The sequence below is a fragment of the Methylohalobius crimeensis 10Ki genome (assembly GCF_000421465.1).
Classification (GTDB): domain Bacteria; phylum Pseudomonadota; class Gammaproteobacteria; order Methylococcales; family Methylothermaceae; genus Methylohalobius; species Methylohalobius crimeensis.
In genome coordinates this window covers 336,059-392,939 of the sequence record NZ_ATXB01000002.1, presented here as the reverse complement: position 1 = coordinate 392,939, position 56,881 = coordinate 336,059, and the positions used below count along the sequence as shown (strand labels likewise).

54 protein-coding genes (1 of these 54 only partly in view) are annotated in these 56,881 nt (G+C 60.9%); 29 read left to right on the top strand and 25 right to left on the bottom strand.

Annotation, left to right across the window (positions count from 1 at the left end; genetic code table 11):
• Positions 1-407: 407 nt before the first annotated feature.
• From H035_RS0115560 to H035_RS0115515, 10 genes are all read left to right on the top strand, one after another.
• Positions 408-1,736 carry an NTP/NDP exchange transporter gene (locus tag H035_RS0115560; RefSeq protein WP_022949887.1) on the top strand — a complete coding sequence of 443 codons (1,329 nt, stop codon included), beginning with the start codon at positions 408-410 and terminating at the stop codon, positions 1,734-1,736.
• A gap of 13 nt (positions 1,737-1,749) precedes the next feature.
• On the top strand, positions 1,750-2,667 hold the full coding sequence (locus H035_RS0115555) for an aldo/keto reductase (RefSeq protein ID WP_022949886.1): 918 nt from the start codon (positions 1,750-1,752) through the stop codon (positions 2,665-2,667).
• Positions 2,668-2,945: 278 nt separating this feature from the next.
• A complete protein-coding gene (locus H035_RS21010) occupies positions 2,946-4,055 on the top strand; it encodes a DNRLRE domain-containing protein (protein ID WP_022949885.1) in 1,110 nt (369 codons plus the stop codon).
• Between the two features lie 21 nt (positions 4,056-4,076).
• Positions 4,077-5,048 (top strand): DmsE family decaheme c-type cytochrome, encoded by a 972-nt coding sequence (locus H035_RS21565; protein ID WP_084684991.1) that lies wholly within the window; start codon positions 4,077-4,079, stop codon positions 5,046-5,048.
• Positions 5,045-7,180, top strand: a complete 2,136-nt coding sequence (locus H035_RS0115540; protein ID WP_084684990.1) for an MtrB/PioB family decaheme-associated outer membrane protein — start codon at positions 5,045-5,047, stop codon at positions 7,178-7,180. Before H035_RS21565 ends, H035_RS0115540 begins: the two co-directional genes overlap by 4 nt.
• 26 nt (positions 7,181-7,206) lie before the next feature.
• The gene (locus H035_RS0115535; RefSeq protein WP_022949882.1) at positions 7,207-7,770 is read left to right on the top strand and encodes a c-type cytochrome; all 564 of its coding nucleotides are present in this window, start codon (positions 7,207-7,209) and stop codon (positions 7,768-7,770) included.
• 129 nt (positions 7,771-7,899) lie between these two features.
• On the top strand, positions 7,900-8,361 hold the full coding sequence (locus H035_RS0115530) for a (2Fe-2S)-binding protein (RefSeq protein WP_022949881.1): 462 nt from the start codon (positions 7,900-7,902) through the stop codon (positions 8,359-8,361).
• Positions 8,362-8,373: 12 nt separating this feature from the next.
• Positions 8,374-10,557, top strand: coding sequence for a xanthine dehydrogenase family protein molybdopterin-binding subunit (locus tag H035_RS0115525; RefSeq protein WP_022949880.1), 2,184 nt, complete (start codon positions 8,374-8,376; stop codon positions 10,555-10,557).
• A gap of 54 nt (positions 10,558-10,611) precedes the next feature.
• Entirely contained in the window at positions 10,612-11,709 is a 1,098-nt protein-coding gene (locus H035_RS0115520) for an XdhC family protein (RefSeq protein ID WP_022949879.1), read from the top strand.
• Positions 11,702-12,316 carry a nucleotidyltransferase family protein gene (locus tag H035_RS0115515; RefSeq protein ID WP_026596692.1) on the top strand — a complete coding sequence of 205 codons (615 nt, stop codon included), beginning with the start codon at positions 11,702-11,704 and terminating at the stop codon, positions 12,314-12,316. The genes H035_RS0115520 and H035_RS0115515 overlap by 8 nt, the downstream gene beginning before the upstream one ends.
• Before the next feature lie 31 nt (positions 12,317-12,347).
• Here H035_RS0115515 and H035_RS22285 read toward each other — a convergent pair whose 3' ends face one another.
• Entirely contained in the window at positions 12,348-12,722 is a 375-nt protein-coding gene (locus H035_RS22285; protein ID WP_022949877.1) for a hypothetical protein, read from the bottom strand.
• A gap of 47 nt (positions 12,723-12,769) precedes the next feature.
• Positions 12,770-13,927, bottom strand: a complete 1,158-nt coding sequence (cfa, locus tag H035_RS0115500; RefSeq protein ID WP_022949876.1) for a cyclopropane fatty acyl phospholipid synthase — start codon at positions 13,925-13,927, stop codon at positions 12,770-12,772.
• A gap of 320 nt (positions 13,928-14,247) precedes the next feature.
• On the opposite strand from cfa, the gene H035_RS0115495 reads away from it, so the two are divergent.
• Complete coding sequence (locus H035_RS0115495) at positions 14,248-14,901, top strand: beta-class carbonic anhydrase (RefSeq protein WP_022949875.1); 654 nt, start codon at positions 14,248-14,250, stop codon at positions 14,899-14,901.
• A gap of 119 nt (positions 14,902-15,020) precedes the next feature.
• Positions 15,021-15,248 carry an FmdB family zinc ribbon protein gene (locus H035_RS22805; RefSeq protein ID WP_084684989.1) on the top strand — a complete coding sequence of 76 codons (228 nt, stop codon included), beginning with the start codon at positions 15,021-15,023 and terminating at the stop codon, positions 15,246-15,248.
• Between the two features lie 75 nt (positions 15,249-15,323).
• Here H035_RS22805 and H035_RS0115490 read toward each other — a convergent pair whose 3' ends face one another.
• From H035_RS0115490 to H035_RS0115465, 5 genes are all read right to left on the bottom strand, one after another.
• Positions 15,324-16,529, bottom strand: coding sequence for an ABC transporter permease (locus H035_RS0115490; protein ID WP_022949874.1), 1,206 nt, complete (start codon positions 16,527-16,529; stop codon positions 15,324-15,326).
• Positions 16,511-17,239, bottom strand: coding sequence for an ABC transporter ATP-binding protein (locus H035_RS0115485; protein WP_022949873.1), 729 nt, complete (start codon positions 17,237-17,239; stop codon positions 16,511-16,513). Before H035_RS0115485 ends, H035_RS0115490 begins: the two co-directional genes overlap by 19 nt.
• Positions 17,236-18,501, bottom strand: a complete 1,266-nt coding sequence (locus H035_RS0115480) for an efflux RND transporter periplasmic adaptor subunit (RefSeq protein WP_022949872.1) — start codon at positions 18,499-18,501, stop codon at positions 17,236-17,238. Before H035_RS0115480 ends, H035_RS0115485 begins: the two co-directional genes overlap by 4 nt.
• Positions 18,502-18,774: 273 nt before the next feature.
• Entirely contained in the window at positions 18,775-19,338 is a 564-nt protein-coding gene (locus H035_RS0115470; protein ID WP_022949870.1) for an NUDIX hydrolase, read from the bottom strand.
• Entirely contained in the window at positions 19,338-19,784 is a 447-nt protein-coding gene (locus H035_RS0115465) for an Rsd/AlgQ family anti-sigma factor (RefSeq protein WP_022949869.1), read from the bottom strand. Before H035_RS0115465 ends, H035_RS0115470 begins: the two co-directional genes overlap by 1 nt.
• Before the next feature lie 114 nt (positions 19,785-19,898).
• Between H035_RS0115465 and H035_RS0115460 the strand changes: the two genes are divergently transcribed.
• Positions 19,899-20,681 (top strand): M48 family metallopeptidase, encoded by a 783-nt coding sequence (locus H035_RS0115460; protein ID WP_022949868.1) that lies wholly within the window; start codon positions 19,899-19,901, stop codon positions 20,679-20,681.
• On the opposite strand, the gene H035_RS21005 is transcribed toward H035_RS0115460, so the two are convergent.
• From H035_RS21005 to H035_RS0115440, 4 genes are read right to left on the bottom strand one after another with little or no spacing between them, the layout of a single operon-like run.
• Positions 20,675-21,265: a PqiC family protein gene (locus H035_RS21005; RefSeq protein ID WP_022949867.1), complete on the bottom strand. Its 591-nt coding sequence runs from the start codon at positions 21,263-21,265 to the stop codon at positions 20,675-20,677. The genes H035_RS0115460 and H035_RS21005 overlap by 7 nt on opposite strands.
• A complete protein-coding gene (locus tag H035_RS0115450; protein WP_022949866.1) occupies positions 21,262-22,239 on the bottom strand; it encodes an MlaD family protein in 978 nt (325 codons plus the stop codon). Before H035_RS0115450 ends, H035_RS21005 begins: the two co-directional genes overlap by 4 nt.
• Positions 22,236-22,988: an ABC transporter ATP-binding protein gene (locus H035_RS0115445; protein ID WP_022949865.1), complete on the bottom strand. Its 753-nt coding sequence runs from the start codon at positions 22,986-22,988 to the stop codon at positions 22,236-22,238. The genes H035_RS0115450 and H035_RS0115445 overlap by 4 nt, the downstream gene beginning before the upstream one ends.
• 2 nt (positions 22,989-22,990) lie before the next feature.
• Positions 22,991-24,097, bottom strand: coding sequence for an MlaE family ABC transporter permease (locus H035_RS0115440; RefSeq protein WP_022949864.1), 1,107 nt, complete (start codon positions 24,095-24,097; stop codon positions 22,991-22,993).
• A 93-nt stretch (positions 24,098-24,190) separates the two neighbouring features.
• Between H035_RS0115440 and H035_RS0115435 the strand changes: the two genes are divergently transcribed.
• Genes H035_RS0115435 through H035_RS0115425 form a run of 3 tightly spaced genes read left to right on the top strand, consistent with a single transcriptional unit; the run spans position 24,191 to position 26,905 of the window.
• Entirely contained in the window at positions 24,191-25,186 is a 996-nt protein-coding gene (locus H035_RS0115435; protein WP_022949863.1) for a zinc-dependent alcohol dehydrogenase family protein, read from the top strand.
• A 20-nt stretch (positions 25,187-25,206) separates the two neighbouring features.
• Positions 25,207-25,809 carry a DNA endonuclease SmrA gene (gene smrA, locus H035_RS0115430; protein ID WP_022949862.1) on the top strand — a complete coding sequence of 201 codons (603 nt, stop codon included), beginning with the start codon at positions 25,207-25,209 and terminating at the stop codon, positions 25,807-25,809.
• Between the two features lie 28 nt (positions 25,810-25,837).
• Entirely contained in the window at positions 25,838-26,905 is a 1,068-nt protein-coding gene (locus tag H035_RS0115425) for a phosphotransferase enzyme family protein (protein WP_022949861.1), read from the top strand.
• Here H035_RS0115425 and H035_RS0115420 read toward each other — a convergent pair.
• Both H035_RS0115420 and H035_RS0115415 read right to left on the bottom strand, forming a co-directional pair.
• The gene (locus tag H035_RS0115420) at positions 26,883-28,511 is read right to left on the bottom strand and encodes a hypothetical protein (protein ID WP_022949860.1); all 1,629 of its coding nucleotides are present in this window, start codon (positions 28,509-28,511) and stop codon (positions 26,883-26,885) included. The genes H035_RS0115425 and H035_RS0115420 overlap by 23 nt on opposite strands.
• A gap of 124 nt (positions 28,512-28,635) precedes the next feature.
• Positions 28,636-29,364 carry a CPBP family intramembrane glutamic endopeptidase gene (locus tag H035_RS0115415; protein WP_022949859.1) on the bottom strand — a complete coding sequence of 243 codons (729 nt, stop codon included), beginning with the start codon at positions 29,362-29,364 and terminating at the stop codon, positions 28,636-28,638.
• Positions 29,365-29,453: 89 nt separating this feature from the next.
• Here H035_RS0115415 and H035_RS0115410 point away from each other — a divergent pair, with 89 nt between their 5' ends.
• The 13 genes from H035_RS0115410 (at position 29,454) to H035_RS0115350 (ending at position 43,173) form a co-directional block, all read left to right on the top strand.
• The gene (locus tag H035_RS0115410; RefSeq protein WP_022949858.1) at positions 29,454-30,662 is read left to right on the top strand and encodes a BaiN/RdsA family NAD(P)/FAD-dependent oxidoreductase; all 1,209 of its coding nucleotides are present in this window, start codon (positions 29,454-29,456) and stop codon (positions 30,660-30,662) included.
• Positions 30,663-30,774: 112 nt separating this feature from the next.
• Complete coding sequence (locus tag H035_RS0115405; protein ID WP_022949857.1) at positions 30,775-31,362, top strand: hypothetical protein; 588 nt, start codon at positions 30,775-30,777, stop codon at positions 31,360-31,362.
• Positions 31,363-31,375: 13 nt separating this feature from the next.
• Positions 31,376-31,651, top strand: a complete 276-nt coding sequence (locus H035_RS0115400) for a phosphopantetheine-binding protein (RefSeq protein ID WP_022949856.1) — start codon at positions 31,376-31,378, stop codon at positions 31,649-31,651.
• Between the two features lies 1 nt (position 31,652).
• Positions 31,653-32,264, top strand: a complete 612-nt coding sequence (locus H035_RS21000) for a COG4648 family protein (protein WP_022949855.1) — start codon at positions 31,653-31,655, stop codon at positions 32,262-32,264.
• Positions 32,239-32,871 (top strand): LolA family protein, encoded by a 633-nt coding sequence (locus H035_RS0115390; protein WP_152486084.1) that lies wholly within the window; start codon positions 32,239-32,241, stop codon positions 32,869-32,871. The genes H035_RS21000 and H035_RS0115390 overlap by 26 nt, the downstream gene beginning before the upstream one ends.
• Entirely contained in the window at positions 32,868-35,180 is a 2,313-nt protein-coding gene (locus H035_RS20170) for an MMPL family transporter (protein ID WP_022949853.1), read from the top strand. Before H035_RS0115390 ends, H035_RS20170 begins: the two co-directional genes overlap by 4 nt.
• Before the next feature lie 28 nt (positions 35,181-35,208).
• Entirely contained in the window at positions 35,209-35,604 is a 396-nt protein-coding gene (locus tag H035_RS20995) for a rhodanese-like domain-containing protein (RefSeq protein WP_022949852.1), read from the top strand.
• A 1-nt stretch (position 35,605) separates the two neighbouring features.
• Complete coding sequence (locus tag H035_RS21555) at positions 35,606-37,903, top strand: beta-ketoacyl-ACP synthase (protein WP_022949851.1); 2,298 nt, start codon at positions 35,606-35,608, stop codon at positions 37,901-37,903.
• On the top strand, positions 37,900-39,090 hold the full coding sequence (locus H035_RS0115370) for an NAD(P)/FAD-dependent oxidoreductase (RefSeq protein ID WP_022949850.1): 1,191 nt from the start codon (positions 37,900-37,902) through the stop codon (positions 39,088-39,090). Before H035_RS21555 ends, H035_RS0115370 begins: the two co-directional genes overlap by 4 nt.
• On the top strand, positions 39,042-40,391 hold the full coding sequence (locus tag H035_RS0115365; protein ID WP_022949849.1) for an NAD(P)/FAD-dependent oxidoreductase: 1,350 nt from the start codon (positions 39,042-39,044) through the stop codon (positions 40,389-40,391). Before H035_RS0115370 ends, H035_RS0115365 begins: the two co-directional genes overlap by 49 nt.
• A gap of 44 nt (positions 40,392-40,435) precedes the next feature.
• Positions 40,436-41,047 carry an HdeD family acid-resistance protein gene (locus H035_RS0115360; protein ID WP_022949848.1) on the top strand — a complete coding sequence of 204 codons (612 nt, stop codon included), beginning with the start codon at positions 40,436-40,438 and terminating at the stop codon, positions 41,045-41,047.
• A 179-nt stretch (positions 41,048-41,226) separates the two neighbouring features.
• Entirely contained in the window at positions 41,227-42,225 is a 999-nt protein-coding gene (locus H035_RS0115355) for a 3-dehydroquinate synthase II (RefSeq protein ID WP_022949847.1), read from the top strand.
• A 150-nt stretch (positions 42,226-42,375) separates the two neighbouring features.
• Complete coding sequence (locus tag H035_RS0115350) at positions 42,376-43,173, top strand: ATP-grasp domain-containing protein (protein ID WP_026596681.1); 798 nt, start codon at positions 42,376-42,378, stop codon at positions 43,171-43,173.
• 103 nt (positions 43,174-43,276) lie between these two features.
• On the opposite strand, the gene H035_RS0115345 is transcribed toward H035_RS0115350, so the two are convergent.
• The 12 genes from H035_RS0115345 to H035_RS0115290 all read right to left on the bottom strand — a co-directional run.
• Entirely contained in the window at positions 43,277-43,480 is a 204-nt protein-coding gene (locus H035_RS0115345) for a hypothetical protein (RefSeq protein WP_022949845.1), read from the bottom strand.
• Positions 43,481-43,512: 32 nt separating this feature from the next.
• Positions 43,513-44,592, bottom strand: coding sequence for a hypothetical protein (locus tag H035_RS20155; RefSeq protein WP_022949844.1), 1,080 nt, complete (start codon positions 44,590-44,592; stop codon positions 43,513-43,515).
• Entirely contained in the window at positions 44,589-47,021 is a 2,433-nt protein-coding gene (locus H035_RS0115335) for a DUF3438 family protein (RefSeq protein WP_022949843.1), read from the bottom strand. Before H035_RS0115335 ends, H035_RS20155 begins: the two co-directional genes overlap by 4 nt.
• An 8-nt stretch (positions 47,022-47,029) precedes the next feature.
• Entirely contained in the window at positions 47,030-47,743 is a 714-nt protein-coding gene (locus tag H035_RS0115330) for a hypothetical protein (RefSeq protein WP_022949842.1), read from the bottom strand.
• Positions 47,740-48,951: a type II secretion system F family protein gene (locus H035_RS0115325; protein WP_022949841.1), complete on the bottom strand. Its 1,212-nt coding sequence runs from the start codon at positions 48,949-48,951 to the stop codon at positions 47,740-47,742. Before H035_RS0115325 ends, H035_RS0115330 begins: the two co-directional genes overlap by 4 nt.
• A 4-nt stretch (positions 48,952-48,955) precedes the next feature.
• The gene (locus tag H035_RS0115320; RefSeq protein ID WP_051149892.1) at positions 48,956-50,776 is read right to left on the bottom strand and encodes an ATPase, T2SS/T4P/T4SS family; all 1,821 of its coding nucleotides are present in this window, start codon (positions 50,774-50,776) and stop codon (positions 48,956-48,958) included.
• Between the two features lie 2 nt (positions 50,777-50,778).
• Positions 50,779-51,396 carry a hypothetical protein gene (locus tag H035_RS0115315; protein WP_152486083.1) on the bottom strand — a complete coding sequence of 206 codons (618 nt, stop codon included), beginning with the start codon at positions 51,394-51,396 and terminating at the stop codon, positions 50,779-50,781.
• Positions 51,380-52,804 (bottom strand): hypothetical protein, encoded by a 1,425-nt coding sequence (locus tag H035_RS0115310; RefSeq protein WP_022949838.1) that lies wholly within the window; start codon positions 52,802-52,804, stop codon positions 51,380-51,382. The genes H035_RS0115315 and H035_RS0115310 overlap by 17 nt, the downstream gene beginning before the upstream one ends.
• A 155-nt stretch (positions 52,805-52,959) precedes the next feature.
• Entirely contained in the window at positions 52,960-53,871 is a 912-nt protein-coding gene (locus H035_RS0115305; protein WP_022949837.1) for a prepilin-type N-terminal cleavage/methylation domain-containing protein, read from the bottom strand.
• A complete protein-coding gene (locus H035_RS0115300) occupies positions 53,859-54,677 on the bottom strand; it encodes a hypothetical protein (protein WP_022949836.1) in 819 nt (272 codons plus the stop codon). The genes H035_RS0115305 and H035_RS0115300 overlap by 13 nt, the downstream gene beginning before the upstream one ends.
• Before the next feature lie 70 nt (positions 54,678-54,747).
• Positions 54,748-55,608: a hypothetical protein gene (locus H035_RS0115295; RefSeq protein ID WP_022949835.1), complete on the bottom strand. Its 861-nt coding sequence runs from the start codon at positions 55,606-55,608 to the stop codon at positions 54,748-54,750.
• A gap of 893 nt (positions 55,609-56,501) precedes the next feature.
• Positions 56,502-56,881, bottom strand: the 3' portion of a protein-coding gene (locus tag H035_RS0115290; protein WP_022949834.1) for a Uma2 family endonuclease. Its footprint extends 187 nt past the window's final position; 380 of the gene's 567 nt are visible here — the last part of the coding sequence; its start codon lies off the right edge, out of view; its stop codon occupies positions 56,502-56,504.

The following is a 56,881-nucleotide window of genomic DNA, read 5'->3' as shown; positions in this document are numbered from 1 at the left end:
GAGGCAAAAACGTAATTGTGCGACCTTGACTATTTCCAAGATGTTGCACAAAGATTGACCATCGGAATCAGACTCATCACTGTCCAAGCAACCACATTACGGCCTTTTTCTTTTGCCAAAAGGCTTGCAACGATTGCCGGAACCATCATCCAAATCAATAACGGGATTAATGCCCCATAAATTGGGTTCTTGCTCCATTTGCTATCTTCTCAATTCAAAATGCGCATATAATCGAAAAAATATCATACTTTTCGCATCCCAGGCAGAGCGGTCCGTTTCCCTTCCGAAAATCATCCCCCATGAGTGAATCCGTGTTGATTGGGATAGGTTTTTAGAATTTATTTCAATCGAACAATCCTCTGCGAATCGCTTGCCTTGTTGATGAGGAATTAAGTCACAATCAAACCATGGCCGAACGCTCCGATTTCCGTCTTTTGCTGTGGCGATCCAGACTGCAGCGATTGGTCAACGTCGAGCCGGTCGAAATCCAGGCATTGGCCTGGTCCTTCCTGTATTTTTTCTCGCTGTTGTGCGCGTATTACATTCTGCGTCCCATGCGCGACGAGATGGGCATCGCCGGCGGCGTGGAGAATCTCCAGTGGCTCTTTACCGGCACCTTCGCGGCGATGCTGGCGGCGGTGCCGCTGTTCGGCTGGCTTAGCGCGCGTTTCCCGCGGCGGTGTTTTTTGCCCGCCGTGTATTACTTTTTCATCGTCAATTTGCTGGCTTTCTTCGTCCTGTTCCGGTTGGAATTCACTCATGCTTATCTGGCGCGGGCGTTTTTCATCTGGGTGAGTGTGTTCAACGTGTTCGTGGTGTCGGTCTTTTGGAGCTTCATGACGGACCTGTTCAGCGACGAGCAGGCCAGGCGTCTGTTCGGGTTCATCGCCGCGGGGGGCACCGCCGGCGCCTTGACCGGCCCGGTGCTGACCGCGGGTCTGGCGGTGCCGTTGGGGCCGGCCAATTTGTTGCCGATCTCGGCGGCGTTCCTGGGGCTGGCGGTGGTGGCCATCCATCGTTTGATTGCCTGGCATGAGGGGCCCTCGGTTGCGGGCGTACCGACCGCGCATCCCCAATCAACGGCGCGGCAAGACCAGCCTCTGGGCGGCGGCATTTTCGCCGGCATCATCCTCGTGCTGCGTTCGCCCTATCTGCTGGGGATCGGTATCTTGATGCTGCTGTTCACCACCCTGTCGACCTTTCTCTATTTTCAGCAGGCTCAGATTATCCGCGACAGCTTCAGCGATTCCGGGGTGCGTACCGCCGTGTTCGCCGCCATCGATGGGGCGGTCAACGCGCTGACCCTTCTGACGCAAACGTTTCTGACCGCGCGTTTGGTCAGGTGGCTGGGGCTGGCGTGGACCCTGGTTTTGATTCCACTGTTTCTGGCGGCGGGTTTTGTCGCCCTGGGAATGGCGCCGGTGCTGGCGGTGCTGGTGGGAGTCCAGATATTTCGCCGAGCCGGGAACTATGCCATTATGCGCCCGGCGCGAGAAATGCTTTACGTGGTGTTGGGGCGCGAGGAAAAATACAAGGCCAAGAATTTCAACGACACCGTGGTGTACCGCGGCGGCGACGCCGTCAGCGCCTGGTTTTACATCGGCTTGCGGGATCTGGGATTGAGCCTGTCCCAGATCGCCTGGTTGGCGGTGCCCTTGGCGCTCGTGTGGGCTGGCGTATCCTATGTTTTGGGACGCCGTCAGACGGCGTTGGCGGTGGAACGAGAACAACCTTAATTAGGAGACGGCGATGACACGATTCACCCGGAGACGCTTCATTCAATCGATCGCCGGAATCGGCGCGGCGCTGGCTTTGCCGCGGCCCGCCTGGCTGGCGACAGCAAAGCAACCGATCCAAAAGTCGATCCCCGCCAGCGGCGAGTCGCTGCCGGTCATCGGTATGGGGACATCGCGCACCTTCAACGTCGCCGGCGATCCCCAATCGATGGCCCAGCTCAGCGCCGTCTTGGACGCGTTTTTCGACCACGGCGGGGCGCTGATCGATTCCTCTCCCATGTACGGCAACGCCGAGCGGGTATTGGGGGAGCTGCTGTCCCAAACCGAACGAAAAAACTTGTTCGCCGCGACCAAGGTCTGGACCGACGGCAAGCGGGCGGGGGTCGAGCAAATGGAGCAATCCCGGCGCTTGTGGGGCGTGGACCGCTTCGACCTGATGCAGATCCACAATCTGCGCGATTGGCGGACCCACCTGGAGACGCTCAAAGCCTGGAAGGCGGAGGGCCGGGTGCGCTATATCGGCATCACCACTTCCCACGGCCGCGATCACGAGGAATTGGCCGCCATTCTCGAGCGGGAGCCTTTCGACTTCGTGCAATTCAGCTACAACATCGACAATCGCATCGCGGAGGAGCGCCTTTTGCCGTTGGCCGCCGACCGCGGCATGGCGACCCTGATCAATCGGCCGTTTCAACGGGGCGATCTGTTCCGTCGAATCCAAGGCAAGCCCTTGCCCGACTGGGCGTCGGATTACGACATCGCCAGCTGGGGCCAATTCTTTTTGAAATTCATCGCTTCCCATCCGGCCGTGACGTGCGTGATTCCCGCCACCTCCAAAGTGGATCACATGGTGGACAACATGGGCGCCAACTACGGTCGACTGCCTGATGCCGAAACGCGGCAGCGGATGATTCAATACTTCGAATCATGAAGTCCGTCACGGTCGACCGCGAAGCGCGTCCGTTGCTCAATATCCAACCTGGAGAGGCGCATGCATTTCAATCAGTGGTTAATCTACCTTATTCTATAGATAGCGGCTCAGTCCGGAGGGTGTAACCATCTGATACAAAAAGCGGAAAAAAATGGAGGAAATCGCCAGAGATACAACTCATTGACGCCTCATCGACCCTTCTGTACTGTACATTATTGCTTGCCCGAAAAGTGCGTTTATTTCTCCTATACCCACAATCAAGAGGAGGGGTTAGGATCATGAAGAAACAAGCAGCGGACTTAATAAGGGGCGTTCTGGGACTGTTGTTGGTCCTGGAAAGTGGCGGAGTCTGGGCCGACCAAGTCGTCCTGCCGGCGTCCAAGGACAACACCATGTACGAGGGGTCAGGGGGGGTGTTGGCTAACGGGCGCGGGGATGGGTTGTTCGTCGGGCGCACCGACGCCGGCCTCTTGCGACGGGCGCTCATCGCCTTCGACGTCGCCGGACGCATTCCCCCCGGATCGACCATCAACAGCGCCACGCTCACCCTGGAAATGACCCGGGAGCGTCCCGGCTCTCCCGCTACCGAAGTGACCCTTCACAAGCTACAGACAGACTGGGGCGAGGGGACGTCCGACGCGCCAGCCGAGGAGGGAGCAGGGACCCTCGCCACCCCCGGTGACGCCACGGTGGAGCACGCTTTCTTCGATTTCATCCCTTGGGATAATCCCCGGGGCGACTTCGAATTTACGCTCAGCGCATCAGTTTCGGTGCAGGGGCTTGGCAGTTTCACCTGGACGAGCGTCCAGATGACCACCGATGTTCAGACTTGGTTGGACGACCCTTCCCTCAATCACGGCTGGATACTCATCGGTGACGAGGGTGGGTTTGGAACGGCAAAACGCTTCGCTTCCCGGGAAAACTCGGTTGCGCCCACCCCGGCCCTGACGGTGGATTTCACGCCCCCCGCATCGGGGAACCTGGCCCTGGCAGTCACGGCGAATCAAGAGGCTTTCGCACCCGGCAACACTCTTCGCCTGTCCCTGGCCGCATCGAACCCGGTCGCTCCGGTCGACGGCGACGTGTTCCTCGCCATTCTGCTCCCGGATGGAGACACTCTGAACTTCTTTTCAGATCTCTCTCCAGAGGTTGAAGTCGGCAGCATCTCGCGGCTAGCGAACGTGAGTCCCCTAATCTCGTTCTCCTTCCCGGCTTCCTTCTTTGTGACAATCCCGGATTTCTATACGAACACCTGGGTCGGGGACGAGCTCGCCGGACAATACATTATTTATTTGGTGGTCACATCACCCGGAGCCTTCTCCGACGGAACCATCGACCCCGGTGATATTCTGGCTTTGGATTCGGTAACCTATACTTTCCACCCTTGACGATAGGATAGGCGGGAAACAGTGACCGGCTGGGGAACCGGAACGGACGCTGCTTCTGGGGGAGACAGACAAGAGCTACGGGCCACGCTTACAGTTGCCCTGGTTCTCTTTCTCTGCCCGGCGGGCGCTTTTGCCGCCGACGGATACACCGGCTATTCCAAGCACGGGGCGGACACTTGCCTCAAGTGTCATGACGAGGATTACGAATATCCGGTGATGGCTATCTTCGAGACGCCCCATGGAAGTCAGGAGGACCCGAGAGCTCCCTTCGCGGGGCTTCAGTGCGAGGCCTGCCACGGACCCGGGCGGGCTCATACCGCCAAGGTGATGCCCGGCGAAGAGCGCCCCGCCGTCATCGTCTTCGGGGAAAGCTCGTCGGCGGCACCGGAGCGCCAGAACGCCGCGTGCTTGCAATGTCATCGCACGCGAGGTCGAATCCAGTGGAATGGAAGCGTGCACGAGAGCAGCCGGCTGGTGTGCGCCAGTTGTCATCGAATCCACAGCCGCGAGGATCCGGTGCTCGATCTGGCCACTCAGCCGCAGGTCTGTTTCCGCTGTCATCAGCGCCAGCGCGCGGATGTTCATAAGATGTCGGTTCATCCCATCCGCTTCGGAAAAATGGTCTGCAGCGATTGTCACGATGTTCACGGCGGGCCCGGTCCCGTCCTTCTGCGTCGGCCGACTCTCAACGAGACATGCTACCAGTGCCACCCGGAGAAGCGGGGACCGTTTCTTTGGGAGCACGCTCCCGTTCCCGAGGACTGTACCCACTGTCACCTCCCTCACGGGTCCAATCATCCGGCTTTGCTGAAGAAGCGTCCCCCCTTACTCTGCCAACAGTGTCACTCCCAGGCGGGCCATCCGAGCATTGCTTACAGTGGGACCGGGCTTGCCGGTCCTCTCCAGGCTGCCGTGCTGGCCAAGGGGTGCCTCAACTGTCACTCTCAGGTGCACGGTTCCAACCATCCGTCGGGGGTGAAACGCCAACGATGAAAGACATAGAGATAGTCTTCCCATCAAGGTGCTCCTTGGGGGTATTGGGTCCGGTGGTGATCCTGGCCGCCGCCAATGCCTCGTCGGTGCGCGCGGCCTCTCCGGCATCGGGCGTGCGCCCACCCGGATGGGAATGTCGTTGGTGCCCGTCCCCGAGGCGTCTTTCCGGCGAGGCTGAGGCCGGAGTCGGCGCCGTCACCGACAGCGCATTCAAGTTCGGCGAATATCGGGGACTTGAGGAGCAGGGAGCCTATGGGGTCGGCGGCGTGAAGGGACGCTATCGGAATCAAGGCCAGCGGCTGGATGTGCGGGCTTCAGACCTCGGTCTGACCACGCGCCGCGTGGAGATCGACGGGGGCGTGCAGGGTCGCTATCGGCTTGGGCTAATCTACGATCAGCTGCCTCGGTTCGATCAAGATACGGCCCAGTCTCCTTTCCGCGGAACGGGGAGCGAGGCACTCACCCTACCCGGGGGCTGGGTGAATGCCGATTCGACGAGTGGTATGACCACCCTGGGAGCAAATCTGCGGAAGGTTGACTTGGAACAGGAGCGCAGGCGCTTCGGTGCCCGGTTTTCCCTGGTTCCCAGGAAGGGTTGGGAGCTCAGGGCGGCCTTTTCGCACGAGTTCAAGGACGGAACCAAGAGCATCGGAGGCGCTGTCGGCTCGTCGTTTGGGGCTACTCGGACGGCGATTCTTCCTGAGCCCGTCGATTACGAAACCGATCAGGTGGAGGTGGCGGCGGCGTATAGCTGGAGGCGCTTCCAAGCGGAACTGGGTTATCGGGGCTCTTTCTTCAACAACGAGAACGAGTCTCTGACTTGGCGCAACCCTTTCGCCGGGAAAGGCGAACCGGGGGCAGTGGGGAGATTGGCGTTGCCACCGGACAACCGCTTTCATCAGATTTTCGCCTCCCTGGGCTACGACCTTCCGGCACGAACGCGGGTCAGCGCCCGCGTCGCCTTCGGTCGAATGAACCAGGACGAAAGCTTGCTGCCGTTCGCTGTGGATCCGGATCTGGACAGGCCCCTACCTCGGGATTCCCTGGATGGAGAGGTGCAGACTCGCCTGGTGAATCTCAAGCTCTCATCGCGGCCCTGGCGAGGGCTCAGTCTCAATGCCCGGTACCGTCTAGAGGACCGGGACAACGATACGCCCCAGGATCTTTATACCTACATCGTCGCCGACTCTGCGCCTTCCGTCGCGGGGCGGACTAACCTGCCCTACAGTTTCAAACGCCATCTGGTCAGCGTGAAAGGCGGCTACGCCTTTGCCCGGCACCTCAACGCCTCGGCCGGTTTCGACTATCAGCGGATGGATCGGACCTTCCAAGAAATAGGAGAAACCCGGGAAAAAACCTTCTGGGCAAAGTTTGTTTCTCGTCCCCACCGGCTCCTGGACGTGATGGCGAGATTCGCTCACGCCGAACGTGATCCCAGTTCCTTCGATCCGGTCGCCGAGGTGACTCCTTCCCAAAACCCGTTCCTGCGGAAATTCTTCCTCGCCGAGCGCGATCGAAACGAGGCCCGTATCCGTTTGGTGGCGACTCCCTCGACGCGATGGAGCGTCGGAGTGAGCGGCGACTTCGCCCATGACGACTACGGACAATCCGTCATCGGTCTCAAGGATGAAAAGGACTTCGGCTTAACCTTGGACCTTTCCTTCTCCCCTTGGGAGCGGCTCAGCACTTACGCTTTCTATACTCGGCAGTGGATCAAGGCCAAGCAGGCCGGCAGTCAAAGTTTCTCCAAGCCCGATTGGTCCGGCCGTACTGCCGACATTTTCGACACCCTGGGTGTGGGGATAAAGGTAATCGCCATTCCCAAGCGTTTGGATGTGGGGGCTAATTATGTATACGCTGCCTCGGAAGGCTCCATTGACGTTACCGGCGCCGGGAATGGTTTTCCCGACCTCGACACTAGCCGCCACACTTTCGATGTGCATGCCAATTATCGCCTTCGGCAGAATCTGGGGCTCAGGCTCGGTTTTTTATACGAGCGGTTCCGTTCCGACCAGTGGCCTATTGACGGGGTCGGGCCAGATTCCATCCCCACTGTACTTAGCCTGGGGGAGCAGAGTCACAACTATTCGGTGAGTGTGTTTTCCTTCTCGATGGTGTATCAGTTCCAATGAAATTCCGGCGCTTAGTGGAGATAGGAATGATTGGGTGGCTTGTCTTTTTCCTTGCCGGCCTGTGGGTCGAACTCGGCTGGAGCGACGAACCGATGCCGGATTCGATTGAGTTCTGTAGCGCCTGCCATGGTTCCTCCGGGGTCGGAGACGATCCCAATGTGCCCGTCATCGGAGGTCAGTCGCGAACCTTTTTGGTTTATGCTCTCAAAGCCTATGCCGCCGGAGACTGGCCCTCGCCGGTTATGGAGGCGGTGGCCAAGGGGCTCACCGAAGACCAGATTCAAATAGCAGCCGACCACTACAGCCGGCAGCCTTTCCGCCCCCAGCTTCAGCAGGTGGACCCGAGTAAGGCCGAGGAAGGGAAGAAGATCCATCAGCGCCTATGCGCCAAGTGCCATGTGAAGGGGGGTCGAGCTTCCGACGAGTATGAGGCTATCCTGGTGGGGCAACGGATCTCTCATCTGCGCAGAGTTCTCAGGCAATACTTACGAGGAGAGAGAGCCGCGGAGAAGATGATGCTGAAGAAGCTGAGCAAGCTCGGAGCGGAAGAGGTTGAGGGCTTGATCGCCTATTACGGACGCGGAAAGTAAGTTTTGTGCCTTTCCGCTAAGCGAGGGCTTGACGCGTTTGACAACATCCTATGCCTGCAGTATTTTCAAAGTCTCTCCGCGCACGAGCGGCGCCCGTCTCCCATCGAATGGCATTGGCAGGAGGAGCGCATGGCGATTAGCTTCGAAATCAACGGTCAGGAGCGGCAAGTCGAGGCGGCTTCCGATACACCCTTGTTATGGGTTCTACGCGATTACTTGGGGTTGACCGGCACCAAATATAGCTGCGGCATGTCGCTCTGCGGCGCGTGCACGGTCCACGTGAACGGGAATCCCGTCCGCTCATGCGTCACCCCCGTCTCGAGCGTGGCCGGCAAATCCGTCACCACCATCGAAGGAGTCGACACTTCGAGGGAAGGCCGGGCGGTGCGTTCCGCTTGGAACGAGCTCGACGTGGTTCAGTGCGGCTATTGCCAGTCCGGGCAGATCATGGCGGCCGCCGCTTTGCTGGCCGGCAATCCCGATCCCGACGATGCCGATATCGATGCGGCCATGGCCGGCAATATTTGCCGCTGCGCTACCTACGTCCGGATTCGCGCCGCGCTCAAAGAAGCGGCCAAATCGCTTGCTTAGCAGGAGGCAGCCATGGCGGATGATTTGATTGTCAATGTGAGCCGGCGCCGGTTTTTGAAAGCCTCCGCCGTCATCGGAACCGGCTTGGTGTTGGGGGCTTGTCTGCCGTCGGCGTTTAAGGGTGGTGGCAAGCAGGCCGCGACATTCAGCCAAGAAGCCGGATTCGTGCCCAACGCCTTCGTCCGCATCGGGACGGACGACCGCGTCACGGTGATCATCAAGCACTTGGAAATGGGGCAGGGGACCTACACCGGCCTCACCACCCTGGTGGCCGAGGAATTGGATGCCGATTGGTCCCAGGTCACTCCCGAGGGCGCGCCGGCCGACGCCAGTCGTTACAACAATTTGCTGTGGGGCCCTTATCAGGGTACCGGCGGCAGCACGGCCATGGCCAATTCCTTCGAGCAAATGCGCAAGGCGGGTGCGGCGGCCCGGCAGATGTTGGTGACCGCCGCCGCCCAGCGTTGGCAGGTGCCGGCGGGCGACATCACCGTGCAGAAGGGCGTGATCGCCCATGCTGCTTCCGGCCATAAGGCCACCTTCGGTGAATTGGCGGCCGCGGCCGCCGAGCTGCCGGTGCCGAAGAACATCGTCTTGAAAGACCCCGAGGATTTCGTCTATATCGGCAAGTACGTGCCGCGCAAAGACGACGGCAAGACCGACGGCAGCGCAGTTTTTACCTTCGACATCAAGCTGCCGGGCATGCTCATCGCGGTGGTGGCCCATCCCCCGCGCTTCGGCGCGAAGGTCCGTTCCTTCGACGCCGGCAAGGCCCAAGCCGTCGACGGCGTCGTCAAGGTGGTCGAGATTCCCCGGGGCGTGGCGGTGCTGGCGAAGGATTTTTGGAGCGCCAAACAGGGGCGCGACGCTTTGAGCGTCGAATGGGATGAAAACGAAGCCTTCAAGCTCGGTTCGACGGAGATCATGGCCCGCTACAAGGAGCTGGCCCAGAAATCGGGCGCGATCGCCCGGCGGGAAGGGGATTCGGATCAGGCGCTGGATCAAGCGGCCCGGGTCTTGGAGGCGGAATACGAATTTCCCTACCTGGCCCATGCGGCCATGGAGCCGTTGAACTGCGTGGTTCGGATCGACGATGACGGCTGCGAGATTTGGAACGGCTGCCAGCTGCAGACCGGCGACCAAAAGGCGGTGGCTTCCCTGCTGGGATTGGAACCGGAACAGGTCAAGATTCACATGCTGTACGCGGGGGGTAGCTTCGGTCGACGGGGCAATCCCCATTCGGATTACGTGGTGGAGGCGGCCAGCATCGCCCGGGAGGTGGGCAAAGGTATTCCGGTCAAAATGCTCTGGACCCGTGAAGACGATATGCGCGCCGGCTACTTCCGTCCCATGTATTTTCACCGGCTCAGGGCGGGGCTTGACGAGCAAGGCAATCCGATCGCCTGGCAACACCGCATCGTCGGCCAGTCGATTATGCGCGGCACCGCTTTCGAGTCCGTGAACATCGATGAGAACGGCGTGGACAGCACTTCCGTGGAGGGCGCCGCCAATCTGCCCTACGCCATTTCCAGCCTGACCGTGGATCTGCATTCTCCGGAAATCGGAGTGCCCGTGCAGTGGTGGCGCTCGGTGGGGTCCACCCATACCGCCTTTGCCACCGAAACCTTCATCGATGCATTGGCCGAGAAGGCGGGCAAGGATCCGGTGGCGTTTAGGCTGGCGCTTTTGAAGGACCATCCCCGTCACCGTAAAGTGTTGACATTAGCGGCGAAAAAAGCAGGCTGGGGGACTCCGCTGGCGGAAGGCAGAGGGCGCGGCGTCGCGGTGCATAAATCGTTCAATAGTTATGTGGCCCAGGTGGTGGAAGTGACGGTGAGAGACGATGGAAGCTTCACCGTCGACCGGGTGGTCTGTGCCGTCGACTGCGGCGTGGCGGTCAACCCGGACGTTATCCGGGCGCAGATGGAAGGAGGGATCGGTTACGGTCTATCCCCGGTATTGATGAGCGAAATCACCCTGGAGGAAGGGCGGGTGAAGCAATCGAATTTCCATAACTATTCGGTGCTGCGCATCAATCAAATGCCCGCCGTGGAGGTCCATATTGTCCCTTCCGCCCAGCCGCCCACCGGCGTCGGCGAACCCGCCACCCCGGTGATCGCGCCGGCGGTGGCCAACGCGCTCCATGCCGCCACGGGCCGGCGTTTCTATCGATTGCCTTTGACTTTGTCGGCTTGATCGGGCATCGCCTTTCAGGCTTTTCGTTAAGCAGCCGATCCTGCCGAATCGTATATGAGAGAAATTCTCGATATCGTCGATACGTTCGAACGCGTCAAACGACACGGTAAGACGGGTGTTCTCGCCAGCGTCGTTCGGGTGGAGGGCTCCACTTATCGGCGTCCGGGGGCACGGGCCTTGTTTTTGCCCGGTGATGAAGTCATCGGCCTCATCGGCGGGGGGTGTCTGGAAAACGATTTGCTGCTTCAGGCGGAAAAAGTACGCAAAAACGGCCGCCCCAAACGGATCGGCTACGACAATACCTCCGACGACGAGATTGTTTGGGGATTAGGGTTGGGGTGCAACGGAAAAGTGGACGTTCTGCTCGAGCCGGTGGGCCCCGGCCAGCCGGGGCCGCTGGAATTTATCGCCCGCTGCCTGAAGGACCGGATGCGGGGGGTGATGGCTACCGTGATTCGCAGCCTCGATTCCTCCCGTCTCGCCAGCCGCTGGATGTGCGACGCCGGCGGTGCTGTCCAGTGGTCGTCCAACTGGGACGATCGGGTCGATCTTTCGGGTCAGGTGGCCGAGGTGAAGGCGGCACGCAAGCCGCAGGTTGTCGCTATTCGGGATAGGGAGATATTGGTGGAGCCGGTCGAGCTGCCCATCCGCTTGCTCGTGGTCGGCGCCGGGCCGGACGCGCTGCCTTTGGTGACCTTCGCCGATCGGCTCGGTTGGAGCGTGGAGGTGTTCGATCACCGGGAAGCCTTCGCCCGGGCCGATCGTTTTCCCGGCGCCCGGTCGGTATCCGTCGTGCCGGTCAAGGATATGGCCCGCGTCGTGCAAACGGACCGACGCACCGCGGTGGTGTTGATGACCCATCATTTTCTCCACGATTGCGAATTGCTGCGGGGTTTATTGCGATCGAATGCCGGCTACTGCGGCGTGCTTGGGCCCAAGGCGCGTTTGGAGCGGCTACTCGATACCTTGAAAAACAACGCTTCGGCATCCCTTGCCCAATCGCGGAAACGGGTAAAGGGACCGGTGGGACTGGATATCGGCGCGGAAACGCCGGAAGAGATCGCGTTGTCGATCGTGGCCGAAATTCAGGCGTGTTTCGCCGGTCGCGACGGGATGCCGCTGAGCCGCAAGGCCGGTCCGATCCATGCCTGAGTGGGAGCGAGGAATTGCGGGCTTGGTGCTTGCCGCCGGCTCCTCCTCGCGTCTTGGACGGCCCAAGCAGCTTTTGACCTTGGACGGCGTTCCCCTGGTGCGGCGGGCTGTCCTGAATGCACTGGAATCCCTGTGCGATCGGGTATTCGTCGTGGTCGGTGCCCATCGAAACCTGATTATGGAGGCGATTTCCGATCTCGATGTGGCGCCGGTCTACAATAGGGCGTGGCGGGAAGGCATGGGTGGTTCAGTGCGTGTTGGCATCGCTCGTATGGGGGAATATCGCGCAGTTCTGATAATTCTCGCCGATCAAATTCGAGTCGGGGTCGCGCATCTCGATCGGCTCATCGAGGCGTTTGAGCGGTACGGGGAGATTGCCGCCAGTAAATATGCCGATACCTTGGGCGTTCCGGCGCTATTTCCCCGCAGATATTTTGACGATTTGCAGCGACTTTCCGGGGACAGTGGCGCCAAATTTCTGCTTCGGAAATACGCTCGGCGCGTGATCCGTATCCCTTGCCCCGAGGCGGTTGTCGATGTCGACGACGCCTACGATCTGCAAAAATCGGGGTGCGATGATGGAATCATTTATGTCCCCAAAGATTAGAATTGTAGTAGGGGCGACCGGCCGGTCGCCCCTACCGCGAAGAGGTAACAGCGCCGTTGTAGATTCTTTCCACCAGCGTCTTGAACCACTTCGGCCGTGTGGTCACGACATACAAGCCGATGGAACCGGTGACCGGCACCGGAGCGATATCCAAAATCAAAAGAGTCAGCAGGGAAAGAAAGCTTTTGATTCGAGCGACCGTGGCCGAGGTGCCGTTGTTCCGAAGCGGTAAATCGACCGCTTGAGCCCGGTGGTTGTCATAAAGATTCTGCACCACCTGGAAAAACCAGATCGGTCTCCGGATCAGGATGAACATACCGATCAGGCACGTCAACGAGAGCGGGCCGAAACCGGTCAAGGCCAGCACTGTCATCGCCAAAAGGCATTTCAATTGAGTGCCATTCATTCCGGCATGGTCGGCCCGCCTGAAGGAGATGTCAATCGTTGGGGCATTCAGCGCGGCGCGTCGTAACGCATGGGGCGGCCCCGCCGGGACAGAACAATTTGCCAAAGCTGAATATAGCGCGCGCGGAATGCGCCGGCAAAGCTCAACAAATAAAACCGCCACATCCGCTGGAAACGCTCTCCGTAATGGTCGCGAAGCGGCGCCCAGCCGCGCTCGAAATTGTCATGCCATGCCAAAAGCGTGCGATCGTAATCGGGGCCGAAGTTCTGCCAGTCCTCCAGGATCAGCTTTCCCTCGATCGCCGCACCGATCTGGCGAATCGAAGGCAGCATCGAATTGGGGAAAATGTAGCGCTCCACCCAGGGGTTGCCGTGGTAGCTCGATGCGTTGCAGCCGATGGTATGGAGCAGGAAGAGGCCGTCCTGCGGAAGGCAGCGTTCGATCACTTCCATGTAGTCGGCATAGTTTCGGTAACCGACATGCTCGAACATTCCCAGGGAATAAGCGCAATCGAATCGCCCGGAGAGGGTGCGATAATCCTTCAGTTCAATGGTTACGGGAAGCCCGCGGCATATCTCGTGTGCGAATTTGGCTTGCTCCTCCGACACGGTGACGCCGTAGACCTCGACGCCGTAACGTTCGGCGGCGAATTTGGCCGCACCGCCCCACCCGCAGCCGATGTCCAAAACCCGCATGCCGGGTTCGAGGCCGAGTTTACGACAGACCAGATCGAGTTTGGCCTCTTGGGCGGCATCCAAGTCGTTGGCGGCCTTCCAATAACCGCAGCTGTAAATCATGTGCCGGTCCAGCATCGATTGATACAGTTCGTTGCCGATGTCGTAATGGTGCTGACCGATATGGAAAGCCCGTCGTACATCTTGCAAATTGAGTAACTTCGCCTGTAGGAAGGCCAGGATATCTTTCCAGGATTGCACGCGTTCGGTGAGGCGGTGGCGCAGGATTCGGTAGATCAATTCGTCCAAACGTTCACAGTCCCACCAACCGTCCATGTAAGATTCGCCGAATCCCATCGAAGTTTCGGCCAATACCCGTTGGAAGAATCGGGGATCATGCACCCGGATATCCCAGGGCCTGCCTCCGTCGATGTGGATGTCGGCTTCTTCCAGAAGAGACGCCACCCGCTCCTTACAAAAAAGATGATCGGACCAGTTCCAATGCCACGATGTCAAAGCTTTGATGGACATGGTGATCCCCTCCGCATGTACACTCGATCACTACATACAATAAATCCGGTTATGATTCAATTTCAAATAGGGGGCATGCGCGATGGCCTGCGATTATAGGGCGATTTGGTTGCGTATAGAAACAATCGAAATATTCTTTTCCCCGTGCGCATTGATTCAAAATAAGTAATTATTAGTTTCTATGGTGTTGACCATCACCGGGTGTTTGCGCTATTTTTGGTTTGGGTGGAATGAGTTACAACACTAGAGTTTGTCGGCATGGCGCCGATTTAGCCCTCAAGTGGAAAGATCGGCGAAATCCAATTTAGGAGGGTATCTGAATGGCTACTTTAAAAGCGGAATTGGAAAACCGGGTCAAGCAGTTCGACCATTGGGCAAAGCGCCGCCGCTATGGGGCGGAAGGACCCAATAATCGTCGGTTGTGGGTATTGGCCTGCATGGACGAGCGATTGCCGGTGGACGAGGCGCTGGGTATCCGCGTGGATACCCCTGTGGGAGGCGGGGATGCTCATTGCTTCCGCAATGCCGGCGGGATTGTCACCGATGATGCGATTCGCTCGGCCATGTTGACCTGTAATTTCTTCGGCACCCAGGAAATCGTCATCGTGCAACATACCCAGTGCGGAATGTTGTCCGCCGACGCCGCGGAATTGGAAGCGGCCCTGAGGCAAAGCGGGGTCGATCCGGACACGCTCACCCTCGATCCGACTCTGCCGGAATTGAGTCTGGCCAAAGGCGCCTTCGCCAAGTGGATCGGCATGATGGATGACGTGGATCAGACCTGCATGAAAACCGTCGAGGCATTCAAAAATCATCCGCTTATCCCCAAGAACGTCACCGTCAGCGGATGGATCTGGGAAGTGGAAACGCGGCGGTTGCGTCCGCCCACCCAGGACCCCGACAAGCGCGCTCGAACCGATGCCACGGCGGATGCCTTCGGAGTGAAGGCGAAGCAACCTCCCCGTTGGGGTTGACCCGAGGTTCAATTGGGATTTACGCATTCCAATTGATTGATCCTGGAGAGGAAGTGGGAGAGAGGGCTCCGGCTCCCCCTCCCAATGTCAGCGATGTTTGGCGATCCGGAGGCACCGTTATGCCCAGTTACGATTACCGCTGCAGGCGCTGCGGCGTCTGTTTCGAAGCGCATCACCCAATGTCCGCCCAGCGGCCGCCGTGCCCCCAATGTGGCGCCGGGGTGGAGCGCATTTTTTTCCATGCTCCGGCCGTGCATGGGCATATGGCCCGCGGCCGGGAAAGGGCGGGGCAAATCCTCGAACCATCGACGCGAAAACACGGTCCCCAATGTCCCTGTTGTCACTGAACCGAGCAATGGTCCGCTATGCGTCTTCTCCCGCGCTCGTGACGGGCAGTTGTTGATTTGCCGCACGGAGGAGGGTCACTCGTAGCGCAGCGCTTCGATGGGATCGAGGCGGGCGGCCTTGCGCGCCGGGAAGTAGCCGAAAATCACCCCCACGGCGGCGGAAAAGAGAAAGGCGACGACGACGATGCCGCCGTTGAAAATGAACGGCACCTGGAGCAAGCGAGCAAGTAGCAGGGATGCGCCCAGGGCCAAGAGGATGCCGATGATGCCGCCGAAGGAAGACAGGACCATCGCTTCCACCAGGAACTGCATCATCACCTCCCGCTCCAAGGCGCCGATGGCCAAGCGGATGCCGATTTCCCGGGTGCGCTCAGTCACCGACACCAGCATGATGTTCATGATGCCGATGCCGCCCACCAGCAGGCTCACCGCGGCGACCGCGCCCAGCAGCGCGGTGAGAATGCGGGTGGTGCCGGTGAGGGTCCGGGCGATCTCCTTCATGTCCATGACGTGGAAATCGTCTTCCTGGCCGCGGCGGATACGGCGACGCTCGCGCAGCAAGCGCTCGATGTCGCGTTTCACTTTTTCCGTGGCGAAACCTTCCCGGGCCGACACTTGAATCAGACCGATATCCCGGTTGCCGGCGACGCGGCGCCAGAAAGTTCGCAACGGGATCAGTACCAAATCGTCCTGATCCGATCCCATGAAGCTTTGTCCCTTGGCTTCCAGCAATCCGACCACTTCGCAGGAGATTTTCTCCAGGCGGATTTTCAAACCCAAGGGATTCTGCCGTCCGAACAATTGTTCGCGAATGGTGGCGCCGAGGATGCACACCGCTTTGCCGGCGCGCAGTTCGCCCACGGTGAAGGGGCGGCCGGCTTGCAGCGGCCAGTTCTTGACGGTCATAAAATGGTTGTCCACGCCGTAGATGGTGGTGGACCAATTGTTATTGCCGTAGATCGCGGTCATGGTCTGCATGGCGGTGGGCGCCACCGCGGCCACCGACGCCAATTCGCGATCGATGGTTTCAATGTCGTCCAGGTCGAAGGCCGGGGCCGCCGAGCGCTGACCGAACGACATGCGTTGGCCCGGTCGAACGATGAGGAGGTTGCTGCCGAGATCGGCGATTTGTTCCTGCACCTGGACGGTGGCGCCGCCCCCCACCGTGACCATGGTAATCACCGCCCCCACGCCGATCACCACGCCGAGAATGGTCAGGGAGGATCGCAGCAGGTTGCGGCGAATCGCCCGAAGGGCCAGAATCAGGGCATTCCAGAACATCGGCTCGCCTCCGTCGGGGATTGTCCGTTTTCGATGAGGCCGTCGAGAAAATGAAGGGTGCGTCCGGCGTAGGCGGCCATGTCGGGTTCGTGGGTCACCATGACCACGGTGATGCCCTGGTCGCGGTTGAAAGCCCGGAGCAGTTCCATGATTTCCCGGCTACGCGCCGTATCCAAGTTGCCGGTGGGCTCGTCGGCGAGAATCACCGCCGGTTCGGTGACGATGGCCCGGGCGATGGCCACCCGTTGCTGCTGTCCCCCGGACAGCTCGCCGGGGGTATGGTGTTCCCAGCCGTCCAGACCGACCCTGGCCAATGCCCCGCGGGCCAATGCGCGGCGCTGGGCTGCGGGGGTGCCGCGATAGATCAAGGGCAGTTCCACGTTTTCCAAGGCGGTGGTGCGTGCCAGCAAGTTGAAGCCCTGAAACACGAAGCCCAGGTAGTGGCGGCGCAGACGGGCGCGCTGGTCGCGGCTGAGACCGACGACGTCGATTTCTTTGAAGTAATAATGGCCCGCGGTGGGCGTGTCCAGGCACCCCAAGATATTCATGCATGTGGATTTGCCCGAACCGCTCGGTCCCATCATCGCCACGAATTCGCCTGCATCGATCCGGATATCCACGCCGCGCAAAGCTTGCATGGCGGCGTGGCCGCTGCCGTAGATTTTGGTCACCCCGACCAATTCGATGAGCGGCGGCTGATCGGCGTTCATGAGGCGGGCATCGCCACGTCCACCACCAGCGGGGTGCCGGGCCGGATGTTGCCCAGTCTCACTTCACTCATCACCCCGTCGCTGACGCCGATGGTCACGGGAACGGCCGTCGGGTGGTTATCCCGTAAAATCCAAACCTGTTGGGCGCCGTCTGGAGAATCTTCCGTCACGTTCGGTTTGCGCGTCGATGGCGGGCGGGGAAATAATTTGGAGAATACGCTGCCGCCGGACCGGGTCTCGGGCGCTTCGGTCGATGGGGGGGTAAAGCGAAGCGCCGTGTTGGGCACCAGCAGCGCATCCTCGACCCGGTTCACGATGATTTCGGCCGTCGCCGTCATCCCGGGACGCAACCAAAGATCGGCATTGCTGACCGCGAGCACGGTTTCGTAGGTAACGACTCCTTCGATGGTCTGCGGCGCGTAGCGCACCTGGGTGATGGTCGCCTGGAAGTGTCGATTGGGGTAGGCGTCCACGGTGAAAATGGCCTCCTGGCCTTTCCTGACCAGCCCCACATCCGCCTCGTCCACCGCCACGTGCAACTCCATCTGGCTCAGGTTTTCCGCCAGCGTGAACAATACCGGTGTCTGCAGCGAGGCGGCCACCGTTTGTCCCGATTCCACCTTGCGCTCGAGCACGATGCCGTCGATCGGGGAGCGGATCACCGCTTTTTCCAGCACCCGGAGGTTTTCGTCCAGCTGAGCCCGGGTTTGCTTCACCTGGGCTTCGGCGCTGGCCAAGGTCGCCTGAGCACGCAGGTAATTGGCTTCGGCGATCTCGAATTCTTCTCTGGAAATCAATGCTTTTTCCACCAACTGCCGAGCCCGTATCAGTTTGTTGCGGGTTTCTTGGAGCGTCGCTTTCGCCTCCCGGACTTTGGCCTTGGCCAGGGCCAAGGAAGCCTCGGTCTGACGGCGTTGTGCTTCGAGCTGTTCGGTGTCCAACTCGGCTAGCACCTGCCCCCGTTCCACCCGGTCGTTGTAATCCACTGACACGGTTTCGATCATGCCAGACACTTCGGTTCCCACCTCCACCTGGTTGAGCGGCTCGAGCGCGCCGGTGGCGGTCACGGTGACGGTCAAGTCTCCCCGCCGCGCTTCGGAGGTGATATAGCGCATCTGACCGTCGCCGTTCCCCCGGAGCCACGCCACGACGGCCACGATGGCCGCCAGCAGTGCCGCCATGCCGAGCCAGAAAAGGATTCGTCGACCTTTCGTCGGGGGATGTTCCAAGCCCAGTACTTGATCGATATTATCCTGAGTCATAAGAGTCCTTGGTCAATCGACGGCGGAGGGCCGGTTCGTCCTTGAACCGGCCGTTGTCGGTTACGGCAAAATACGGTGGGTCAGCGTTTATCGCAAGGCTTGCCATCGCGGCTGCGTTTGAAACGGCGCTGGTGCTTCTCATCCCATTTTTCCGTTTGCTCGGGGGTCAGCACCGCCAGCAGGAGAAGATGCTTTTGCGACTCCTTCGCCAATTGGAGAGGAAGATAATGGCATTTGCGATCGCGTGACCCTTAAGGGCTTGGAAACAGCCTCTTAGCAGGGGGTTGGGTTTTGTCGCATGACGGGGGATGGGAGGAGGTCTCCGACCTTCACCTCGAACCGGTCGCGGCTTTTGTCTTCCAAAAAACTTTCCAAGGTTCGGCGCACGGTGGAAAAGGCCAGCTCGTCCCAGGGAATCTCCGTTTCTTCGAACAGCCGGGTTTCCAGGCTTTCGGGGCCGGGGGCAAAACGCCCGTCGATCAGTTCGGCGCGGAAGAAGATGTGAACCTGATTTACGTGGGGCAGGCTGTAGACCGTATACAGGCCGTGGGATTCGACCTCCGCGCAGGCTTCTTCCCGGGTCTCCCGAATCGCCGCCTGGTCCAGGGTTTCCCCCAATTCCATGAAGCCCGCCGGCAGAGTCCAGAAACCGTAACGGGGCTCGATGGCGCGACGGCATAATAGGATCTTGCCTTCCCACAGGGGAAGGCAACCGGCGATGATCCTCGGGTTTTGATAATGGATGGTGCCGCAGCGTTCGCACACGAAACGCTCGCGGTCCTCGCCGGCCGGAATCTTGAACGTCAACGGGGCGCTACAGTGGGAACAGAATTTCATCAGCGGGTCATGGAGTCGATCAGTTGATCTTCGAGTTCGATACGGGAGGCCAAGGCTTCCCCCAATTGGGAAAGTTCCCGCGCCAGGCGTTCCGGATCGGTGAGTTGCGCCTTTTCATAGCGATCGTTGAAATCGAGGGCGGCTTCCGCGCTCTCGGATATGGCCGGATACAGTTTTTCGGCGGCTTCCAGGACTTTGCGGCGCCGCTCGGTGCCGTTGAGCAGGTATTGATAGATGCCGAAGTGACCGAGAGAAATGTAGTCGATCAGTATTTGACAGAATCGATTCAGGATTTTATCCAGCGATTCTTTATGTCGTTCGTACGGTTGGAGTTCGGCCACTTCCCAGTACAAGGCCCACATTTGCTTGCGCTCCTGCAAAAGCTCCTCGATCATTGCATGGGTTCGTTGCCGCCGTTCGGCGCCTGTATAGCTCGGTTTCGTCATGACAAGCAGTTTGCTATGTGGTAGATTCGCCCATACTTTATGCCATCTGGGCACGGACGGCAATGCTCAGGGGCGGCCTACCCAGCAGTGAAGACACATCGCCGGAGATAGTAAATGGTCAGGAAACGATTGCTCGCCTTGAGCTTGATGATATTGCTTACGGCTTGCGCCACTTCGCCCACGGGACGGTCCCAGCTAATGTTGATGCCGGAAGGACAGTTGACCCAAATGGGGTTCGAGGCGTTCGAGCAAATCAAGAGCAAGGAGCAGATCGAAACCGATCCCGAGATCAACGCTTATGTCCAGTGCGTCGTTCGCGAGTTGACCCGCGATTTGAGCGGGCAGTGGGAGGTTGTGGTGTTCAAGTCGGACCAGGCCAACGCATTCGCTCTGCCGGGCGGCAAGATCGGCGTCTATTCCGGCTTGCTCAAGGTGGCCCAAAATCAGCACCAGTTGGCGGCGGTGGTCGGCCACGAGATCGGCCACGTCCAGGCGCGCCACAGCAATGAGCGGGTATCCCAGGAGTTTGCCGTCAGTCAGTCCTTGGCCCTCATTCAAGCGATCGCCGCGCCCCAGTCGGCGACCGGTCAGTTGGTGATGGGCGCGCTGGGGGTGGGGGCGCAGTATGGCGTACTCATGCCGTTCAGCCGGATTCAGGAATCCGAGGCCGATACCATCGGCCTGGAATTGATGGCCCGGGCCGGTTTCGATCCCCGGGAAGCGGTGCAACTGTGGTACAACATGGAAGCGGCCGGCGGGGCCCGTCCGCCGGAATGGCTTTCCACCCACCCTTCCCACGACACCCGGATTCAAGATTTACAGGCGCGCATGGACAAGGCGCTGGCACTGTATCAAACCGCCCGGGCCCAAGGTCGGGCGCCGAATTGCACTTATTGATTTTCCAGCGCGGCCAATTCGGCGGCAATCTGTCCGGCGAGGCGATCCACCGCGCGCCCCATGGCGGAGACTATCCCCGGATAGCCTCCTTCCGATATCGATTCTTCAATGGTGGATCGTTGCCAAGTTTGCGTGGTCCGGTCGCTTTGTAGCCGCCAATCGGACAGTAGCAGGCAGCGATCCTTTCGAACCTGAAAATCCCGAACTTGGATCTCCACGGTCCAATCCACCTTCACTCGACGCGCGGGCAGGGGCACGATGCGGCTATTCGGCATTCGGGAGATCAGTCCCGCGGTCAACACCCGTTGGAATCCGGCGCCCAAAGGTTCGGCCCAGCGATGGAATTCGGCGAGATTGACGGCCGTGCCCTCCCGTAGGGTTACGATTTGGGGGCGTTCCAAATAGTGTGGCAGCTCAATGTCGGCGATGCCGATCGTCATGCGCCTGGAGGTGGTTTCCTCCGCCGCCGGCGGATTCGGCAGAATGTGGAAATAGGTCGGCGAACTTTTTCCGGTTATCGTGCAACCGCTTGTGAGCACAAGCAGCGCCAAGGCAATGAGAAAAGGCGGGTGTTTGAATGTCATCGGCGGTCTCGTTTTCCTCGCAAGAGGATTTCCGGTTGAGTCTGCAGCGTTTCGCCTAGAATCCTCACTTGGCGGGCGGCATCCCGAAGTTCATCCAGAGTGGTGAATACATGGTCGACGAGCAGCGCGTCCGGTCCCACCACCTGGCTCAATTCGGCGAAGGTTTGATCGGCCCGGACCAAAGTTTGCCGGGATTGGTCCAGGAACGGAACCAGTTCGGCGTCGAGATGCTGAAACAAACGTTGGGAGGTGACCAGGTTGGCATCCAATCGATCGCTCACTCGTGCCAAACGCGGACCGAGTTGTCCGGATACTCGGTCCAGTTTGGTCAGGATGCTGTCCAGCTTCTTGATTGACGATTGGATCTCCGGTTGCCCCACCACCGCGTCAATGTGGGCAAGGGTGGAATTGATAGTGAGGAAAGTATCTTTCAGCGGCAGTTGCCGGACTTCCTTCACCAGCTCCCCGATGGTGCTTTCGATTTCTTCCTGGCTGGAGGGAATGGAAGGAATTTCTTCCAGCTTTTGTTCCAAGTCCACCAGGCGCACCGGTGTGTCCGGATGGAAGTCCAAATCCACGTAAAGCTGGCCGGTGACCAGGCTCTGCAGTTTGAGTTGGGCGCGCAAGCCGGCCTTGATCAATTCCTCGCTGGGCATTCCCTGCCAGGGAAGACCGGTTTTATCGCCCATCTGCAATCGACTCAAATCCACTTCGATTACCACCGGCGTCCTCAGGGTGCGTTCCTCGGGTTGGTATTGGATCAGGATTTCGTTCACCTTGCCCACCTGGACTCCGCGCATCTTGACCGGCGCGCCCACGTTGAGGCCGTTGACCGATTCGGAAAAATACACCACGAAACGTTCCCGTTCCGACCAAAGCTCGCCGCCGGCGTAAATCATCAGGGTCAACACCGAAATGGCCAGGGCACCGAGCACGAAGGCGCCGATGGTGGCCGGGTTGGCCTGCCTGCTCATAGGGTTCCTCCTCGGGTCAGAAATTCACGCACCCTGGGCTCGTGGCAGGATTTCAGCAGTTCGCGGGGCGAACCCTGGGCGATCATGGTTTTGCTTTCATTGTCCAGAAAGATCGAATTGGTGCCGATGCTCAAGATACTGGGCAGTTCGTGGGTGACCATGACCACCGTCGCGCCCAGGCTGTCGCGCAATTCCACGATCAGGTCGTCCAGGTGCTTGGCGCTGATCGGATCCAATCCCGCCGAGGGTTCGTCGAAGAACAGGAGCGCCGGATCCAGGGCGATGGCCCGGGCGAGACCGGCGCGCTTTTTCATCCCGCCGCTGACCTCGTAGGGATAATAATCCTCGAATCCGCGTAGCCCCACCAAGGCCAGCTTGAGGGAAACCAACGCCGAGATTTGCGCCTTACCCAGGTCGGTATATTCCTCCATCGGCAATCCCACGTTTTCGCCCAAAGTCATCGAACTCCACAGTGCGCCGCTTTGATAAAGCGTGCCGATCTGGCGCAGAATATCACTGCGGGTGGCGTCGTCGGCAGCCCAAAAGTCCACTTGTTCGTAGAAAATTTGGCCGCGGGACGGACGCATCAGGCCGATCAGGTGGTTCAATAGAGTGCTTTTCCCGCAGCCACTGCCGCCCATGATGACGAAGATGTCGCCTTTTTCAATGGTGAAATCAAGATCCTTTTGGATCACGTTGCTACCGTAGGCCATGGTCAAGTTGCGAACGGTAATATGGGGTTCGGCCACGGTCAGAAATTCAATTGGGTGAAAAGAATCGTCAACAGGGCGTCGGCCACCACGATGGCGACGATGCCGGTGACCACCGCCGAGGTGGCGGCTTCCCCCACCGCCTGGGCGCTGCGTTGGCATTGGATGCCGCGGAGGCAGCCGGCGGTGGCGATCAACACCCCGAACACGGCGGCCTTGATCAGACCGACGGTGGCGTGATTGGGCGAAAAGGCGGCGCGAGTCTGATGGGCGTATTCCAGCAACGTCAGATCGAATACGCTGACCGCCGCCAGGGCGCCTCCGAAAATTCCCACCAAATTGGCGTATACGGTGAGCAGGGGCACCATCACGATCAAGGCCAGCATGCGGGGTAGGATCAGAAAATCCATCGGCGACACGCCCAGGGTTCTGAGCGCGTCGATCTCCTGGTTGACCTGCATGGTGCCGAGTTGGGCGGCATAGGCCGATCCCGTACGACCGGCCATGATCACCGCGGTCATCATCGCCCCCATTTCCCTCAGCATGCCCAGTTCCACCAGGTTGGCCACGTATACTTGGGCGCCGAACATTTGCAGTTGCACCGCGCCTACGTAGGCTAAAACCAATCCCACCAGCAGGGCGATCAGGGTGACGATGGGCAAGGCGTTGGGTCCGCATTCCTCCAATAGCAGCCCCAAATCCCGGCGCCGATGGCGACCGCGTCCGATGAGGAAGCGAAAGGCGGAGAGGCTGGCTTCGCCGATAAAATGGGTGAATTCGTGGGCCTCCCCCGCCAGTTGCTGCACTTTTAACCCGATGCGCTCCAGCCAGGAAGGCGCCGCATGGGTCGGACCGGCTTGGGCGGTGACCGCCGTGGCCAGACGCAGCAGACGTTGAGCCCCTTGGGGTGCCGCTTCCACATTCAGCTCAAGCTGCTGCTGCCGGCAGTATTCGTCGAGTTGGAATAGGAATAAAATCAGACAGCTATCCCATTCCTTAAGGTCAGTGCCATCGACGGCGATTCGGCGGACACGGTATTCTTCCACGTTCAAGGCGATCTCTCCGATTCCCGGTCGGCAAGCGGTGCTGAGCAACCAGTTGCCGCCGAGACATACGATCAGCGAATCGTCTTCATGGTGTAGCGCCATCAGTGCGGTTTGCCTGAATTCCGGCATAGAGGGGAACCGTTGGGGAAGAACGTTGTATGATTGAATTCAAATTCCATATTACCGGAGGCATCAATGGCTCACAAGATGCGTGCCATGCTCCTGGAGCGGCCGGGTGACCCCTTGCGCTTGATCGAGCGGGAAATCCCCCGGCCCGGTCCAGGACAGATTTTGATCAAGGTTAAAGCTTGCGGCGTCTGCCGTACCGACCTTCATGTGGTCGACGGGGATCTGCCCGATCCCAAGCTGCCTCTCATTCCCGGTCACGAAATCGTCGGGGAAGTGGACTCGATGGGGGAAGGCGTGGATTGGTTTCGGGAGGGGCAGCGGGTGGGTATTCCGTGGCTCGGGCATACCTGCGGCCGGTGCCGGTTTTGCCGCATGGAGCGCGAGAATCTGTGTGATGCGCCCGGCTTTACCGGTTATACCCTGAACGGCGGCTACGCCGAGTATACCGTGGCCGATGCCCGTTATTGTTTTCCCCTTCCGGGCAACTACGACGATCTTCACGCCGCGCCCTTGTTGTGCGCCGGCCTGATCGGCTACCGTTCCTACGCCTTGGCGAAGGGCGCCGAGGAGGTCGGGCTGTACGGTTTCGGTGCCGCCGCCCACATCATCGCTCAGGTGGCGGTTCAACAGAAGAGGAGGGTTTACGCCTTCACCCGCCCCGGCGACGTGGCAGCGCAGGACTTCGCCCGAGATCTGGGAGCGGTCTGGGCGGGAGATTCCGGTCAACTGCCTCCCGAAGCCTTGGATGCGGCGATTCTCTATGCGCCGGTGGGGGCGCTGGTGCCTCAAGCGCTGAAGGCGGTCCGCAAAGGCGGACAGGTGATCTGTGCGGGTATTCATATGAGCGACATCCCCTCGTTTCCCTATTCCCTGTTATGGGGCGAGCGCAGCATTTGTTCGGTGGCCAACCTGACCCGCCGGGACGGGGAGGAATTTTTGGCCATTGCCGCGGTCTCTCAAATCCGGACCGAAGTTCACCCTTATCCCCTCACCGAAGCCAATCGGGCGCTGGAGGATTTGCGGCAGGGCAGATTTCAGGGGGCGGCGGTGCTAGTACCATAACCCTATTCGAGGAAAGCGCGATGAGTCAGACGAAACATAAGCCCGGCGAGGCCGCCCTATTCGAGGAAGCGATGGCCGGGACCCGACCTCTGACCGGGACCGACAAGCTCCCTTTGCCCAAACCCAAGCGGGCCACCCCGGGGCAGGTCTACCGGCGCGAGGCGGCCGAACGCATGTTGGACGATGAAACTTTCTTGCCCACCACCTTTATCGACCCGGTTCCCGCCGACGCGGTGCTGGGTTATAAGCGCCCCGGCGTGCAGCACGGCGTGTTCCGAAAGCTCCGCCGCGGCGAGTATCCGTTGGAGGCGCTTTTGGATCTGCATCATTTAACGGTGGCCAAGGCCCGACGCGAGGTCTATGGGTTCGTTCAGGCATGTCTTCGGGACGAAGTGCGTTGCGCCCTGATCATTCACGGTAAGGGAGGACGCGGACCGGAAGGCGAGCGCCGCGCCATGCTCAAGAGCTGCTTGGCCTACTGGCTGCCTATGTTGCCGGAGGTGATGGCGTTTCACAGCGCTCAGAAATGTCACGGAGGGCACGGGGCGCTTTATGTCATGTTGAAAAAGGGGGCGCTGCAAAAGGAACGCAACCGGCGCCGGTTTCAAATGGCGGAGAGATGATCGAGGAATCGAAACGTAGCCGATCCCCATGTCCACGGAATTGAGCGGCCTGCACGCCGTCGCCGCCTGCTTCGATCTGCCTTCGCCAGTGGTGAAGGTGGAAACCTTGGGCAATGGTTTGATCAACGATACCTACCGGGTGATTACCCATTCCCTTAGCGGGGTGCTACAGCGCATCAATCGCGCGGTGTTTCCCCGGCCGGCGCAGGTGATGACCAACCTGCGCCGGCTTCACGATCATTGGCGGGATTGGCCCCTGCCCGGCCTCCAATTGCCGTGTCTGATACCCACCCGGACGGGTGAAGATTGGATCGAAGACGGCGCCGGAGGTTGTTGGCGTATGCTGGAATATATCGACGGAACGACGCTCGACAAGGTTGCCATCCCGGCGGTGGCCGAATCGCTCGGTTGGAGCTTGGGGCGTTTTCACCGCCTGCTGGCCGAGTTGGATTCGGCCGATTGGCACGATACCCTGCCCGGGTTCCATGTCACTTCCCTTTATCTCGAAGCGCTCGACCGTGCCTGCGGCCGGCGGCGGGAGTCGGTCTCTCGGGCGTTGGCGGCGCTGCTCCATTGGATCGACCGGCAGCGGGGTTGGGCGGTGGGGTTGGATCGGGCCAGAGCCGAAAGGCGCTTGCCGCTTCGCATCGTGCATGGCGATCCCAAGCTGGACAACCTCCTGTTCGAACGCGCATCCGACCGACCCCTGGCTTGGATCGACCTGGATACGGTCATGCCAGGGCTGGTTCACCACGATGTCGGCGATTGTCTGCGCTCCGTCTGTCGCGCCGGGGAGGGGCGTTTCGATTTGGATACGGCGGCAGCCGTTTTGCGAGGTTGGTACAGCGAAGCGGGGCGTTTTCTCGAAAGGGAGGAGGTCCGTTGGGTGCCGGAGGCGATTCGCTTGCTGCCCTTCGAATTGGGGGTCCGGTTCCTCACCGATTATCTCGACGGCAACCGCTACTTCAAAGTGACCGATCCGGAGGAGAATCTTCGTCGCGCCCTGGAGCAGTTCGAGCTGACCCGGGATATCCAGCGTCAGGAAGCCTCCCTGCGCGCCCTTTGGCGATCGATCAGCGCAGCACCTGGAAAATGAGGGACCGGGCCTTGGATTCCAGGAGCGTCAGGCGGTTGTTTTGCCGGCAGCGGGTGTTGATTTCGTCCAGATCCTCCACCGCCAAGCGGATGATCTTTTCCGTCACCCCCGGGTAATGGGCTTCGATCTCCATCAGATTGGAGTAGGGCAACGCGAATACCAGGCGCGCGATGTGATTGGCGAGAATGGCGATGGTGGTGGGGTAGATCCGGTTGCCGGTGATCTGCTTCAGTGCCAATACCGTGGCGGTATACGAGTCGCCGCAGCCGGTGGCGTCCTTGTGGCTGATATCGCCTTCCGTCGCTTCGATGAGTTGATCGATCCGGTCGCCGGTTTCCGGGGCGATGATGGGGATGTAATACTGGACCTTCTTGCGAGTGTTGTTTTCCTTGTCTTCGTACTTGAAGCTGGCGATCGTCGGGTTGGAGCCGTCGGTGATGAAAACGCTCTCCTTGACTCCGAATCGGTGCAGGATGTCGGCGCAGCGCTGGGCGACGATACGCCGCTTTTCCGGGTCCTCGGGCAACACCAGGCTGGTTTGCTGGTCCTTGCCCAGCTCCGACTTGAAAATCCCGAACAGACGCACGAAGCTGGTTCGCCCGCCGGCGGGTTTTTCGTTGTTATGGTATTCCTCCAGATGCTCCAGCAACACGTCGTCGTTGCGGATGTAGCGGGAATTGGACTTGCGAATCCAGGCCAAGGCCTCGCCCAGATTCAGGGTCATGGTTTCGCATACCCCCATGGGCGAGGCGTAGCGGTCGATGCCGTCGCGAATCTGGTTGGAGCCGACGCTCCAGACGATCGAATGCTCGGCCAGGTCGTTGCGGACCCGCACCGCGATATCCCAAAAGATGCGATCGTCGGGCTGGTTATGGAGGAGCAGGAAGCGCGGCGTGCGCATGGAGGGAATGGCGCGATTCTGATTGATGTCCCCGTAGGGGGTGCTGAAATAGATTTCCTCGCCGGTCGACTGATTCTTGATGAACACCGAACGCCGCGGCTTGCCGTCCACCCAGATGATGTCCAGGTTGGGGAACGGTTCGGCCTGCTTGCGGACGGTTTCCGCCTGCGCCTTCGGCAAAGTCAGGTAAAGGTGGGTCTTGGGCAGGTCGCTTTCCGGCAGGCCCAACGCCCGGTACAGGGCGAGATTGATGATCGCGCTGTCCACGGTGGTGTTGAACGCGCCGCCGCCGAGGCCTCGGTGAATTCGGGCGGCTTCCCGTTGAAAGGCCAGGGCCAGGGTGACCGGACGCGGATCGTCGCTGACGATGGTCAGGGAAATTTCGGTATCCGTTTCTTCCAGGTCGATGGTTTGGGCGGGCAATTTGGGAATGCCCTGTTCGATCTTTTCCTGAATGCTGGCGGAGCGAGCGCTTTGGACTTTTTGCTCCACCGTCCGGAAAACCTCGTCCGGCACCTCGATGCGAATATCCTCCACCGTACCGCACTCGATGGAAGTCGAGACGACGTCGCAATCGATCTCATTGCGTTTGGCGACCCTGCTCAGGCTTTCGGGGAGTTGCGCGAACAGAGGGTTTCCCGCCTCGCGATTTTTTGCTTCGGAGGAGACGTCCGGATTACCGGTCTTGGGGGTATGCTCTTGCATGCAAACGACCTGGTTCGAGTAAATCTTGACAGACGAAAATAAATGGAAGCTGCTTACGGTACCGTCAAAGGCCTGGAATTGTCAAGGTGAGCGATTTATTTGCGATCCAAAAAAACCTTTGAAATCAATTGCTTTTTTGAATGACCGGGTAGCGCTGAAGAAATCGCCATAAAAGAAAGGCGGCGAGCACCAAAGATCCCATTCCTTCCGCTGCATTGGGATGCCAATCGGCGGATATCCAGGGAATTCCGGCATAGGCCAGGCCTAGGAAGGAAAAACCGTTGCCCAGGATATGGGCGGCGGCGGTGACGTAAAGACTGCCGCCGCGCGCCACGTAGGCGGCGAGCATCAATCCCAGGGGCAGGGCGGCCAGGATCTGGACCGGTTTCAGATGGATCAGGGCGAACAGCACGGTGGTCCCGAGGATGGCGGTGAGAATTCCGAAGCGGCGGCGGAGGGCGGCGAGCAGAAATCCGCGGAATAGCAGTTCCTCGATGACCGGCGCCGCCCCCGCCGCCACCCCGGCCAGGGCGAGCCATTCAAAAGACGTGGCCGGTTGGAATAGCTGCAGGTATTCGTCCACCAAGGGGGCGGGAGTCAGCCAGAGAATCACGGCGTCGCTGGCGAAGGCGATGGCTTGAAACCAAAGGACGATTTGGATGCCCTCGGCCCAGTCGACCCGGTGCAGCCCCAGGGATTGAAGGTCGAAGCGGCTGACATAGATTAAAAGGGCGGCTAAAAAACCGCTTTCCACCACCAGGGTCGCGCGCCACAGCCACTGCGGCCCCAGCCACGCCACCAGGGCGGTCGCCGCCAACTGGACCACCAGGGCGTAGCAAGCGATCAGGCTCAAAGCGAGACCGACGCCGGGAATGTTTAAATGATGGTGGGCGGTAATTTTTCGACCCTCGACTTGTGCGTATGGGGTAGGATTATATCCTTTTGCCCGACCTCCCCACGACCGTGTCCGTTCAATCCTTCGACGTGATCGTCCTCGGCGCCGGCGCCGCCGGTCTGATGTGCGCCATTGCCGCCGGCCGGCGCGGGCGGCGGGTGCTGGTGCTCGATCATGCCAACAAAGCCGGCAAGAAGATCCTCATGTCCGGCGGCGGGCGGTGCAATTTTACCAACCTGTATCTGGAAGCCGAGCATTATCTGTCCCGCAATCCCCATTTCTGCAAATCCGCGCTCAGCCGCTTCACTCAGTGGGACTTCATCGATCTGGTGGCGCGGCATCGCATTCCCCATCACGAGAAAACCCGGGGCCGGCTTTACTGTGATCGAAGCGCGCGCGATATTTTGGACATGCTCTTGGCCGAGTGCCGACAGGCGGGCGTGATTCTACGCCTCAAGACAGCCGTCACCGATATCGAGCCGGGGCTCGAGGGCGGCTTTGCCTTGGCGGGGGAAAAAGGGGAATGGCGCTGCCGCTCCTTGGTGATCGCCACTGGAGGCTTGTCGATTCCCAAAATGGGCGCCACACCGTTCGGGTATCGGCTCGCCGAGCGCTTCGGGCACACGATCATTCCGCCCCGGGCCGGCTTGGTGCCTTTCGTTTGGCAGGGCAGCGACAAAAACCGTTTCCACGACCTGGCCGGCATCGGCTTGTCCGTGCGGGTCAGTGTCGAGCGGCAGACTTTCGAAGAGGAAATGCTTTTCACCCACCGGGGTTTGAGCGGTCCGGCCATCCTGCAAATCTCCTCCTATTGGACGCCGGGGGAAGCGGTGGTCATCGATTTATCGCCGGGCCGGGCGGTGAGCGAAATTATAAGCAATGCTCGCAGGCATCACCCCCAGCAACGGCTCAAGACGGCACTGGCGAGGTATTTGCCCAAACGCCTGGTGCCTCGTCTGCTGGAACCCCACTGGCTCGATCGTCCCCTGGCCCATGTGGGAGATGCCGGGATCGAACGGATAAGCGAATGTATTCATCGGTGGCGGGTGACGCCGGGAGGGACGGAAGGTTACCGGACCGCCGAAGTGACCTTGGGCGGGGTGCATTGCGACGAACTTTCGTCCAAGACCCTGGCCAGTCGGATCGTGCCCGATTTATATTTCATCGGCGAGGTGGTGGACGTGACCGGCCAACTGGGCGGCTACAACTTCCAGTGGGCGTGGTCGTCGGGTTGGTGTGCCGGCCAGTTCGTGTAAGCCCCGCAGGCATTCTGCCCATCCGCCAAATGTGCTAGATTGAGAACCAATCCGCCGCTGTAATATTTAGCTTACACTGCCGGGTTGTTCACTCGACACAAGAGGGATGGGTATGTTTGATCGCCGTTTTTCGATGCGTACGTTGTTTTTGTTTTGGGGAAGCATCCTGGTCTTGGTCGGCTTGACCGGCTGCCCCAAATTCAAGGGCGCCGAGTCCGCCATGCCGCCGAACATCGAACTGGGAGGGGAGTATTACACCCAATTCGCCTTTCAGTACGAAAAAAACCGCCATCGCACCACCAATTACCGGCGCGGCTTGATGGTCCCGGTCAACACCCCGGTGGAACTGGCGGGCTGGGGGCGGAAAGGGTTCGTGGTGCGGGTGTTGCCGGACGGCCCTCGCATCGAAATCGAGAACGTCCAAAAACACACCGGAGATACGGTGGAACAGGCGTTTCACAAAATGTTCGCCCGATCCAAACTGGATTTGAGCCGATTTACCGCCCAAGAGCGCAAGCATATCCGGGCCGGCAAGGTGGCGCGGGGAATGCGCAAGGATGCGGTGATCGCCGCCATCGGTTATCCCCCCGTTACCGGAACGGCGTCGCTGGATATGAACGAGTGGCGCTATTGGGCCTCGCGCTTCGATACCTTCATCGTGCGCTTCAAAAACGGCAAGGTTGCCGCCATTGTCAACTGAACGAACCACTGCGATGTCGACTACCACCCACAGCGATTTGATTCAAGAACTGAAAGCACTCCTCATTCAAGGCTTGCATTTGGAGGATGTCGCCCCTGAAGACATCGATCCCCACGCTCCTCTGTTCGGGGAGGGGTTGGGACTCGACTCCATCGACGCGCTGGAAATCGGAGTGATGTTGGACCGCCAATACGGCATCAAACTGGTTTCCAACGACGAGAGAAACGCGCGAGTTTTCGCTTCCCTCGAATCCCTGGCGGAATTCGTGGCCGACCATCGCGCCCGGTGACATGCACCGCTGGTTGCCGGGTGTTGCGCTGACGTTTCTGTTTTTGGCGTATCCTTTTCTGGCCCAGGCCCTCGCCGCCCGAGGCGGGGGCGGGGCGCTTCCCTGGGTGATCGGAAGTGTCCTGCTGTGGCGGGCTTGGCGGGGCAAAGGAGCGATTCGCGGGTTGTGGTTGGCCTTGGGGCTGGCCCTGCTCGGCGGCCATCTATGGATGGGCGCGCAGGTGGCCCGCTGGGTGCCGGCGGTGGCTTTCGTATGGGTGGCGTGGGTATTCGGCCGCACTTTGATGCATCCCCCGCCGCTGATCGAACGCATGGTGCGGCTGCAATTCCGGGATATTCCGCCCTATCTGCTCGTCTATTTGCGACGTTTGACCATTGTCTGGACCGGTCTTTTTCTGGCCGCGGCGGCTGTTTCCGTCGGTTTGACGCTTGTTGGAACGCAATCGGCGTGGCTGGGATTCCACGGTTACGGCATCTATCTCGCCATGGCGGTTCTGGTGGGCGGCGAATATCTGTACCGGCGGTGGCGCTTCCCGGAACTGGGCCGGGTTCCGCCGCCCCAGGAAACTTTTCGCGAGGTCGTCAAGCATGGCAAGCGTCTTTGGGAAGACTGAGGGGAAAATCAGGCGTTGGTGGATCGCCTTGTGGTTGCCGGCGGTGTTGGCGGGCGATCCCGCCGAGCGGTTGAATATCTCCGAGCCGATCCAGTTTCGCTACCAGGAAACCCGCCTGCTGGCGCTCCTGGCCGAGCCTTGGCAAGGCAGCGGCTTCATGCTGGCCGATCCCGACGGAACCTTGGTCAAATTGCAGTTGGCGCCGCAGCGGATCATTATGATCGCCGCTCCCGACGAACTGTTGTACTACGATCCCGGAATCGGGGAGCGCCGCCGCCTGCCGCTGCCGGCCGAGGTGCCCCAGGTGGAGGGCATCGTCTTGTTGCAGCATCTTTTGCGGGGAGAACTCGAACCGATCCGCCGTCGATATCGATTGGATTATCGGGAGACCGCCGACGGTTGGCGGCTGGATCTAAGCCCCAAAAAACCGGAATCGGCCCCTTTCCGCACCGTTGTCCTGCGGGGGGATGCGGAAGGACGCCGGCGAGTGCTTGAGATCACCGAACCCGACGGCGATCGCAGCATGACCGAACTGATACTGGACGATCAGGGGGACCGGCTGCGCTTCACCATCGCCCGACTGCGCGAGGAAGCGGTCGGAAAATGACGCGCCGCCTCGCGATTCTCGCCCTGCTGGCGGTCATGGCCGCGGCGTTGGTTGCCCAGTTGCGACTGGAAACCCGGCTCTCGCTGTTCTTTCTGGGCCATTCCGACGAAGGCGGTCAATTGGTGGCGCGGTTCCAGCGTTCGGTGTTCGCCCGCCGCTATCTGTTGGCGATCGAACCCCGATCCGTAACCGATTCCGGCTTGTCCGCCTTCGCCCGAACATTTATCCGGGAATCGCAGGCCGTGGCGGGCGTGGCTCGAGTCTGGCCCGCGTTCCAACCGCCGTTTTCCCTTGCCGGCATGCTGGGCGGGTACGCCGCTCGGGCCCCGCTCATCTACAGTCTCGATCCGGCCGAGGAGGCGTCCCGACTGCTTACGCCCCAATCGCTGCCGCAGCGCGCCGAGAGGCTCAAAGGGGCGCTGTTGTCGCCGTTCGGCGATCTGGTCCAGCGGATCGCCCCCGACGATCCGCTGCTTTTGACCTTTCACGCTTTTGCCGATTGGCGCGACCGCTTGAAGCCCGAGGCCGAAAGGCGGGACGCCTTTTATCCCATCGTTCTGGAAAGCAAGTTCGAGCCTTTCGACAGCGACCGCCAGCAAGCGCTTCAGGAGGCGCTGCGGCAAGTCTTCGCCCGGCTCAACCGCCGCCACGGCGAGGCGTACCGCTTGCGCATGACCGGCGTGCCGGTCTTCGCCGCCGTCGCCCAGGATCGAATTCAAAGCGACGTCAGCCGCGTCACCCTCGCTTCCAGCCTGGGGGTCGTCGCGGTTCTCTGGGGACTGTTTCGAACTTGGCGCAGCCTGCCCGCGATCTCGCTGGTGTTGGCTTTCGCCTTCGGCAGCGGGGCGCTGGCCACCCAGTGGCTCTTCGGTTACGTCCACGGTTTGACCTTGGCCCTGGGGGCGACCTTGATCGGCGTGTGCGTGGATTATCCCATCCATCTGTTGGCCCATTGCCGGGAAGAGGGCGGGACCGATCGGGTGGCGCGGCGCTTGTGGCCGGCCCTGGGCATGGGCGCGCTCACCACCTTGATCGGCTATCTGGCCCTGGCCGCCACCGGCTATCCCGGATTCCAGCAAACCGCGGCGTTCGCCGGGATGGGCATCCTGGCCGCGGTGCTGGTCACCCGTTATCTGCTGCCGGTGTGGGTGAGCGGCGGCATGGCGGGGCCGCCGCGCCTGCTCGGTTTAGAGGCCTGGCTGGGCCTGTGCCGAAAATATCCCCGCCGGGTGTTGGCGGGCGTGGCCCTGCTGTTGGCGCCGGTGCTCTGGTTTTTGCCGCGGCTCCAATGGTTGGACGATCTGGAACGCCTGGCCGAGATCGATTCCCGGCTGCGCCGCGTGGATCGGGAGCTGCGTTCTCGCCTGGGCGATATCGAGCCGGGGCGGGCGGTACTGGTCGAGGCGTCGGATCTGGAGACCGGCTTGCAGCGCGCCGAGGCCGCCACCCGGATTCTGCGTCGCTTGAAGACGGAAGGTAAGCTGGCCGATTTTCAGGGCATCTATCCTTGGCTGGTGTCCGAGGCGTTACAGCAAGCCAACTGGCAACATTATCGCGACCGCATCACCCCCCAATTCGCGTCTGCCTGGGGCGAGGCGCTTCGCGCTCAAGGGCTGGCGGCGGGGCCGTTGGCGCTGGCAATTCCCGGCAAAACGTCCTCGGCGTGGTTGGAATCGGAAAAAATTCTCGATTCCGGCATCGAGGAAATACTGGTGGGCCAGATCGATCGAGCGCCGGACGGGGTTCATCTGGCCCTTTGGCTGGGCCCCCACGAGCCCGCCGCGTTGGCGGCGGCCTTGGACGATTTGGCCGGGGTGCGCTATTTCAGTCAGCGGGACCAAATCAATGCCCTGGCCGAACGGTACCGCCGCCGCGCGGTAAAGGCCCTGGGCGTCGGCGTGGGGGTTATCTTTTTGCTCCTGACGGTCCGTTACCGCAGCCTGGGGCAAGCGGCCCGGATACTGATGCCCGGACTGGTGGGGATGGCGTTCATCTTCGCCTGTTTCGCGGCGTTGGCTCAGCCGGTGAGTTTCTTTCATCTGATCGCCACCTTGCTCGCCGTTGCAATTTGCGTCGATTACGGTATTTTCTACACCGAACGCCGCGCCGGGGACGCCCTGGCCACTTATCGCGCCATGGGCGCTTCGATGCTGACCACGGTCACCGCCTTCGCCGCCTTGGGGTTGGCCGAAAACCCCGTGCTGCAAATGCTGTCGATCGCCGTGACCGGCGGGGTGGGGATCGGATTCCTGCTGTGTCCGGCGCTGATTTCCGCCCATTCCGTCACTCCTTTCCCAAAGGAATGCTAAGCTCTATTGAAACTTGCAAAATTCCATCATGCAGAATAAATGGTTGAAACGATCGCCCATGCTGGCCGTGCTGTTGTCCGGCTGCGCCGATCCCGGAATTTCCCCCGAAACCCTCGATCGAGCGCTCGAGACCCCCGGTGCGCCGCTGGTGGTGGATGTGCGATCCAAGTTCGAATACCGTCGCGGGCATATTCCCGGCGCGGTGCACGTGCCGTTTTGGAATGTCGCCGGCGCGCCGGACGTGGTGATCGAAGCCTGCCGGCGGCGGCTGGTGGCGGTGACTTGCGAACACGGTCCCCGCGCCGCTTTCGCGGCCGCCGGTTTGCGTCGCCTCGGCTGCGAGGACGTGCGGATGCTCACCGGACACATGGCCCGCTGGCGTGCCCAGGAGCGTCCCATGATCGCGCCGGAGCGGCGTCCTTGAAATGAGCGGCCGCATCGATCCCGTTGCCGTTACCGCCTGGCAGTGCCTGTCCGCCGCCGGTTCCGGCCCCGCGGCACTGCATGCCGCCATTCGAGGCAACCAACCCTGCTTGACGCCGATGCGCTTATTTCCACTTCCGTTCGAGACGGTGGTGGGGGAATACGTCGATTCCCTCCCCACGATTCGCTCGGAAATGGCTGCCTATGCCTGCCGCAATGCCCGCCTGGCGTTGGCGGCGCTGAATCGCGAGGACTTCCGCGACCGGGTGGCCGCGGCGCTGGATCGGTATGGCGCCGGACGGGTGGGCTTGATTTTGGGAACCAGCACTTCGGGGATTTACGACTCGGAAGAAGCTTACGCCCATTTCGTCGCCCACGGAACCATGCCCGCCGATTTCAATTTTTTGCGGCGCCATGCGATCCAGGCCACCGCCGAGTTCCTGGGTCTGGAATTGGGCCTCCAAGGGCCGGTGTATGCCGTTTCCACCGCCTGTTCCTCCAGCGCCAAGGCCATGGGCGCGGGACAGCGTCTGCTTCAGACCGGCATCTGCGATGCGGTGTTGGTGGCCGGAGTGGACACCCTGTGCCGGCTGACCCTGCGCGGCTTCCACAGCCTCGATCTGATCGCCGCCGGACTTTGCCGGCCCATGGACGCCGATCGGGAAGGGATCAATATCGGCGAGGCGGCGGCCCTGCTTCTGCTGGAACGAAGCGGAGCGGACAACCAGTCTTGTCCCCATTTGCTCGCGGTGGGTGAATCCTCCGATGCCCATCACATGTCCGCGCCCGACCCGGAAGGCCGCGGAGCCGAAGCCGCCATGCGCGCGGCGCTGGCTTTGGCCGGTTTGGAGCCGGAATCAGTCGGCTACGTCAACCTCCACGCCACCGCCACCGCCCTCAACGATTTATCCGAGGCGCGGGCGGTGGCGCGCCTGTTCGGTCGGCAAGTGCCGGGCAGCGGAGTCAAGGGGCTGTTGGGTCACACCTTGGGCGCATCGGGGGCGCTGGAGTCCATCGTCACTTTCGCGGCATTGCGGAACGGGCGGCTGCCCGGCACCACCGGTCTCCGGCGACCCGACCCGGAATGTCCCATTCATCTACTCGAAGGGCCGGCATCCACCGATACGGTGGTGGCTCTCTGCAACGCCTTCGGCTTCGGCGGCAGCAATGCCAGCGTGCTTTTGGCCCGGTCGGGGGAAGACTTGCCCGGTCGGGGTTTCCGGTGGTCGGAGGGAGGAGGAGACGCTCGGGAAGGTCTTCGCGCCCCCCCTCCCTTGCCCTCCCCCCAATGGGGGGAGGGTTGGGTGGGGGGAAGCCCTCCAGGGACGGATTCACGGCGTCCTTCCCGACCGTCTCCTCCCCCCTCCTTGGCATATGCTGACGGGAAGGAGGAGGAAAGCCCGAAACAAGACGAAGAATCGATTGCTTTGACCGGTTGGGCCGTCTGTACCGCCGAACCGGAGCTATCAGAATCCATGGGGATCGCCGCCGATCCGCTCGACCCGAAGCGCATCCCGGCGGCGATTCGCCGTCGTACCAGTCAGGCCACCCGGTTGGCTTTGTGCGCCGCTTCGCTGGCCTGCGAGCGAGCGGGGATCGATCCGGCTCAATTGCCGGCGGTGTTCGCCAGCGTGGGCGGCGAGATGCAGGTGACCGATCGCCTGTGCATCGAACTGGCCAAGCCGGACGGCTGGGTTTCTCCGACCCAGTTTCATAATTCGGTCCATAATACCGCCGCCGGTTACTGGAGCATTGCCACCGGCTGCCGGCGGGCCAGCACCGCTTTGGGAGGCGCGGAAGCCACCGTGGCCGCAGCCTGGTTGGATGCCTGGAGTCGCCTGCGGACGGAAACCGACCGCATTCTGATTGTTTGCTACGATGAACATTGGCCGGACTACCTGGAACCAGGGATGGGGATGCATCCGGTAGCCTTGGCGTGGGTGCTGGATCGCAGCGGCGACGGGGTTTTCCGAGTGAGTGAGTCCCGGCCGGATTCGACCGCCGTTTTGCCCGAGGCGCTTGTCCGCCGGATAAGCGAGGCGCCGGTTTTGGTGGGGGTTCCGTTGATTGCGATGTTAGGCAGTGTGGATATTCATGGTGAGAGCCGGGGAGAACCCTCGGGGACCGTTCGCGGCAGGGATGCCGCGATTCGAGCGTACACGGAGGTATTTACAGCGTGTCCCGGAGGGTTTTCTCCGGCTCCCGACTCCAACCGGCGCTCCAGTCAACAGAAGTCAAGATTCAGATACCACCATGTCCCTCTGGGTGTCGGTTGGTCCGTGAGACTGAGCCGATCATGAGCCACGATTACGATGTCATCGTCGCCGGCGGCGGGCCGGCCGGTTGTACCGCCGCCACATTGTTGGCCCAGTATGGTCACCGGGTCCTGCTGCTGGAGAAGGGCAGCCATCCCCGCTTCCATATCGGCGAATCGATGCTGCCCTACAGCGAACCGGTCATCCGTCGCTTGGGGTTGGACTGGAGCGAGGGGGCCGTATTCAAGGCCGGCGCGGTGTTCATCGACGAAGCCTTGAACAAGCAGATGTTTTTCCAGCTCAGTGGCGAACACCGGGCCTATCAGGTGGATCGATCCGAATTCGACGCCAAACTGTTCCGCAACGCCCGCCGACACGGGGTGGAGACCCGGCAGAAATGTCCGGTGACGGCGGTGGTCTGCGGTTCCGACGCGGTTCGGGTGAGCGCCGCCGGAAACGATTACCGGGCTCGCTACCTGGTCGATGCCACCGGCCGCAGCGCTCTGATGGGGCGCGGGGAGCGTACCCTCGAGCGGATCGAGACCCTGGGGCGCTTCGCGCTTTACAGCCATTTCGGACCGGTTCGGGGAACTCTGGCCGACGGACTGTATGCGCACGGCAATATCTGGATTCTGATGGTGGATATCGGCTGGTTGTGGGTGATTCCCCTGGCGAATGGGCGGATCAGCGTCGGTCTGGTGGTGCGAAGTAGGAAACCCCGGGGCGTTTCCCCGGAAGCCTTGTTCCGGCAATATCTGGCCGCTTCCCCCCGGTTGACCGAGCTATTGCGAGGTGCTCGGCAACTCTGGCCGGTGAAATCGGAAGCCAATTTCAGCTATCTCAACCGCCGCCGCTACGGCCGACGCTTCATCAGCGTGGGCGACGCCGCCGGCTTTCTCGATCCGGTGTTCTCCTCCGGGGTGTTTCTGGCGCTCACCGGGGCCGCCCGCGCCGCCGACCGCATCCACCAGGGACTGGCCGAAGAGCGGGAAGCCGATCCGGCGCTTCACCGGCCGGACGACGCGCGCCACGCCTTGGGTTTCGACACCATGTACGCCTTCGTCGAACGATTCTACCAATCCGATCTGATCCACAATGTTTTCTTCGAAGCCCACCGCGACGCCCGGATCAAGCGCGCCATCAGCGAACTGTTGGCGGGCAATCTGTGGAGCGGGGAAAACCCATGGCAAGCGACCATGCTGCGCGGTCGATTCGTTCCCAAATCCCCATGAGAACCATCCCCGCTTCCTGTGATGTCGCCGTCATCGGGGGCGGACCCGCCGGGAGCAGCGCGGCGGCGCTTCTCGCCCGAGCCGGTTTCGAGGTGGTGCTTTTGGAGCGCGCCCGCCATCCCCGTCCGACGGTGGGGGAAAGCCTGATCCCCCATTTCTGGAAATACACCGACCTGACCGGAGCGACACCGCTGATCGAGGCAGAGGGATTTGTGGCCAAGGCGGGCGGCATCACGGTTTGGGAAGGGGAAATCCGGCGCATTTCGTTTGCCGATTTCGGCTTCCGGAGGCCCGCTCTGCATGTGGAGCGGGACGTATTCGACCATCTGCTGCTGCGCCATGCGTCCGACTGCGGTGCCCGGGTATTCGAGGAGGTCTCCGTCACCGCCGTCGAACCCGCCGCTCAATCGCCGCGGCTGCATTATCAAGATCGATGCGGCGGCGAGACGGTCCGCGGCGAGTTGCGTTGCCGTTATTTGATCGACGCCAGCGGGGCTTCCGCTCTCTTGGCACGCCATTTCAAGGTGCGTCACCTGGCCCGGTCTCGCCATCAATTTCTGTCGTTTTGGGGCTATTTCCAGGATTCCCGCTTCGTCGGCGCCGACGGTCGGGGCTATCCTGGCGACCGGCTCGGCGCGGTGCGGCCGGTGACTTTCGTGCGCTCCTACGAGGACGGTTGGATCTGGCACATCCCGCTGCGGCGGGTCACCAGCGTAGGATTGGTGGTGTATCGCAACCGCGCCTTGGCTATGAGCGGAACCGAGCGACAAACCTATTTTCTCGATACCTGCGCCCGGGTACCGTATCTACGCGAACTGTTGGCCCCGGCCCGGTTCGTGGAGGGATCTCTCAGCGGGCGGCCGGATTTTTCCTATTACGTGGACACGGTGGCGCGGGAAAACTGCTATTTGATCGGCGACGCCGGGGGATTCGTCGACCCGATCTTCTCCCACGGGGTGCTCAACGCCTTTTACAGCGCTTCCCTGGCGGCGCTGGCGATTGGCGAATCTCTGCGCGATCCGGCCCGTCGCGATCGTCATGCTCAATTGTGCGCCCGCCGCATCCGTCAGTTTTACAGTTTCTCCCGCGCCCTCGCGCTGGGGGATGTGGGCGCCAACGGGGTGGATTTAGAGTCGGTCAAGGGGTTCATGCGCTCGGTTCCTCGCCGCGAGTTGGAGTTGATGCTGGCCGCTTCCCTTCTCACCCGGCGGACCCGGCATTTCCGGACCTTGGTGGCAGCCGCCGGCCTTGCGGCGCATATCGAAAGCCGGATCGAGGCGCTGGCGCAATTGCGATTATGACGGGCGGTGTCGAGAGGCACATAACTTTCAGGTAGGGGGATTGGATGAAACTGCGCGAAAAATATTCCCGCTTCGACCGCTACCATTCGGAATGGTGGCGAGTACTGATGCAGGGGGGCTTCATCGCTCTGACGGGCATCGTCCTGGCGCTGGCCAGCGCATTCCGGCCCGACTCGGTCATCCTTTTGGCCTATGGTTTTTCCTGGCTCCCGCTGGGAGGCATGGTGATTCTCGCCATGGGGCTGCTGGAGTGCCTGGATGCCTATTTCGCCCACCACCAGCGCGATTTTCTCCAAAACCTGCAAGTGGGGGTTTTGGATACGGTCGTGGGCGGGATGATCGTCTTCAACGTGACCCACGAGCCGGCCCAATTGAGTTTGTTGATCGCCGCCTTCCTGATCGTGCGGGGAATCGTGCGCACCGTTTTGGCCTATGCCTTGCGGCTCCCCCAAACCGTCTCGACGGCGATCGGCGGGGTGGCGTCGGTCATTCTAGGCATCCTGGTCTGGTCGAAGTGGACCAGCGCGGAGGGATGGTTGCTCGCCTTGTGCCTGAGCATCGAAATCGCCTTTCGAGGCTGGGCGATGATGATGTTCGCCCTTTGGGTGAGGAAGCACCGTCAGGAACTCCCCGACCGGGTCGCCGGTGCTGACTGAGTGCCAGCGGGAGGTTACACTAGGTATGTCGATATTTAGTCGCGCTTTCAGGGGGGAGCCGGAGAGAGCGCTCCGGCTCCCTCCACACAGGTAGACAAGGGCTTCTAAAACCTGGCGTTCTCGATGGTTCGCCGGATTGCCGGATGGATAGTCACACAAGGAAAGCTGGGGGAGAACCGATGAAAAAACGTTTCTGGGTCGCCGCCGAACCCTACGATCCCGCACTGATCACCGCCGCCATCGAGGCCGGTGCCGAGGCGGTGGTCGTCCCGCCGGGCAAGCATGCCGAGGTGGAACGGCTCGGCCGAATCACGACCGTCTCGGAGGACGGGGATCTGCAGTGGGGCCGCGACGTGGCACGGGTGCGCATCCGATCGCAGGCCGACGAAGAACAGGTCGACGGCCGTCTGCCCACGGTGATCGAGAATGACGACTGGACCATCATTCCCCTGGAAAATCTGATTTCCCGCGCCGCCGGCAATCTGATTCAGACCGTTCACGACGCCCGCGAGGCGGAATTGGCGCTTCAGGTCATGGAACGCGGCGCCGACGGGATTTTGCTGAGAACGACCGATCCGGCGGTGGTGCGCGAGACCGCGGCGGTGGTGGAGCGCGCCAATCGGGAGGATATCCCCTTGACCCCGGTGCGTATCGTGGAAACCCGGCCGGTCACCCTCAGCGACCGCTGCTGCATCGACACCACCAGCCTGCTTCCCCCGGGGGTGGGGCTATTGGTGGGAGATACCGCCAGCGCTTTTTTCCTGATTTACAACGAGAACGTGGAAACTCCCTATTGCAACCCGCGCCCGTTCCGGGTCAACGCCGGTGCCGTGCATGCCTACGTCCGCCTGCCGGGAAATCGGACCTCTTATCTCGCCGAACTCTCCACCGGAGACGAGGTTTTGGCCGTGGACCCCAAGGGCTGCGGCCGCATCGTCGCCGTGGGCCGCAACAAGATCGAGCGCCGGCCGATGCTGCGGGTGATTGCCGAGGACGACGAGGGCCGGCGGGTTTCCCTGATTCTGCAGAACGCCGAAACGGTCCGCCTGACCACCCCCGAAGGCGATCCGGCCTCGGTCACCGCCTTGCAGTCCGGGGATCAGGTGCTGGCGGCTTTTTTTCAGCCCACCGGCCGCCATTTCGGTCGCGCCATCGAAGAGCGCATCCTCGAGAAATAGGGCTTGGAGATTCTCCCAACGGGCGCGGCGCCTTTTAGCAAAGCCTTCCAAACGAGCGCTTATCCTTCGCGTTGCAATTTTTTCCCGCCGGGATTAAAATCCGCCGATTTTTTTCTGCTCGACGGGTCGCGTGCGGCGGGGGTGAGGGTAATGCGGCTGGTGACTTTCGATCCTTTTCGGGCGCTGGATATTCCCGGCGCGGTGTATGTCAAACCCGAACAGATGTTTCTTCAGCGCGATCGGCTGGCGGCGGCCGATTGGGCGCTGTTTCCCGAGTCCTGGCAGGTGAACGCCCTCCATTACGGGCTCAAGCTGCGGATTTTCCCGAGCGTGGTGAGCTATCACCTGGGCATGAACAAGGTGGAAATGACCCGCGCTTTCTGGTCTTTGTGTCCGGACCACGTGCCGCATACCCGCATTCTGCCTAACAACGACAACGGCCGAGAGCAGGTGCTGGACGAATTCGCCTTTCCCTTCGTTATCAAGGAGCCGCGCAATTCCATGGGACGGGGGGTGCATTTGATCCAAAACGCGTCTCAATTCCTCCGCCTCGCCACGTCGCTGGAAGTGCTCTACGTGCAGGAATATCTTCCCTTGGAGGCCGACCTCCGCGTGGTCCTGGTGGGCAACGAGGTGGTGACCGCCTATTGGCGCTGCGGCGGCGACGGTTTCCGTCACAACATCGCCCAAGGTGGTCAAGCCGATTTCGAAGACATCCCCCCGCCGGCGTTGGAATTGGTGACCCGCGTGGCCTCCCAGCTCGGTGTCGATCACGCTGGATTCGACGTGGCCATGGTGGAAGGGCATCCCTATCTGCTGGAATTCAATGTGCTGTTCGGCAACGAAGTGCTCAACGCGCGGGGAATCAAACTCGGCGATCGGATCCTGAATCATCTCCACAAATCCCTGTCGAATCCGCCTCCGGCCTGGCTGCCGAAGGCGAGTTGAGCCGTGCCGTCAAGAACGGGAGTATGGTCGCGCCAATTACTCCTGGCCTTCGTCTTTCAGATCGCCAACGAACCGAGGGCGCGGGAGGATGCAAATTCCAATCTTATGCCGGGGATCGTCTCCAGGCTGCCGAGCCGGTCCAAAGGCATCCAGTCGAAAACCATGTCTTCATAGCGTATTCCCAACCGGCGAATTCCCGCTTCAGGGCGCGGAGATGGAAGCCCAGCGTGTCCGCGCCGATGGGGGAGGCGGCGGCCGCGATCAGGCCGAAGCCGAGCAGCGGAAGGGTGCGGTGTCGAATGGACATGACGGCTTTCCTCGCAATCGTGGACGTCGGTGTCAGAAAATCATTTGCAGTCCCAGGTTGGCGCCGAAGGCTTTCCAAGTCACTTCGTTCAGGCGGGTCTTGATTGTCGTGCCGTCGGTGAAAAAAGTTTTGTCGGTGCCGGGGTCGGTTTCCCAGGTGCGGTAATCGAAGCGGACTTCCAGCGCCAGGTTGTCCGTCAGCTGCCAGTCGCCGCCCCAGAAAGCGTCGATTCCCCAGCCGTCGGCATGGTGGCGGAAACTGACCGGATGGCGCAATTCGCTGCGCAGGTTCCAGTCGGCCTTGGCGTCGTAGTCGGCCCAGTGGTATTCGGCTTGGCCGAACAGGCCGAATCGCCCCAGTTCCGATTCGAATCGCAGACCCAGCCAGGGACCTTTCCATTTGGCCTTGTAACTGCTGTCGAGATCGGGAAAACGCCCCGGCGGCGGAGTCAGTCCTTCGGTGGCGATGACTTGGCGGCCGTGCGTCATGTGCAGGCTCTGCTCGTAATAGGCGTAGCCGCCCAGGGGGGTCAGGCGCAAATAGGGATGGCGGCGCGAACCCAAGACGGTGAAGGCGTAGCCGAGGCCGCCGGAAAGATCCAGGGTGTGGCCTTCGTCGGCATTGTTGATGGAGCGGGAATATTCCCCGTTCCGGTTGTTCTCGGAATAATCGGAATCGCGGTTTTTTCCGTCCACGATCCAGCTGTAGGCGGCTCGGGCCTGGACCGCGACGTTGACCGGCGTGACGATGTGGGCGTCGCCCGCCAGCCGGATGCTTTCCACGTCCTTCCATTTCAATTCCGAGAGGATATTGGGGGGGATCTCGCCGCTGGGATCGGCGGCGATGTTCCAGCGCAGCCGGTCCTGGCGGTAACCGCTGTTCAGCCCGAAGCGAAACAGAAACGGCGAGGCGGATTCCGGAACGGTTTTTGGGGGCTTGCGCTTGTCCCGGATCACCGTCATGTGCAGCGCCGGGGTTTCCTCCGAAGCCGCCATGCTCACCACCTCGGGCCGCGGCTTTTGCTTGAATACGTGCATATGCAGGGGAAGGGCGTCGTCCGCCGCTGCGGCGGGGAGCCACAGGATCGCAAGGTAAACCGCTGTGCGCCTCATCGCTCCAGCGCCTCCCGGAAGCTGCCGGCGGAAATGAGATAAAGATAGGTGTTATCCCCCGGCGGCAAATCGGGTTTTTCCACGGTGGCCGCCAGCCAATCGCCGTGCAGCGCTTCCGGGTCGATCCGGAGGGAACGGCCGCTGCGGTTGGTCAGTTGCAGCGCCGTGACCGTCAGCCCGCCGCGTCCCCAACTGGCGAGGGGCAAAGCTTCCAAATTCGGGGTGAGCAGCACGGCGTGCCTCGGCGGGGCCGGTCGGAGGCGGATTTTGAAATCGTTGGCCACGGTGTGATCGGCCGTCCGAACCGCCTTGGCGGCATGGCGGGTCAATTTCATATAGGTTTGCTGAACTTCGCCCGCGAGCAAATCGTCATCTTCCGCAGCCGGCCGATGCTTTGATTCCCAGTATCCGTCCTTGCGGTTGTAGCGATCCATGGCGTCCTGGCCGCCATAGGTTTTATAAGGCGCCTGCAGTTCGTAGCCCCGGTGTTGGTCGTAGGGGTTTTTGTACACGTCCAGGGTGCGGGCCCGGTTGCCCAGCGCCGGATGGACGCTCTGCTGGCGAAGCCAGCCTTCGCTGACTTGGGCGGTTCGGGACGGCGATTCGATGACGAAGGGGCGGACAATGATGACCAATTCGGTGCGCCGGCGGCGCTGGAATTCGTCGCGGAACAGGCCGCCCAGAAGCGGAATGTCGCCCAGCACCGGCACTTTTTCCTCGGTGTCTTCGGCGCGCTCGTTGATGAGACCGCCCACCGCTACCGGTTGACTGTGCTGGGCGACGATCGAGCCGGTATAGGTGCGGGTCTGCACCGTGTCCACCGCGACCGTCTGGGTGGTGTCCACATTGCCGGGAACGGGAATCGAACCGCAGCCGGGGCAAGTGGCGGCCTGCTCGATCACCATGCGGATATTCACGCTGCCGTCGGCGTTGATGGTGGGGGTCAGCAGCAGGGTGTCGCCGATATTGCGGATTTCCACTTGAGGGTCGCGTTCGCAGACCACGCTGGTGTTGGTGCTCACCAGCCCGCTGCCGACGCTGGGGCAGGTGACGTCCACGTCGGTGGTGATCGGTCGTTCCTCGCCGATGAAAATCCGGCTGACCTCCTGATTGGTGGTGAACAGCATCGGCGTGGCGACCTCGGTCACCCGGCCTTCCCGCTCCATCAACTGCAGGCGCGCGCGGAAGTTCTCGCTCACCAAGGTTGCCAGCAGTGCTGGATTGCCCAAGGCCGGAGCGGTGCTGGCGAGACCGTTGATGATCGCCGGCCCCAATTTCTCCGCCACCGTGACTTCCTCGGCGGTGCCGTCCGGGTTGACCTTGACCCCGGGGACGGCCACCGTGTCGGGAGTGGTGGCGAAATTGGTATTGCCCTTGGAGATGGCGGTATTGCCGGCATCCACGGCGAATTCGAATACCGAATCGTAACCGTCGGTCAGATCCACCTGGAGCACTTTGACTTCCAGCAACAGCGTCGCCATGTCGGTGTCGATTTTGTCGATCAATTGGCGAATCTGTTCCAGGGCGTCCTGGTCGCGGGTGCGCACCACCAGCCGGTTCTGGCGTCGGATCAGGGTGACGTAGATCGGGGCGGTGCGGCGGGTGGCCTCGAGCACCACCCGCTTTTCCTGGATCGCGCCCAGGAGCTTTTCGGTCCCGGTCATTTCCTCTTCCACTTCTTCCGTGCTCAGGGCCGTCTCACCGGTGGCTTCCCGCTGTCGCCGCTGGCGTTGGCCGCCCACGCCCCCGAAACGTCCATTCAAGGCGCCGAAGCCACCGCCGCCGATTCCCCCTCGGCTGATACCGCCGCCGCTTCTGCCCCGCGCGGTTCCGCTGCCGGTGGTGCTGAGGCGGCTTTGGCTGTCGATGATGTTGAAGCGTTGGAAACGCTGGGCCAGGTCGGAAAGAATCTGATAGTCGTTCTCCGAGCCCATCTGCAGAATCACCCGCTCGCCGAACAGGTCGGAGATGGCGGTGGCCGTATCGAGCACGTTCATCTCGTGCTTGAGGGTGAACACCTCGGTTTGCTCCTGGGAATAGTCCACCTCGCCGAGTCGGAATTCGTCCACGGTGTATACCCGAACGATGCGGGACTTGGGATCGCGCCGGTACCACAGGTTGTAGGTCTTGGACATGGCCTCCAGCACTTCGAGCGGCCGCACGTTGCGCAGGAACATGGTGACCGGGATGCGGGAGGCCTTTTCCGAGGCGACCACGTTGAAATCCGATTGCTCCGAGAGAATGCGCAGGGCGTCGCCCACGGTTACGCTGCGAAATTCGATCTGGGCGATGCGATCGTCGTCGGTTTGGCGCGCCGCCGGCAAGGAGCAGGGCAAGGCCAAAAGCAGCACCATGGCCATTTTGCGTAGGGTCCGGGCCCATCCGGAGATGGGTGGGTTGTTATTGGGATGGGTGAAGGCGTGTGTCATGAATCGTTTTAATGAAGAACCAAGGTTTCGTTTTGGGGCAGTACCAACAAACGGACGGCGTTGTCGGTGATCGTTTCGATCCGGAGGGTGAGGAGGCGGTCCTGGTGGAACACCGTGACCTCGTCGCCGTCCTTGACCAGAACGGTTTTCGCCCCGACCTGCAGCATCGCCGCCGGCGGCGTGTGGGGCTTGAGTACCTTGGCCACCAGCGTGACCGCCGGCAGGGTGACCGGGACCGTCGTGTCATCGTCGGTTTTTTGTCCTTGTCGCAGCAGGGCTCGGAAACTGCGCTGAAACGCCGGATCGGGTCGGGTCGGATCGGGCAGCGCCGGGTTCGGGATGCTGTTTTCCGCGGTGGAATTGAGGCCTGTCAAGGCTTCCTGGAGGGTCTTTTGTTTCCGTTCCAATTGCAGCAGCGCCTTATTCACCTTGTCCTTGGTTTGGGCCACTTTGTCGTCCAGGATGTCCGCAGGGGTCTTGCCCACGTTCAGCAGGGATTCATCCGCACCCGCCGCTGCGGCGAGAATCAGTCCGACAAATATCCCCGTGGATCTTCGGGCTTGTTTATAAACGTGACTCTCGGGAGTTGAATGGGCTTCGGCGGCTTGTCTGGAGGGCGTTTGCGACCGGGATGGTCGCAATCGAGCCCCCACGGATGGGTTGACGGCGTCCCGGAAGACAAGCCGCCGAAGCCCAAACACCCACTTCAGGCTGACTCTCACGATTTCCCTCCCGCCGCGAACATGGCCACCAGGAAGGCGGCGTAGACGAATCCCACGATGCCGCCCACCACGATGGTCACCACCGGCTCCATGATCGCCGCCATGGTCCGGATTCGGCGCGCCAGGAGATCTTCGTGAAACAAGGTCATTTCCTCCAGGATTTGTTCCAGGGTGCCGGCGTTTTCTCCCACCACCAGCATTTTGTGCAGCAAGGGCGGGAAGCCGAATTTTTCCCCGATCGGTTCCGACAGGGATTCGCCGTAGAGCACCTTCCGCCGGGCGGCGGCCACCCGGTCGGCGAGATAGCTATTCATGAGCAAGGCTTCCACCGTCTCCAGGGCTTCGACGATCCGCACGCCGCTTTTGAGCAAGGTGCCCAATCCCCGGCAGAATCCGACGGTGCCGGCGAAGCGGGCGATGGGGCCGAACACCGGGAGTTTGAGGATGACGAAATCCATCCAGTAGCGAGTAATAGGGAAGCGCCTCAGCAGGAAGATCGCCGCCACCGTCGCCACCAAACCGATGAGCAGGGTGGGGCCGTTGGCTTCGAACCAGTCGGAGACGTCGATCAAGGCTTGGGTGATGGGGGGCAGCTTGCGTCCGATGACCGAGAGAAATTTCTTGATCTCGGGCACCACGGTGGTGAGCATGAACACCGCCACCCCCACCGCGAAGACGATCACGAATCCCGGATAGGCCAGGGCCGAGATCACCTGGCGCTTGAAGTTACGGCTGGCTTCCAATTCCTTGGAAGCGTGGTCGAGGACGAAGTCCAGATTCCCGGTCTGCTCGCCCACCCGCACCATCGCCAGGGTCAGATTGTCGAACACCGAATGCTCCATGAGGGCTTCGGTGAGGCTGTCGCCGTCGTTGATGCGCCGGGCGCACCGATCCCATACCTTGCGGACCGCGTAGCGGGAGTGGCTCGCGGTGATTTTGAGGGCGTCCAGGATCGGCAACCCGCTGCGCAGCATCACCGCCAGTTGGTGAAAGTCGCGCTCCACGTCCACCGGCCGCATCCGGCGATGTTCCAGGGGGTTGAGCGGGAAGCCGCCGCCGTCCTTGCGGCTTTTGATCTCGGTGACGTTGAGCACCAGCAGCCGTTGGCCGCGCAATTCGGCCGTCACCTGCTGGGGCGAATCGGCGGTCAGGGTGCCGCTCTGCTGGCGGCCGGTGGGATCGCGGGCGATGTAGCGGTATTCGGGCATTAGATCACCAAGACGACACGATTTGCATGGCTTCGCTCACCGCCGTCTCCCCCGCCAGCAATTTGCCGATTACGTCGTCCATCAAAAACGGGACCCGGGCCTCGCGCATCCAGGCGGTCACTTCCGCTTCCCCGGCACCCTCGGCCACGCCCCGCGCCCATTCGGCGTTCATCGACAACATTTCATAGACGCCCAGCCGGCCGTGATAGCCGGTTCCGCCGCAGTAAATACAGCCTGCGCCTTCGTACACTTCGCTGCCGGCCAGCTCCGGCCGATTCAGCGCCACCGCTTCGCGTTTCGTCAAGGGGCGGGGGATGCGGCAATGCCGGCACAGCCACCGCACCAGACGCTGGGCGATGGCCAGACGCATACTCGCTGCGACCAAATAAGGTTCCACGCCCATGTCGATGAGGCGGGTCAAGGTCGCGGCGGCGGCATTGGTGTGCAGGGTGGAGAGCACCAAATGGCCGGTGAGGGAGGCCTTGATCGCCACGTCGGCGGTTTCGCGGTCGCGGATCTCGCCGATCATCACCACGTCCGGGTCGTGGCGCAGGATGCTGCGCAGCGCCTTGGCGAAGCTCACCTTGTCGGCCGAATCCACCTCCGACTGGGCCACCCCGTCGATTTCGTATTCGATCGGGTCCTCCACGGTGATGATGTTGAGGTCGCGCTCCCTGAGCAGAATCCGCATCGCGGCATACAGGGTGGTGGTTTTGCCGCTCCCGGTGGGGCCGGTGAGAATCAGCATCCCCTGGCTGCGGCGCAGGAAGGTTTCCAGGGTCTGGAGGTGAACGTCGGCGAAGCCCAGTTTATCCAGGGTGAGGTTACCGGTCTGCACGGCCAACAACAGCCGCAGGGTCATGCGTTCGCCGTGCTTGGTGGGCAGGGTGGCGACGCGGACATCGATGGTGCGGCCGCCGCTGACGAATTGCTTGGAGAAGCTGCCGTCCTGGGGAGCGCGCTTTTCGGCGATGTCCATTCCCGCCATCACTTTGAGCCGCCCCACCAATTCACCGTGGGAAGTGGTCGGCAGGACCGCGTGGGTTTCCAAATGGCCGTCCACCCGGAAACGCACCCGGACGCCGTTTCGGCCCGGATCGATGTGGACGTCGGAAGCCTGCTTGAGATAGGCGGCGTAGAGGATCTCGTCGCTCAGATCCACGGCGTCGGCGTCGAGCCCCTGGAGGGCGTTTTGGCTGCGGCTGCCGTCCAGGAGCCCGACCCGATCGCGGCCGTCGCCGAACACCTGTCGCACCGCCCGTTCCAGCGTCGTTCGATCGGTGCGCCAGGCGCATACCGGCGTTTTCGTCATCCGCTCCAACACCCGCAGGGTGGCGCGCTGGCCGGGATCGACGCAGGCCACGTGAACGACGCCGTCGAGGCGGACGAAAGGCAGCACCCGCTTGCGCATCGCCAAGGTGGCGGGAATCTGGAGGACGCATTCGGGATCGATGCGCACGTCGTCCAGTGCGAGCAGGTGAGTTTCGGGATCGAAGGCGGTGGGATCGACGAACGCCAATCCCAGGCGCACGGCGTCTCCGTCCTCCCTCAACCAACGAATCCGGGCGCGGCGGGTGATGGGACGCGAATCGAGCTCCAGGGTGACGGTCACCAGCGCGTTGTCGCTCAGCGCTTCCCACACCGATTCGGTGAGCCGCAACCCCGCGCCCCCCTCGGAGAGGTCGCACACCCGCCCTTCGATTTCCTCGGCGTCGGCCGGATACAAAATCGCCAGGACCCTGCCGCCGACCGCCTCGCGGGCGTCGCGGCGCTGATCCTTGTCGGCCGGGGAAACAGCGTTGAATTCGTTACGCGAAATCGCCATGGTCAGATCCACACGGTCAAGGTCCAAAGCATCCGGGTTTCGTTCTCGTTTTCCGGTTCTTGCATCGACCAATCCAGCGGCACCAGCAACAGGGCGTCGTCGGCCATTCGGCGCAAGGCGGCATGCACATCCACGTAGCGCCCGTAGAAGCTTACCCGCCAGGCGCGGAAATGAATCTTGTCGGTCAGTTCCCGGGCCGACAGAATTTGCTTGAGTTCGGTCACCGCCCGGGTGCCGCGCTCGAAGACCCCGTCGTCCCTGCCTTCGTCCACCACCTGCAAATCATGCTCGGCGAGAATGGCCTGCAGGCGCGCGATCATTCGGTTGGCGTCGTCGCGTCCGCCCAGGCTGCCCAAATCCACGGTCACTTTTTCGTCCAGCTCGCGGCGGTTCTGCTGCTTCTCCGCCAGTTGCCGGTCGAGCATCCCCATGCGTTGTTGCAGGTTGGGAATGGAGGCCGCGCTGATGCCTTTTCGGGCCAGATTGCGCCATTCCTCCTCGGCCTTCTCGCTGCCCTTTTCCACGAAGCCCTTGGCGAAGGTGAAGTAAATCACCCCGATCACCAGCGCCGGGAGGACGCGCTTGATGAGTTTTTCGCGTTCCTCAACCGTCATCGCCATCGCGCAACCCCTCCAGTCCCGAGTCCGTCAACACCAAATCGAATCGCCACGGCCCGCCCTGGGCGAACATCTCCAGGTCGGTCTTGGTGGGTGGCGCGACCTGCCAACCGTCCGCTTCCAGCAGGGGTTCCAGGGCGGTGGCGTAAAAATTGGGGGCGTCGAAGCGCAAACTCACCCCGCGCACGATCCAGCGGGATTCGCCGCGTTCGATGGCGGTCAGCACCAATTCTTCCGGCCGCTGCCGCGCCAGATTTTCCAGCAGACGCACCGGCCGCCGGCGCAGCCTTTCCATCAGCTCGGGGAAATGGGCGAAATGCTGTTCCAGCTTGGCCATGTTTTGCTGGATGCCATCCAGTCGATCTTGACGGGATTTCAGCCCGTCGCGCAGGCTCTTGATCTGCTTTTCCAGGCCCTTGAGCTCATCCGTGCGGGCCTGGTAGTCCAACTTGCGGTAGGTGTGCCAACCGGCGTGGGCGGCGACCACGGTCAGGGCGAGGGCGCCGGACGCGACCATGTAGGCGATTTCCCGGTCGATGCCGCGGCTTTCCTGGATCAGGGGGATATGCAGTTCCTCCCCCTCCACCAGCGCCCTGGCCCAGGCCGAAAGCCACAACTGCAAGTCCTGCTGCCGGTCGAAGCGGAGGTCGGTTTGGTTCTCCTCCGAACCGAGGGACAAGGTATGGCCGGCGGTGAGCTGTTCGCGCAGGGAAACGGAGGCGTGATCCGCCACCCACTCTTCCACCTCCGCTTGCCAGCCGCCGGCGCCTTCCAGCGGAACCACCAACACTTCCGGCGCTTCGCCCGGATGGAGCAGGCGGACGCCGATCGCGCAATCGGGCCAATATTCCAAGCGCAGCCAGGGCACTTCGCCTCCTTCGGTGAGCGGCCGGGGTAGACCGCCGGAATGCAGGACTCCGCCCAGGCGTGCGCGCAGGCCGCGGATGGCGGTCTGGAGGCGGTCGTAAATGCGCTGCGGGATGAGGCTGATCCAATAGTTGCGCATTTCGTCGTCGGAGGCGCACAGGGTATAGCCCAACTGGCGGTTGATCACCGACACCCCGGTGATCGCCTCCAGTTCGAAACACAAGGCCTGGGTCAGCGCGGCGGCGCCGATGCCGTGCACCTGCGCGGTCGGCAGGGCCAGGGAATAGCTTTCCAGGCGGTCGAACAGCAGCCACACCCGCCGCGCCGGCTTACGCTTCCCGAGGACGTACTCCACCGTTTCGGGCAGGTAATCGACCCCTTCGCAAACCTTGTCGTATTCCTCTACTTCGCCCAAAAGCTTGCCGTGCCCGTCCGCGTCCGCCCGATAGGTGCGCTCGGCGGTGATATACAGCAGCGTGTGCCGGGGCCGGGCGGATTGCGGCAGCCGGGCGAGGAGGGGGGCGATTTTTTCCTTGAGGTTCATTTGGAAGCGGGTGGTTCCTTGTCGTTATCGTTATATTTCCACTCTTCTTTTTCCCCGATTGCCCCCTCTCCCTTCGGGAGAGGGTCGGGGTGAGGGTTATCCATTAAATTTGGTTTGGATTGGTTTTATGTTTTTTCATTCATCACAAAGGGTTATTACCAAAAAACCACGGGGAAATAACTTCCGGGTAACAGGTCGACTTTGATGGGTTGTTTGTTTTGATAAAGGGCTGTACCGGTAGCCGTTACTTCAAAAAGCGCTATTTGGTTTTGTCCGGCTGGAATTGTGGTCGTTGGGGAAAAGCTAAATGAAGCGGTTGATGGTGTTCCTGCTAAAGTGACATTTCCTGGAATACTGGCGATGTTTGACCAAACAGATTCCACCTGTCCTGTAGCCACGTTCCGATAAAAAAGACACATACGGAGGATTTTGTTTGTGTTTTCAAGGGTCAGGTGTGCCGAGATGCTATCTATTTCTTTGCTTCGCCACATATAAGTCGTCACGGCGAAGGTTTGATCCGTCTGGTAATGGTTTGGGCAGTCAAAAGAGGCGGATGTGCCAATTTTTCGATCACAACCGTAACTGGTGATTTCTAACCGTTGTGAAGTGGGGCTGACCACACCCCATCCATAATTCGTTGTGTTTCCAAGTGTGCCTTCTTTTCCACCCCACGCATCGCGCAGGGCGTCCGGGTCATCCGGGTTTGCCGAAGTCTGCATATAAGGTCCCGCCCAGCCGCCATGCATGTTTATGCCTGCTGGACAGGTAGTGCTTGAAAATGTGAGAACGTTATAGCTTGGCAAGCTGCCCCGATCTATGAGGGCCCTTAAATTGGTTGGCAATGTGCCTGTATCGGCCACGAAACCCCGAATCGCCTTTTGGTTTATCTCAACCATCGCTTTTATGAATTCCTCGCCCTGCTGCCGTGTCTTCTCGAACCTCGTCTGCTCCTGAATCCCGCTCACCGAGCGGATGGCGACGGTGGTCAGGATCGTCATCACCAGCAGCGAAACGACCAGCTCGAGCAAAGTCAGGCCGCGTTGACGAAAGGCGATCAATCCGCGCATGGCAGATTGCCTTCCGAATAAGGGTCGGGAATGCGCAGGAACAGCACGCGGTCGTCGCCGCGTTTCGAGGCGTCGGCATCGATGATCTGGGTATTTAGTATGCCGTCAGGGCCGGCCGAGACCAGGCGGGCGCACATTTTGCCGTCGCCGTTGGGGTAACCTATGGCGATGCAATCGTTGGGGTCAGAATCGTTGTCATCTGGCACTTGTAACACAATGGGATTGCGCCAACGATAATGATCCAGAACGTAATAATCGTTTTCGTGAGAGGCGCTACCAGTGGCGGTATGATCGAAATGAACGTATTGATCGTTTGTTGGTGGGTTGCTGGCAACCTTGCTGAAGCTGCTGTTGAGTTTCGTGGGATCAACCAATTTCCCACCGCCGCCTTGCAAATACGGCCCGCGCCAACCCAGGGCTAAGCGGGGCTTGAATTGCCCAAGCGAACCCGGGCAAAGCGATTTTGGATTGGCGCTATCAAATGTCGAAGCGTTAACCAGGAAATGCAAATGGTAATGGGGGTCGCCGCCTGTTGCAGTATCGTCGTGGCAATCCTCATTACCGCTTCCATCTCGGTAATAGGGAAGGTGATTGCGGATATCGCTGTAATACCCCGGTCCCGCCGCCGATCCCATGATCGCATCCCGAACCGCCGCCATGGTCGCGTCGGTCGCCTGGCAGGCGGCTTGGCTGACGGTTCCCTGGGTATAGGGAAGCACGACGGCCGCAAGCGAGAGCAGCACCAGCAGCACCACAGTCAATTCCAACAGGGTGAAGCCAAGGGAAATTCGGCGCATCGGAGGCATGACTTTTTCCCGGATGACGAGCGAAAAGACGGGCGCCGAAGCGCCCGCCCGTGCTTATGCAAGAACGCGATTAGTTGTTCTTACTAGCAATATTACCCCAGGTATGACCTTGGGTATTGGCCAGTCCAAATAGATGATTTGGCATCATCAGCATAGCCGAGCCTACCAGCTTGGCCCTTTCAGTAGAAGTGGAGCAGCCAGAGGTGGCGTTGTCCTTATCAACTTGGAAGACGGTTACGAACCGATTGTAGGCATTTTCCGGCCCCATGTTGCCACTGCTGGCGAAGTGGAGGGGAGCGTCGGACATGACCGTGTTAATCATTTCGCTTTCCGGACCGACACCGAATACCACATAGTCATAGCAGGTGGTATCGAACCGACCATGCATTTTCGTGTTGTTGTAGAAGGCAAGGGCCAGATGATGGGCGAGGGTTTCATCGGCGTCGATAGTGCCGCTACTATCGAGGTCTGCCGCGGTCACTACCGCCAACGGGGTCGTACTAGTCGTCGTAACCGGTGCCAGTGCGCTCACGGCGTCGAAGGTGGCGCTCGTGGGGCTGGTTTTCATGGTCCATAGATTATTAATGCCGGCCATGGCCAGTGACATGTTTCTCGCCATGCCGGGAGTGGCAACCACATCAACTAATTTGGTGTTCATCAATTTAGTATATTTGGCACCGCTACTATCAACCAACGAATGAAATTCTTCCGGATATTCCAAATACTTCGACTGAAACAAATTGATCGCATTGTTCAGTTCCCACAGGTTGTCGTTACCGGTGGAATCGTGCGTCCGCTGCAGATAACCCTGCGCATACGGCAGGATCAGCCCGGACAGACCGATCAGGACCAGCAGGACCACGGTCAGTTCGAGCAGGGTCAACCCTTGTTGGCGTTTGCGAGCCTTGAGTGCGTGTATGCTATAGTTCATTATTAATTCTCCTTATAACGATAAAAAAAATTGCCTTGCGTTATTGGAAGGCCGCGTCGGGCTGCCCCCCGCCGCGGCTTCTTTTCCGGGGCGTCCTTGCCTTGGCCCCGGATTCCCTCAGGGATTGCCGGTGCAATCCAATCGCTCCTTGACTGCCTTACACTGCCTTTTCCGAAGCAGCAACAATACAACGTTGCAATCCGCCTTGATTGCTTCGCGTTGCTTTAAGGCCGCTGCAGGATCCTCTCCGCAATAGCTTTTCCCCCCATGTATCCTTGCCCTCTTTCGGATTCTCTCCAGGAGTCGCCGGAGCAACTATACTTTGCCTGGAGGCATTCCCTTGTCATTCCATGAATGACCCCGTATTGCTTGCAGGCATCATGCCAAATTGAAAGAACAAGGTAGGCTAGGACTTTACCGGATTCTGGAAACTGTGACCGGGTTCAAAATTGCGGCATATCCCTCATCTAATGCGGCATATGCCGCAATCGTCTGGATTGGCACCGGGTTTTCGACTGGGAGTTGCAGTTGGAGAGGGAGCTATTGCGACATTTTCGCCAACGGGGATAATGGCATTCGCGATTAGCGTAACCCTTACACGAGTTTTGAAACGGACTTTAAATATCAACGGCTTCTAGCGCCGTCACTCCGGAGCGGGGGCGCAGGGTTGAGTCCGCCATCGCTTATCCCGCCCATGATCGATCGGCGCAGAACTTCCCCTCAGGTAGAGACCTCGGAATGGGTGCGGCATATACCGCACTTTATATGCGGGAATTAGGGTGCTTTTGGGGTTAAGAATCTGTTCTCGCATCGATGGACAAAGGCATCGCCGCGAATACGCCTTCACCGACCGTGTCGGGAAGCTTGAGGAACGAAGAGCGGGACCGAAGGCGTTATTCGACGTCTTCGTACACATCGGCGATTTTCAGTTCCAGTTCCAGGCAGCGGAGGGGGACGGCATCCTCGGCCGCGGCGTAGGTATGCAGAATCCAATCGTCGTCGGGCAGTCGCCGGTAGGTGTCCACCCGCATTTCGTTCGGGTCGATGAGCCAGTATTCCTTCAGGGTCTGCGATTGGCGGTAAATATGGAATTTTCGCCCCCGGTCGAAATATTCCGTGGAAGGGGAAACCACCTCGGCGATGAACTGCGGGCGGCGCTTGTAGAGCCTTTCCTGTTGGTCCTGCCGGTCGCAGGTCACGAACACGTCGGGGTAGAAAAAGGCGTCGGCCTCGTCGATCCGGAGTTTCATGTCGGCCATGAAGGTCCGGCACG

Coding starts and splice junctions, on each gene's coding strand:
- H035_RS0115350 (WP_026596681.1), top strand. CDS start 42,376: ATGCGGCTGGTGACTTTCGATCCTTTTCGGGCGCTGGATATTCCCGGC.
- H035_RS0115355 (WP_022949847.1), top strand. CDS start 41,227: ATGAAAAAACGTTTCTGGGTCGCCGCCGAACCCTACGATCCCGCACTG.
- H035_RS0115390 (WP_152486084.1), top strand. CDS start 32,239: ATGGCAAGCGTCTTTGGGAAGACTGAGGGGAAAATCAGGCGTTGGTGG.
- H035_RS0115485 (WP_022949873.1), bottom strand. CDS start 17,239: ATGAACGCCGATCAGCCGCCGCTCATCGAATTGGTCGGGGTGACCAAA.
- H035_RS0115540 (WP_084684990.1), top strand. CDS start 5,045: ATGAAAGACATAGAGATAGTCTTCCCATCAAGGTGCTCCTTGGGGGTA.
- H035_RS0115495 (WP_022949875.1), top strand. CDS start 14,248: ATGGCTACTTTAAAAGCGGAATTGGAAAACCGGGTCAAGCAGTTCGAC.
- smrA (WP_022949862.1), top strand. CDS start 25,207: ATGAGTCAGACGAAACATAAGCCCGGCGAGGCCGCCCTATTCGAGGAA.
- H035_RS21555 (WP_022949851.1), top strand. CDS start 35,606: ATGAGCGGCCGCATCGATCCCGTTGCCGTTACCGCCTGGCAGTGCCTG.
- H035_RS0115420 (WP_022949860.1), bottom strand. CDS start 28,511: ATGCAAGAGCATACCCCCAAGACCGGTAATCCGGACGTCTCCTCCGAA.
- H035_RS0115335 (WP_022949843.1), bottom strand. CDS start 47,021: ATGACACACGCCTTCACCCATCCCAATAACAACCCACCCATCTCCGGA.
- H035_RS21010 (WP_022949885.1), top strand. CDS start 2,946: ATGAAGAAACAAGCAGCGGACTTAATAAGGGGCGTTCTGGGACTGTTG.
- H035_RS0115520 (WP_022949879.1), top strand. CDS start 10,612: ATGAGAGAAATTCTCGATATCGTCGATACGTTCGAACGCGTCAAACGA.
- H035_RS0115300 (WP_022949836.1), bottom strand. CDS start 54,677: ATGCCTCCGATGCGCCGAATTTCCCTTGGCTTCACCCTGTTGGAATTG.
- H035_RS0115325 (WP_022949841.1), bottom strand. CDS start 48,951: ATGCCCGAATACCGCTACATCGCCCGCGATCCCACCGGCCGCCAGCAG.
- H035_RS0115440 (WP_022949864.1), bottom strand. CDS start 24,097: ATGGCGCTACACCATGAAGACGATTCGCTGATCGTATGTCTCGGCGGC.
- H035_RS0115365 (WP_022949849.1), top strand. CDS start 39,042: ATGGCAAGCGACCATGCTGCGCGGTCGATTCGTTCCCAAATCCCCATG.
- H035_RS0115320 (WP_051149892.1), bottom strand. CDS start 50,776: ATGGCGATTTCGCGTAACGAATTCAACGCTGTTTCCCCGGCCGACAAG.
- H035_RS0115515 (WP_026596692.1), top strand. CDS start 11,702: ATGCCTGAGTGGGAGCGAGGAATTGCGGGCTTGGTGCTTGCCGCCGGC.
- H035_RS0115460 (WP_022949868.1), top strand. CDS start 19,899: ATGGTCAGGAAACGATTGCTCGCCTTGAGCTTGATGATATTGCTTACG.
- H035_RS0115530 (WP_022949881.1), top strand. CDS start 7,900: ATGGCGATTAGCTTCGAAATCAACGGTCAGGAGCGGCAAGTCGAGGCG.
- H035_RS22285 (WP_022949877.1), bottom strand. CDS start 12,722: ATGAATGGCACTCAATTGAAATGCCTTTTGGCGATGACAGTGCTGGCC.
- H035_RS0115295 (WP_022949835.1), bottom strand. CDS start 55,608: ATGAACTATAGCATACACGCACTCAAGGCTCGCAAACGCCAACAAGGG.
- H035_RS0115435 (WP_022949863.1), top strand. CDS start 24,191: ATGGCTCACAAGATGCGTGCCATGCTCCTGGAGCGGCCGGGTGACCCC.
- H035_RS0115345 (WP_022949845.1), bottom strand. CDS start 43,480: ATGTCCATTCGACACCGCACCCTTCCGCTGCTCGGCTTCGGCCTGATC.
- H035_RS0115555 (WP_022949886.1), top strand. CDS start 1,750: ATGACACGATTCACCCGGAGACGCTTCATTCAATCGATCGCCGGAATC.
- H035_RS0115305 (WP_022949837.1), bottom strand. CDS start 53,871: ATGCGCGGATTGATCGCCTTTCGTCAACGCGGCCTGACTTTGCTCGAG.
- H035_RS0115490 (WP_022949874.1), bottom strand. CDS start 16,529: ATGTTCTGGAATGCCCTGATTCTGGCCCTTCGGGCGATTCGCCGCAAC.
- H035_RS0115525 (WP_022949880.1), top strand. CDS start 8,374: ATGGCGGATGATTTGATTGTCAATGTGAGCCGGCGCCGGTTTTTGAAA.
- H035_RS20155 (WP_022949844.1), bottom strand. CDS start 44,592: ATGAGGCGCACAGCGGTTTACCTTGCGATCCTGTGGCTCCCCGCCGCA.
- H035_RS0115370 (WP_022949850.1), top strand. CDS start 37,900: ATGAGCCACGATTACGATGTCATCGTCGCCGGCGGCGGGCCGGCCGGT.
- H035_RS0115560 (WP_022949887.1), top strand. CDS start 408: ATGGCCGAACGCTCCGATTTCCGTCTTTTGCTGTGGCGATCCAGACTG.
- H035_RS0115450 (WP_022949866.1), bottom strand. CDS start 22,239: ATGAGCAGGCAGGCCAACCCGGCCACCATCGGCGCCTTCGTGCTCGGT.
- H035_RS0115480 (WP_022949872.1), bottom strand. CDS start 18,501: ATGACTCAGGATAATATCGATCAAGTACTGGGCTTGGAACATCCCCCG.
- H035_RS22805 (WP_084684989.1), top strand. CDS start 15,021: ATGCCCAGTTACGATTACCGCTGCAGGCGCTGCGGCGTCTGTTTCGAA.
- H035_RS0115470 (WP_022949870.1), bottom strand. CDS start 19,338: ATGAAATTCTGTTCCCACTGTAGCGCCCCGTTGACGTTCAAGATTCCG.
- H035_RS20170 (WP_022949853.1), top strand. CDS start 32,868: ATGACGCGCCGCCTCGCGATTCTCGCCCTGCTGGCGGTCATGGCCGCG.
- H035_RS0115400 (WP_022949856.1), top strand. CDS start 31,376: ATGTCGACTACCACCCACAGCGATTTGATTCAAGAACTGAAAGCACTC.
- H035_RS0115360 (WP_022949848.1), top strand. CDS start 40,436: ATGAAACTGCGCGAAAAATATTCCCGCTTCGACCGCTACCATTCGGAA.
- cfa (WP_022949876.1), bottom strand. CDS start 13,927: ATGTCCATCAAAGCTTTGACATCGTGGCATTGGAACTGGTCCGATCAT.
- H035_RS0115405 (WP_022949857.1), top strand. CDS start 30,775: ATGTTTGATCGCCGTTTTTCGATGCGTACGTTGTTTTTGTTTTGGGGA.
- H035_RS0115310 (WP_022949838.1), bottom strand. CDS start 52,804: ATGAACCTCAAGGAAAAAATCGCCCCCCTCCTCGCCCGGCTGCCGCAA.
- H035_RS0115465 (WP_022949869.1), bottom strand. CDS start 19,784: ATGACGAAACCGAGCTATACAGGCGCCGAACGGCGGCAACGAACCCAT.
- H035_RS20995 (WP_022949852.1), top strand. CDS start 35,209: ATGCAGAATAAATGGTTGAAACGATCGCCCATGCTGGCCGTGCTGTTG.
- H035_RS0115315 (WP_152486083.1), bottom strand. CDS start 51,396: ATGGCGATGACGGTTGAGGAACGCGAAAAACTCATCAAGCGCGTCCTC.
- H035_RS21000 (WP_022949855.1), top strand. CDS start 31,653: ATGCACCGCTGGTTGCCGGGTGTTGCGCTGACGTTTCTGTTTTTGGCG.
- H035_RS0115425 (WP_022949861.1), top strand. CDS start 25,838: ATGTCCACGGAATTGAGCGGCCTGCACGCCGTCGCCGCCTGCTTCGAT.
- H035_RS0115535 (WP_022949882.1), top strand. CDS start 7,207: ATGATTGGGTGGCTTGTCTTTTTCCTTGCCGGCCTGTGGGTCGAACTC.
- H035_RS21005 (WP_022949867.1), bottom strand. CDS start 21,265: ATGACATTCAAACACCCGCCTTTTCTCATTGCCTTGGCGCTGCTTGTG.